Raw genomic sequence first — 57,671 nt, 5'->3', positions numbered from 1 at the left:
ATGTTCTCGTAACCGGTCGCATCGGGGTCGATGCCAAGGCTGATGTTGATCAGGGAGATGCAATGCCCCTCGATCGACACTTCACCGTGGGTCGGAATGTAGATGCCTGACAGAACCCTGAGCAGCGTGGTCTTGCCAGACCCGTTGTGCCCGACAAGGCCAATGCGTTCCCCTTCCCTAATAGTCAGCGTCACATCCCGCAAGCCACTCACGACCACCAGACGGTCTGACTTTCGCTCGATCTTCCCGCCAGTCGCCACGCTGAGCACGCGGTTCTTCAGCGACCGGCTCGGCGAATTGTAAATCGGGAACTCCACACTGACATTCTGCAACTGTATCGACGTCATGGGTTTCAAAGCCAGTATGCAACGCGCCAGCGATATTTCCCGAAAAAGATGATTGCCCACGTCCACCCGACCACGGCCACGCCGAGCGCGACAATCCAGCTGATCCCATCGGGATACTCTCCAAGCAGCGGCATGCGAACCAGCTGCAGTAGGTGATAGAACGGGTTGACCTCGTACACCAAGGACGGGACGCGCTCGGGCAGCGTTCTCGTCATCCACATCACCGGGGTCAGATAGAACATCACCTGGAGGAAGTTGGTGAAGACCTGCGTCATGTCCCGAAACCGGGTGCAGATCAACGCACACACCAGAGTCAACCACGCCAGGTTCAGGATCAACAGCAGCAATCCCGGAACAGCCAGAAGCGCCTTCCAGTCCAGAAAATCCCCAACCAGAAAAAGAACAACAGGAAATATAACGATGTTATGACCAAGGATAATAACATTTCTCCACAATGTCCTGATGATGTGTATAAACAACGGCATTCTTACCTGAAGTATTATCCCTTCAGATGCGATGAAGGTTGTACACCCCTCGGCAATCGTCGTCGATAGGAAGTTCCAGACAATTATACTTACGCCTAGATAAAGAAGAAATTCACCCGCCGGTGCGCGGAAAAGCGTGCCGAAGATCAGGCCGATCGCAGCAATGAAAATGGCCGTGTTGAGCGTGAGCCAGAAAGCGCCAATGCGCGACCTGCGATAGCGCTGAGCGACGTCCTGCCAGCCGAAAACCAGGGCCACGCGGATGCTCCTCAGCGACTCGACCATGTCCGCAAGGGCGACGCGTGCGCCGGTCTTTCTCATGCCGCTGCTGCCGACGGAATGGTGCATCGCGGAGGATACGGCTTCACTCGTCACTGATCGCCTCTGTGCAGAAATGTCAACAGTATTCCGAACGCGGTTCGGAAGCCCATGCCCCACGACACCAATGAATAATTTCCAGTACGGATACGGTCAACCAACCATTTCATAACAACAAATATGATCATTGTTATGAATATGAGTTCAACAAATATTACAAGACGGTGACCTCAAACTTCATCTCCCAAATTGTTATTGTCAAATCATTATAGATGTTTGGCCGAATTTTCATAACGCGCACGCTTCGACGAGAGACCGGACGGCGCGCAGAAAGTCTTCCCATGGCAAACGAAAACCGGAGCAGCGAACTCGCTGCTCCGGTTGCTGTGCCGGCCCTCGACCGGCTACACAGGCATGCGGATCGCCCGACAGCTCATGACTGACAGAGGAATCCAGAATTCCGATTCTCGGAAATCAGGACAAGCCGAGCGTCACTCGCGCAGTCTGCGCTAACGGATCACCAGCACCGGGATCTCGGAGTGGGCGACCACCTCGGTTGTCTGACTGCCAAGCACGAGACGACGGATGCCGCGCCGGCCGTGGGATGCCATCACGATGAGGTCACAACCTTTTTCCTTGGCAGCGCGCAGGATACCCTCGGCCGGATGCGAGTCCGCGATGTGAACGGTACCGACTTCGACGCCGGTGCCTTCAAGCGCCTTGACCGCAGCGTCCAGAATTCGGGTCGCCTGCTCACGGGCCGCCTTCTCGAAATCCTGGATGATGTCGCTGTGGCCGCTATGCGCCAGCGTCGCCATTTCCAGCGCCGACCAGGGCTCCGTCACCGTCACGATGGTGACCTTGGCGCCAACATGCTTTGCCAACTGGCCGCCGTGGGCCAACCCCTTGGCCGCCAACTCGGACCCGTCGGTAGCGATCAGGATGTGCTTGTACATTTCAGCGCCTTTCGTTGCGATCATTATGTCTCCGATCCTAAACGCAGCAACTTTTTCGACAATTGTGGCAATTACTTATTGGTAATGACGATGACGCCGCATTCCCAAGCACGCGTACCGCCACCAGCGGCTAATTTCCCGCGACAGGACCTTGCACTATGTGCTTGTATGCGGTCCACTCCATCTGATCTCTTTTCCCTTGGGAGGTAATTTTCGTATGGCACTGTCCTATCCTGACGTTCAGCTCTTCATTAACGGCGAGTGGCGCCCGACGCGCTCGGGCAAGACGATCCCGGTGGTCGACCCAGCGACGGACGAGCAGATCGGCACCGTGGCCTGGGCAGGCAAGGAGGATCTGGACGAGGCGCTGGCGGCCGCCGCCGAAGGTTTCCGCGTCTGGAGCCGGACGTCGGCCTATGACCGCTGCAAGATCATGCGCAAGGCGGCGGAGCTGCTGCGCGAGCGGGCCGAAAGCATCGCTTGGATGATGACCCGCGAACAGGGCAAGCCGCTCGCCCAGTCCAGAATGGAGACGCTGGGCGGCGCCGACACGATCGATTGGTTCGCGGAAGAAGGGCGGCGCGCATACGGTCAGGTGATTCCACCGCGTTCGCCCAACGTCATCCAGATGACGCTGAAGCTTCCGGTCGGCGTGGTGGCGGCCTTCACGCCGTGGAACTTCCCGATCAACCAGGTGGTGCGCAAGCTCTCGGCTGCCCTCACCACGGGCTGCTCAATCATCATCAAGGCGCCGGAGGAGACACCGGCCTCCCCGGCCGAACTCATCCGGTGCTTTGCCGACGCCGGCGTGCCCGCGGGCGTGGTGAATCTCGTCTACGGCATTCCTGCTGAGATTTCCGAGTACCTCATCCCGCATCCCATCGTGCGCAAGATCACCTTCACGGGCTCCACGCCGGTGGGCAAGCATCTGGCCGCGCTTGCCGGCAAGCACATGAAGCGGGCGACGATGGAGCTCGGCGGCCACGCGCCGGTGATCGTGACGGCGGATGCCGACGTCAAGAAGGCCGTGTCGCTGATGGTAACCCACAAATTCCGCAATGCCGGTCAGGTCTGCGTGTCGCCGACCCGCTTCCTGATCGAGAACAAGGTAGCCGACGAGTTCCTGGAAGGCTTCACCGCAGCCGCGAAGGCCATCAGGGTCGGCAATGGTCTCGATCCGGAGACGGAGATGGGTCCGCTGGCGAACGACCGGCGCATTCCGGCGCTCGAAGCGCTCATCGGCGATGCGGTTGAACGGGGTGGCAAGCTGGTCACGGGCGGCAACCGCATCGGCAACCAGGGCTACTTCTTCGAGCCAACGGTGCTTGCCGACGTGCCGACCAGCGCCCGCATCATGAACGAGGAGCCGTTCGGCCCGGTCGCCGTCATCAACCGCTTCGACGAGCTGGACGAGGCGATTGCCGAAGCGAACCGTCTGCCCTACGGGCTGGCCGCCTATGCCTTCACCGGTTCCGACCGGACGGCCACGCGGCTCGGGTTGGAGGTGGAGGCCGGCATGCTCACCATCAACCACCTGGGCCTCGCGCTACCGGAAGTGCCGTTCGGCGGCATCAAGGATTCGGGCTACGGCACTGAGGGCGGCTCGGAAGCCATAGAAGCCTATCTCGAGACGCGGTTCGTAACACGAACGGCGTAACGGGCACGCCGCCCGCGCGACTTCGGGGAATCGGGACATCCCGATTCCCTGCTCCCCGACCGGCGCACATGACCGCCGCCGGCGCGCCCCACCACTGGCCCTGTGCTCTCGCCATCCGGGCCTTCAGCGCGCGACAGAGGACGCTTTTCCCCGGCTAAGACTGCCGATCCCTGCCCCGTCGCTTGAGGTCGCGGGCACAATCGTATTCATTCCCGGACTGAGACAATCATGTGCGTAAGGAGACCTTGCCGTGACCATCCAGAGATTTGAAACCAACCAGCGCATGAGCCAGGTCGTCGTGTACAATGGCGTGGCCTATCTCGCCGGTCAGGTGCCGAACGACTACGACGCCGACATGGCGACACAGACCGAGCAGGTGCTGGCGAACATCGATCGCCTACTGGCGGTGGCTGGCACCGACAAGTCCAAGATCCTGTCGGCGACGATCTATCTTTCCGACCTTCGCTATTTCGCGGAAATGAACGCCAAATGGGACGCCTGGGTGCCGCAGGGCTGCGCTCCCGCCCGCGCGACCGTGCAGGCTGCCCTTGCCGATCCGCGCATCAAGATTGAAATCTCGGTCATCGCGGCGGTCTGATTTCCTGATAGCTGAATGACAAAGGCCGGATCATCGGGAGATGATCCGGCCCGTTTTTTGGTGTGGAGCGGGCGCGGCTATCCAGAAAAGGCATGCCCCTGCCCCAATAGTCCGGCAAGTCCGCCATGAGGCGCGCAGGGGCAGCTCAGCCCCCCACCCGCCGGGACTTTCAACTCATGAAGAAGCTCTGGGTGCCGTGAGCCTCGATGGCCTGGGCCAGACGCGCCAGCGCATGGACGTAGGCCGCCGTGCGCATCGGGATCTTCTTTTCCTGCGCGATGTTCCAGATCGCGCGGCCCTCGCGCTCCATGATGATCTTGAGGCGCTGGTGAATCTCCTCGACGTCCCAGTAGTAGCCCTGCTTGTTCTGGACCCACTCAAAGTAGGAAACCGTCACGCCACCGGCGTTGGCGAGGATGTCGGGCAGGACGACGACATTCTTCTTGGCCAGGATCCTGTCGGCTTCCGGCGTGACCGGGCCGTTGGCGAGTTCGAGGATCACGCGGGCCTTGACCTGCTCGGCATTGCCCTGATGGATCATGTCCTCAAGGGCGGCCGGGACCAGAAGGTCGCAGTCCACGGCAATCAGGTCATCGGCCGAAAGCGCCTCATGACCGGACTGGCCGACGGTCGAGACGACCGACTGGCCGGCCGCCTTGGCTTCCAGCAGAAGCTGCAGGTTGAGGCCGAACTCGCAGTAGACGGCACCCTCGGAGTCGGAAACGGCGACGATCTTGTGACCATCGCCACCGAGCAGGCGGGCGATGTGCTGGCCGGCGTTGCCGAAGCCCTGAATGGCAACCTTCATCGACTCGCCGAGGCCAAGCTCGCCGGCGAGATGGCGGACGAGGTAGTAGCCGCCGCGGGCGGTCGCGTCGTCGCGGCCCTTGGAGCCACCCAGCGCGATCGGCTTGCCGGTGATGACGGCCGGCTCGTAGTTGCCAACGATCTGGCTGTACTCGTCAGCCATCCAGCCCATGATCATCGAGTTCGTGTAGACGTCCGGGGCCGGAATGTCGCGGTCCGGGCCGATAATGCGCGCAAAGGCCTGGATATAGGCACGGGACAGACGCTCGATCTCCGCCTTGGAAAGCGAGCGCGGATCAACCTGAACGGCGCCCTTGCCACCGCCGTAGGGCAGGTTCATGACGGCGCACTTGAAGGTCATCCAGAAGGCGAGCGTTTCGACCTCCGCGGCATTGGCGTTCGGATGGAAGCGAATGCCGCCCTTCGTCGGACCACGGGTATCATCATAGCGGCAGCGCCACGCCAGGAACGACTTGCGGGAGCCATCGTCCATGCGGATCATCAGGCGAGCCTGCGTCGTTTCACGCGGGAACTTAAGCTTCTCGATGACATCGTGGTCGATGTTCAGGTACTGGGCGGCCTCATCCAGACGGACCAGCGCCTGCTCAAGCTGGCTAGGTTCGCTCATCATTGTCCTTTCAGGTTGCAGTTGCGTTCGTTGAGGGAAGCGGCACAGGGAACCCGTGTGAGCGCATGCGCTCGCGTGGCACTGTGCGGGAGGAGATCAGATCTCCGGTTTTCGGCGGCGTTTTCGGGCCGCACAAAGCTGGGCGGAACCCGGGAGACGGGTTCGCACGGAACCGATTGAAGCGGAAATGCGGGCTGCGACCGAACAGGTTCCGGGCACGGGAAATCGCGGTCCCTGGAAAAAAAAGACGGCGTGCGGGGCAACCGCCCTGCTCACACAACCAGCCCTCCCGTTCTCCAAGGTCCTCATCCAGCCGTGCCGCTCCAGTTCAACGGATTCGTCGCGCTGCCCGGAGGCGCTGCGCGATCCTCCCCTTGCGTGAACGGGACCGACCAGGCGACGATCGTCCCGTCACGTCTGACTGCATCTGCCTAGCAGGAAATGTGCACGGTTTGCAATAATCTTGCTCAAAAAGAAGGCATTGCTGCCAAAAATTTCGCCGGCGATTCCCCCAGGAAGTCGCCGGCGCATCTGATCCTGCCTATCTCGTAGGCAGTTTGATTGTTAAACAGTTACAATCCCTTAGCGTGCTCAGATCAGGCTCATGAACATCCGGATGCTGGTCAGCGCCAGAAAGCCTGCGAAACAATACCGCAGGGCGGCCGGGGAAATCGTGTGGGCGATCTTCGCACCCCACGGCGCGGTCAGCATGGACAGCGGGACGATGGCCACGAGACCGAGCAGATTGACGTAGCCGATCGAGAACGGCGGCAGCTGCGGGGCGCCCCAGCCGAACCATGCGTAACCAATGGTTCCCGGGATCGCGATGATCATGCCGAGCGCAGATGCCGTGCCCACCGCCAGACGGATCGGGTAGTTGAAGAACGACATGATCGGGACCGAGAGCGTGCCGCCGCCGATACCCATCATCACCGAAAAGAGACCAATGATCCCCCCAAGGAGCTCCTTTAGCGGCGACCCCGGCAGTTCGCGCTTCTTTGCCTTTTCCGAAGGCTTGAAGGCCATGTTGAGGGCCACTAGCGCTGCGACCACGGCAAAGACAAGGGTGAGAACCTGACCGCGCACGTTGCCGCCGAGGACGGTTCCGGCGATCACACCGACGGCGACCGCCGGGCCCCAGCTCTTCAACAGAGCCGTATCGACACTCCCCTTCTTCCAATGGGACCGCGCTGAAATGAAACCAGTGAAGATAATGGTCGCCAACGAGGTTCCCACGGCCAGGTGCATCCGCACCGCCAGGTCGATCCCCAGTACCTCAAAGACGAAGAAGAGGACCGGCACGATGACGATGCCGCCTCCAACGCCCAAAAGTCCCGAAATAATTCCGGCTATGCCCCCCGCACCCACCAGAACTGCAAGCAGTATGACTATCTCACTCAATCCATAGCTCGACATGGAACGCACTTTCAAATCGGGAAACTACATGCAGGACGGCTTGACAGCCGGCACATGAAAGAAACAATTATACTAGGGGAACCAATAAGGAAATAGGTATCACTCAGGACTTCACCGTGCAGGCTGGCAGGGCGCGTCTCAATTCGTCCATTGCGCTCGAGAAATTGCGCGAGCGCATCCGGGACCATCAGATCGACGGCGATCCGAAGCTGCCTTCGGAACGGGAGCTGGCGGCCGCCATGGGCCTTGGGCGGCGCGCGGTGCGGCGCGCCATGGAGGTGCTGGAGGCGGAAGGCCTCGTTTGGCGCCAACAGGGCAAGGGAACCTTTATCGGAGGTCGTCCCTCAGCCCATCCGCATTTCATCGGTGACCTTCCCGAGCGAACCAATCCGCTCGAGGTGATGGAGGCCCGACTGCAGATCGAGCCGCCACTGGCGCGCATAGCTGCCCTGCGCGGCAGCCCTGAAGATTTTGCCGCGCTTGAAAAGCTGGCGAAAAAGGCGTCATCATCACTCGACGACGACGCATGGGAACTGTGGGACAGCGCCTTTCACCGCAAGATCGCGGAATGCGCCGGAAACGGCCTGATGCTGGCGCTGTTCGACCTGGTGCAAAGAATTCGACAGGAACCCTGTTGGCGCTACCTGCGCGGGCTCGCCCGAACACAGGAACATCGGGAAAACTCGCACAGGGATCACGCCGAGATCGTTGCCATGATTACCGCTCGCGACGGAGCCGGGGCCGAACGCGCCATGCGCAGGCATCTGGCCGCCGTCAACGCGAGCTTGCAGGCCATCATTGCCGGGGAAGTTGGCGGTGCCAGCGTCCCTTCCGCAGACGAAAGGACAGTCTCTTCATGAATGAGTCGGCGTTGGCACGGGAACAGGCAGCCCCTGCGCCTGGGAGCAGTTCCGAGCTTGTGTTGCAGGTCGAGGACTTCACGCTCAGCTTTTCCGAAACCGCGGAGAAGAACCTGATCGACGGCGTTTCGTTTCAGGTGGAGCGCGGCAAGACGCTCTGCCTCGTCGGCGAGTCGGGCTGCGGCAAGAGCGTGACCTCGCTGGCGCTGATGGGCCTGCTCGCCTCCCCGCCCGCGCGCATTCGCCGCGGCAGGGCAATGTTCGGGGGCCGCGACCTGTTCGCGCTCAGCGAGCGGGAGAAGGCCGACCTGCGCGGCAACGAGATCGCCATGATCTTTCAGGAGCCGATGACGTCGCTCAATCCGGCCTTCACCATCGGACACCAGATTGCCGAAGGCATCATGCGGCACCGGCACCTGTCCAAGGCAGAAGCGCGCGCGGAAGCACTCAAGATGCTGCAGATAGTGCGCATTCCAGCAGCCGAAAGCCGGCTCGACGCCTATCCGCACCAGCTGTCGGGCGGTATGCGCCAGCGCGTGATGATCGCCATGGCGCTCGCCAACCGTCCGAAGCTGCTGATCGCCGACGAGCCGACCACCGCCCTCGACGTGACCATCCAGGCGCAGATCCTGAACCTCATCCGGCAGATTCAGGAAGAGACCGGCACGGCGATGATCCTCATCACCCACGATCTCGGCGTGGTGGCGGAAGTGGCCGACCACGTTGCGGTCATGTACGCAGGCCGCATCGTCGAACAGGGCCCGGTGGACGAGATCTTCAACGACCCGCAGCATCCCTACACGATCGGTCTTTTCGGATCGATCCCGACGCTTGGCCGCCGCCAGGGACGGCTCGCCACGATCAAGGGTTCGGTGCCGCCGCTCGAGCTGATGCCAAAGGGCTGCCGCTTCTCACCGCGCTGCCCGTTCTCGGACAGCCGCTGCCATGAGCAGGTGCCACCCTCGCCCCTGCTGGGTCCGAACCATCGCGCGGCATGCTGGTATGCCCCCCTCGAGCAGAAGCTGGGAGCGCTGCAATGAGCAATTCGGCTGAACAGACCCCGATCATCGAGGGGCGCAACCTCGTCAAGCGGTTCGGCGGCAAGAAGGGGCTGTTCCAGTCAGCGCCGACCGTGCATGCCGTCAACAACGTGTCGCTCTCGGTCATGCCGGGCGAGACCTTCGCCATCGTGGGCGAGTCCGGCTGCGGCAAGTCCACGCTGGCGCGGCTGCTGTTGCGGCTCATCGAGCCGACCGAGGGTTCGGTGATCTACCAGGGGCGCGACATCACCAAGCTGCCGGCGGCCGAGATGCGGGCGCTGCGCCGCGAAATGCAGATCATCTTCCAGGATCCGTTCGCCTCTCTGAACCCGCGCATGACGATCGGCAGCATCATCGCCGAGCCGATCCGCCTGCACGGGCTCGCCAAGGGCAAGGACGTGGACAAGCGCGTGGCGGAGCTGCTGCAGGTGGTGGGCCTCCGGCCAGAATACGCGAGCCGCTATCCGCACGAATTCTCGGGCGGCCAGCGCCAGCGCATCGGCGTGGCGCGCGCGCTGGCCGGCGAACCCAAGCTCATCATCGGCGACGAGCCGGTGTCGGCGCTCGACGTGTCGATCCAGGCGCAGGTCATCAACCTGCTCGAGGACCTGAAAGAGCAGTTCGGCCTGACGCTCATCATCGTGGCGCATGACCTCGCCGTCATCCGCCACATGAGCGACCGCGTGGCCGTGATGTATCTCGGCGAGGTCGTGGAGCTCGCGCCCGTGGATCCGCTCTACGAGACGCCGCTGCACCCCTACACACAGACGCTGCTCGACGCGATTCCAGTACCGGTTCCCGGCGGCAAGGAAAAGCGAGCACTCGCCCGCGGCGACATTCCGAGCCCGACGAACCCGCCGCCCGGCTGCCGCTTCCATACGCGCTGCCCGTTCGCGGTGCAGAAGTGCCGCGAGGTCCATCCGGAGCTCGAAGATGTCGGCGGCGGACGCCACGTCGCCTGCCATCTCTGGCGGGAGATCCAGGAGCGCGAACACCCCACGGCCCCCGTGGACCGCAGCAGCGAGAACCTGACGCAGAGGTTGGAGATCTACCGCGCCTATCAGGCAAAGAGGGACAAGTCCCCGGCGACGGTCGAGTAAGGGAGAGTTTGATGAAGTCTTTGAAGATACTAAGCCTGACCGCGGCGCTGCTGGCCAGCTCCGCGGCAATGGCGGCGGACCTGCGGATCGCCCTGCAGGACGATCCGGACGTGCTGGATCCGCACATGGCGCGCACGTTCGTGGGCCGCATCGTGTTCACGTCGCTGTGCGACAAGCTCGTGGACATCAACGAGCATCTGGAGATCGTTCCGCAGATCGCCACCGAGTGGTCGTGGAACGACGACGGCACCGTGCTCACCATGAAGCTGCGCGACGGCGCCGTGTTCCATGACGGTGCGCCGATCGACGCGGAAGCCGTTAAGGCCAACCTCGACCGCGCCCGCAGCGATCCGGAGAGCCTGCGCAAGAGCGAGCTCGCCTCGGTAGCCGACATCAAGGTGGTCGATCCGCAGACGATCGAGATCACGCTGAAGGCGCCGGACGCCGCGTTCCTGTCGCAGCTCACGGACCGCGCCGGCATGCTGATGTCGCCGGCCTCCTTCGCCAACAACCCCGGCCAGAACCCGGTCTGCTCAGGCCCCTATAAGCTGGTGGAGCGCGTCCAGAACGACCGCATCGTGCTGGAGAAATTCCCGCAGCACTGGAACGCCGCCAACTATCACTTCGACAAGGTGACCTTCGTCCCGATCCCGGACTCGACGGTGCGCCTGGCCAATCTGCGTTCGGGTGACGTGGACATCATCGAGCGCGTGGCGCCGTCCGACCTGCCGACGGTGGAGAGCGACTCGTCCATCAAGCTCGCCAGCGTGACCGGTCTCGGCTACCAGGCCATCGAGGTCAACATGGCGAATGGCGCGAAGGCCGATCATCCGCTCGGCAAGGACGCCCGCCTGCGCAAGGCGCTGGACCTCGCCATCGACCGCGACGTGATCAACGAGGTCGTGGGCGCCGGCACCTACACGCCCGCCTTCCAGGCGTTCCCGCCGGCGAGCTTTGCCTTCAACGAGGAGATCGGTGCGCAGAAGCGCGACGTCGAGCGCGCCAAGCACCTGATCAAGGAAGCCGGCTACGACCGCGTGCCGGTGGAGATCTCCTACGGCAACAACACCATCATGCAGCAGGTCTTCGAGCTGGTGCAGGCGATGGGCGCCGAGGCGGGCTTCGACATCACGCTGCGTCCGACCGAGTTCGCCGCGCTCCAGTCCGCGCTCAAGGCCGGTGACTTCTATGTCGGCCAGTCCGGCTGGTCCGGTCGCGTCGATCCGGATGGCAACATCCACCAGTATGTGAGCTGCGAAGGCGGCCTCAACGACATGAAGTATTGCAACGAGGAGGTCGACCGCCTGCTCAACGCCGCCCGTGCCACGAGTGACGAGGCGGAGCGCAAGAAGCTCTATGACCAGGCCCAGGTGATCCTGCAGGAAGACATGCCGGTCATCTACCTGTTCTACCTGCCGTGGCCGTTCGCTCACAAGGCCACGCTGGAAGGTTTCGTGCCCGTTCCCGACGGCATGATCCGCCTGGAGAACGTCAAGTTCGCAGGGTGAGCACCTAGCCAACACGGCGGCTCCCGACCACGGGGGCCGCTGCAACAACAAGAGGGGATGAACAAATGAAGAAGCTCATGCTGTCATTGCTGGCCGGGGTGGCGTTCTCGGGCGCTGCTTTCGCCCAGGATTTCCGCATCGGTCTGCAGGAGGACCCGGACGTGCTCGACCCGCACAAGGCGCGCACGTTTGTCGGACGCATCGTCTTCACGTCGCTCTGCGACAAGCTGATCGACGTCAATGCCAGCCTCGAATTCGTGCCGCAGCTCGCGACCGAATGGAGCTGGAGCAACGAGAACAAGACCCTGACCTTCAAGCTGCGCGACGATGTCGTGTTCCATGACGGCACGAAGTTCAACGCGGAAGCCGCCAAGGCGAACCTCGACCGCGCCCGGACAGAGCCGGACAGCCTGCGCAAGAGCGAGCTGGCCTCCGTCGACAGCGTCGAGGTCGTCGACGAATACACGATCGCCCTGCATCTCAAGCAGCCGGACGCGACGCTTCTCGCCCAGCTTTCCGACCGCGCGGGCATGATGCTGTCGCCGGCCGCCTTCTCGGGCGACGTCGTCACCAATCCGGTCTGCTCGGGCCCGTACAAGTTCGTCAGCCGCGTGCAGAACGACCGCATCGTGCTGGAAAAGTTCGCTGACTACCGCGACGCGGACGAGTTCCACTTCGACCGGCTGATCTTCCTGCCGATTCCGGACTCGACGGTGCGCCTCGCCAACCTGCGCGCGGGCGACATCGACATGCTCGAGCGCCTGAATCCGGCCGACGCCGAGAGCGTCCGCGCGGATGCGGGCCTCAACTTCCTGCCGGTCGCGGGTCTCGGCTATCAGGGCCTGACCATCAACGTGGGCGACAATCCGCGCGCATCGGGGCCGATCAACAAGGACAAGCGCGTGCGCCAGGCGTTGCAGCTCGCCATCGGCCGCGACATCATCAACGAGGTGGTGGGCCACGGCCTGTTCGAGCCCGCGCAGCAGCCCTTCCCGCCGGCAAGCCCGTACAACAGCGAGAAGTTCCCGCTGGTCCAGCGTGACGTGGAGAAGGCCAAGGCCCTGCTCAAGGAGGCCGGACACGAGACCGTTTCCTTCGAGCTCACCTTCGGCAACAACACCACCACCAGCGCCATCGCGGAGCTGATGCAGGCCATGGCGAAGGAAGCCGGCTTCGAGATCAGCCTCAAGCCGATGGAATTCGCTGCCATGCAGCAGGAGATGAAGGCCGGTAACCACGAGGTCACCCAGATCGGCTGGTCCGGCCGCGTCGATCCTGATGGCAACATCCATCAGTTCGTGACCTGCGAAGGCGCGCTCAACGACTCCAAGTACTGCAACCCGGAGGTCGACCGCCTGCTCAACGCGGCGCGCGTCACGCCGGACGTCGAGGAGCGCAAGAAGCTGTACGATGAGGCGCAGGCGATCCTGATGGACGAGCTGCCCATCATCTACATCTACCATCAGCCGTGGCCGTTCGTGACCTCGGCCAAGGTCAGCGGCTTCGAGCCGTCGCCGGATGGCATGGTCCGTCTCAAGGGCGTCAAGCTGGAGAACTGAGTGAGTCAGACCGGCGGGCTCGACCGAGCCTGCCGGTCGTTCAGGAAAGTAGAAGATGTTAAAGATCATTGCCAGAAGGGTCCTCGTAGCGATACCGACACTGTTCCTGGTGTCGCTGATCGTCTTCGGCCTGCAAAAACTGCTGCCGGGCGATCCGTTGCTGACGATGGCCGGAGAAGAACGAAACCCAGAGATCATCGAGTTTCTCCGGGAGAAGTATCACCTCAACGACCCGTTCTATCTCCAGTACCTGTACTGGCTGCGTGACGTGCTGACGGGCGATTTCGGCAATTCGCTGCGCACCGGCGTGCCGGTGTCAACGCTCATTGCCCAGAAGCTGCCGGTCACGATCCAGCTCGCTGTCATGGCAATGATCCTCGCGCTGCTGATCGGTATCCCGACCGGCATCATGTCGGCGGTCAAGAAGGGTAAGGCAGCCGACTACGTGGCCAATGCGGTGGCGCTGTCCGGCGTGTCGATCCCGAATTTCTGGCTCGGCATCATCATGATCATGATCGTGTCGGTGCAGTGGCGGCTGCTGCCGGCCTCCGGTTACGTGCCGCTGACGGAGGATCCGGTCCAGTCCATCCGCACGATGCTGATGCCCTCGTTCGTGCTGGCAACGGCGCTGGCGGCCTATCTCATGCGCCACACGCGCTCGGCGATGCTTGGAGTGCTGTCTTCCGACTACATCCGCACGGCGCGCGCCAAGGGGCTGCTGCCGCGCGTGGTGGTGCTGAAACACGCGCTGCGCAATGCGCTAATGCCGATCATCACGCTGACGACGCTGCTGTTCGGCGAGCTGCTGGCGGGCGCGGTGCTTACCGAGCAGGTGTTCACCATTCCCGGCTTCGGCAAGCTGATGGTGGACGCGGTGTTCACCCGCGACTATGCGGTCGTGCAGGGCGTCGTGCTGTGCACCGCGGCAGGCTTCATCCTGATGAACCTGCTGGCCGACATTCTCTACATCCTCATCAATCCGCGGCTAAGGCATCCCCAATGAGTGCTCAGGTAACAACAGCGTCCGCCGAAGCGATCGCACCCAAGCGCAAGCTGGGGCGGACCATGACGAAGTTCCTCAAGAACCGCAGCGCGGTCTTCGGGGGCTGCCTGGTGGTCCTGTTCATTCTGCTGGCGGTGTTCGCGCCGCTGCTGGCGACGCACGACCCGTTCCAGACAAGCTTCACCTCAATCCGAAAGCCGCCTTCGACCGCCTTCTGGCTGGGCACGGACGAGCTTGGCCGTGACATTTACTCGCGCCTGCTCTACGGCGCGCGGGCCTCGCTGATGGCGGGTGTGGTTTCCGTCACCATCGCGGTGATCGTCGGCGTGCCGCTCGGCCTCATCGCCGGCTTCTACGGCGGCTGGACGGACGCCGTGATCTCCCGCGTCACGGAAGCGCTGCTGGCCATTCCGTTCCTGATCCTGGCGATCGCGCTCGCCGCCTTCCTCGGCCCGAGCCTCACCAACGCGATGATCGCCATCGGTCTATCAGCCGTGCCCATCTTCATCCGCCTCACCCGCGGTCAGGCGCTGGCCGTGAAGACCGAGGACTATGTCGAAGGCGCGCGGGCAATCGGCCTGCCGAACCCGCTCATCATGGCGCGCTACATCTTCCCGAACGTGCTTCCGCCGATCATGGTGCAGGCGACGATCACGGTGGCGACCGCCATTATCGCGGAGGCGAGCCTGTCGTTCCTCGGCCTGGGCCAGCAGCCGCCGAATCCGTCCTGGGGCTCGATGCTGAACACTGCCAAGAACTTCATGACGCAGGCACCGTGGATGTCGATTTTCCCGGGCAGCGCCATCTTCCTCGTGGTGCTCGGCTTCAACCTCCTCGGCGACGGCCTGCGCGACGCGCTCGACCCGCGCGATAATTAAAGGAGCCGAATTCATCGCGGTTCCGGACGAATGGCCGGACTCCACCTTCTCCGGAACCGCCCGAACCATTCAGCTGCGCAGCGACGCGCGGCCTCACCCTTCTCCCAGGAGCTGCACAACATGATCACGACACGTCCCGAGATCCTCGGAACCTTCGGCGTCATCACAACCACCCACTGGCTCGCTTCCGCCGCGGGCATGTCCATTCTAGAAAAGGGCGGCAATGCCCTCGATGCCGCCGTCGCGGCCGCCTTCGTACTGCAGGTCGTGGAGCCGCATCTCGTCGGTCCCGGCGGCGAAGTGCCGATCATCTTCCACTCCGCCCGCACGGGAAAGACGCAGGTGCTGTGCGGCCAGGGTACAGCCCCCGCCGGCGCCACGCTGGAACACTACCGGAATGAGGGCCTCAAGCTTATTCCGGGCAACGGCCTGCTCGCCACGGTGATCCCCGGCGCGTTCGACGCGTGGATGCAGCTTCTGCGCGATCACGGCACGCTGCCACTCTCGGAGGTGCTGGCGCCCGCCATCTACTATGCCGAGAAGGGCCATCCGTTGCTGCCGCGCGTCTCCAACACGATCGCCAGCCTCAAGGACTTCTTCGAACGCGAGTGGCCAACCTCGGCCGCCTTCTTCACGCCCGGGGGACGGGTGCCCGCGCCGCGCGAGATCTTCCGCAACGAGGCGCTAGCCAACACCTGGAAGCGGATCATCCACGAGGCGGAGTCGGTGAAGGGCAACCGCGAGGCGCAGATCGAGAAGGCGCGCGACGCGTTTTACCGCGGCTTCGTGGCCGAGGAGATCGAACGCTTCGTGCGCGAGACCGAGGTGATGGACGAGAGCGGCGCGCGCCACAAGGGCGTGATCACCGCCGACGACATGGCCAACTGGGAGGCGACCTACGAAGAACCGCTCGCCTACGACTACCACAATTACCGCGTCCACAAGATCGGTCCGTGGGGCCAGGGCCCGGTGTTCCTGCAGACGCTGGCGCTGCTCAAGGGCTTTGACCTGACGAAGATGGACCCGAAGGGCGATGAGTTCATCCACACGGTCACCGAGGCGCTGAAGCTCGCCTTCGCGGACCGCGAGTGCTACTACAGCGATCCCAAGTTCACCGACGTGCCGATGGACGTGCTGCTGTCGGACGCCTACAACGACGAACGTCGCAAGCTCATCGGCGAGAAGGCTTCGCTCGACCTGATCCCGGGCATCGTGCCCGGCTACGAGGCGCAGGTCGAACGCATGATGGCCGCCCTCGAACGCCTGTCGCGTATCGCCGCCCCGGACGCCGCCAACAACGAGCCGACGCTCGCCGACATGCGCGCCTCCGCCCGCAAGGGCGACACGGTGCACCTGGACGTCATCGACGCCGAAGGCAACATGATCGCCGCGATGCCGTCGGGCGGCTGGTTCCAGTCCTCGCCGTATATCCCGTCGCTCGGCTTCATGCTCAACAGCCGCGCGCAGATGTTCTGGCTGGAGGAAGGCCTGCCGGCCACGCTCGCGCCGGGCAAGCGCCCGCGCACCACGCTCACGCCCTCGCTCGCCTACCGCGACGGCAAGCCGTACATGGTGTTCGGCACGCCGGGCGGAGACCAGCAGGAACAGTGGCAGATGCTGTTCTTCCTGCGCCATGCCCACCATGGCCTCAACCTGCAGGAGGCGATCGACATGCCGACCTCGCACACCGCGCACTTCCCCGGCTCGTTCTACCCGCGCGAGCGCAAGCCCGGCAACCTGGCCGTGGAAGAGAGCTTCGGCAAGGAGACGCTGGACAAGCTTGCCGCCCGCGGCCACCAGCTGGAAATCGCTCCCGCCTTTACCATCGGCCGCATGGTGGGCGCAGCCCGCGAGGAGAACGGCCTGCTCAAGGCCGGCGCCACCTCGCGTCTGATGCAGGCCTACGCCATCGGCCGCTGAGCTCAGGCACGGGTCCATCCGACCGAACCCCGGCGGCGGCAACGTCGCCGGGGTTTCATTTGCCGACTGTCCGTGTCGTTTGACAGAAGGACTACTGCTCCGCACCCTCAGGGCCCGGCAGGCAATGCCGGACCACATCGCGCACCACCTGGCGGGCGGCACGGAACCAGGCTTCGTCAGTGTCGCCGCGGTAGGAGATGATGCGATCGCAGCGGACTTCCTCCGCCTCGAGGTCGAGCACGTCGAACTTCACCCAGCCGATCAGCGTGCTGGTCTTCTGGAACATGCCGATAAGCATGTACCGCCCGTCCTCCGCCCGCGCCCGCTCCACCAGCTCTGCGACAGAAGCGGGGCAGCCTTCGTCTCCGCACTGGAGGACAACCGGCTCGACCAGTCCCGACTCGGAGAGGAACTTGTGCGTGGCATCCATGGCAATGTCCAGGCGACGTTCATGGTCCGCCCGCTGGTCCCTCACCTCGCCGGAGGTGTCGCGGAAGCCGAAGGGAACAATCACAAACCGCTGCAATGAAGAAGCGCCGGTCTCAGCCTGCACGGCGGACGCCGCGTTCTCCTCTGCGAGACCGGCTGACGGCGGCAGCAGCACCGCAAGTGCTAGGCCAAGTGCAAGTCCGAATATCCTAGCCATGGTTCCTCCTCCCGTGGCGATAATGAACAATACTCTTCGCTGGCCGGAAAGATCCACCCGGTGCGCGACACGCCTTCCCCCTCCCCTGCGCATGGCGGACGACCCGCGCCGGGCCCAAGGAGCGCCGGCCTGACTTGTGGACAGAGGGGGAGAGGAAATCCGGAGGGTCGCGACGCCTGATCCGGGCTAATGTCCCATTGACCAGACCGGGACTTCCAGCGGCTCAAGGATGCCCGCCTGTCTGCGCGTCTTCCTGACAGCATCAAGAATACTATCATGGGCGAAGACGGCACGCCGCCCGGCCTCGATCAGCAGATCGACATCTTCCCTGGGCAGGCTCAGGCGCGTCGGTATCCGGCTGAGCCTTGCCTCGACCTCCTCTCCAAGGTCCACGAAGGCCAGATGCTCGACGATCACGTTCACGTCCCGGCAGTCCCAGTCATTCCCGGTTCCACGGATACGCCTGACCGTCTCCAGCGGAAGCGAGCAGCGGTACTGGACCAGCTTCTCCTTCCAGCGCTGCATGGCGGCTGTCAGGGCATCGAGGCTCTCCCGCAAGCCGGAGGTGAGGTTCGTCTCGATCAGTGCGAACATCAGATCGTCGATGTAAGGGCCGTCCATCGTTTCCGCCCAGGTGGCTGTCTGAGCCCTGCCTGCGTCCGCGACAACAAAGATCAGGTGGCGCAACTTCACGGCATCCTCCGCCGAGAGCGGGCCGTGGGGCGTGTTGGCGGAGGCGCGCGCCAGCGACAGACCGGTAATGCCAAGATTGTCGGTCAAAGCCCCGTCGAGAAGCTTCACATAGCGAAGATTGGGATTGAGGCGGTATCCGGCCAGCGCCCGGGCATAGGCATTCAGGCGAAGCGACGTGTCGGGATCGCCCAGCGCCCGCCGCATCCAGGCCGGGAATTCCTGCTGGCAGTCAGTTGCCGGCGCCTCCAGCACGATTGGCGCAAAGACCAGCGGAAAGGACGAAGAGGCCGCCACCGCATCCGCGAGCTTCAGCGCGCCGAGATCGCTGCAAAGCGCGGCGAAGGTCTCCTCGTTGAACAGGAAGGGCGTCCGGTGGTAGAGGTCCGAAGCGTTGATCCAGAGAACCGGCGCGTGCTGCCTGTCGCGCAGCGAGGCGAAGGTCGCCCCCTCAAAGACGTGCCTGTCGAGCCAGTTGCGGAAGGTGGTGCGATCGTTCATGCCGCCTTTCAGCATCCGCATCAGGTTGAGCGGGTGAGGCCGGGTGTTCAGGACGCTCTCCGGATCCTGATAGAGGAAACGCCTGTCGAGATCCCGGAAGCCGGACGTTCCCTTCAGCGCAAAGTAGCCCGCGGTCACCGCCCCGCAGACACACCGGCAACCACGCGGACATTGTCCGCCATCGTGCGGCGATACGGATCCATGTCGATGACCAGCTCATCCAGTCCGAGCAGCACGCCGTAGGCAAAAGCTGCAGCCCGCATGCCTCCGCCCGAAAAGGCGAGCGCAACGACCGTCGATCCGTCGTCGCCCACGTCCGGAATGTAGTCGAACGTCCCCTTCCTCGGCTCACTGACGAAGGTGTTTATGGGGCCTACGTCCCTGACCCTATCCTGCGCGGCCACAAGAAGCCCGCAAAGTGCCACGCACAGCAGCAGCCACAAGGCCCTCCTCTTGCTCTTCATGTGGCGCACTGAACCGCTCCCCGCACGGTTTAGCTAAATGACCAGGCTATACAAAGCCACATCATATTAAACATCAGTAACCGCCTTTCAGGGCAACCCCCACGAGCGAGCAACGGTGCGGCGAGTACAGACGCCGCCTCGCGCAACAGATGCGGCAAAACCAGAATGGTTGTGCGATAGAAACTTCGGCGCTTCTCCCGGCAGGCGCTTCGTCCTACATTCCGTTTTTTCCAAACCGAAGGCGGGATGGCAGGATTCCGGCCGAATCCTCATGGAAGGGCGCAGCATGTACGGGATCGTCGGAGCGATCATTCCAATTCTGTTGAGCGTGGCTCTCATGATCCTGGGCAGCGGTGCGCTCAACACCCTGATCGGCATCCGACTCGACGGGGGCGGCTACACGCCGTTCATCATCGGCATCATCACAGCCGCCTATTACACGGGCCTGACGCTCGGATCGTTGGGCTGCTCGCGGCTCATCACGCGGGTCGGCCACATCCGCGCCTTCGCCGCGTTTGCCTCCGTCTTCTCGACCGCGACGCTCGGGCACGGGCTCACGGGCGACATATACATCTGGGGCGCGTTGCGCTTTGTGGAGGGTTTCTGCCTCGCCGGCATCTACATGTGCGTGGAGAGCTGGCTCAACGACAAGGCGACCAACGAAACGCGCGGCAAGATCCTGTCGCAATACATGATCGTGCTCTACGCCTCGATGGCTGCCGCGCAACAGCTGATCAACCTGGACGAGCCGTCGCGGCCGCACCTGTTCATCGTCATCGGCATGTTGCTGTCGATGTCCCTGGTACCGATCGCGCTCACGCGCAGCAGCGCACCGTCGCTGCCGGAGGTGAGTTCCATCGGCGTGCGGCGGCTCTACGAGGCCTCGCCGCTCGGATTCGCCGGCGTGTTCCTGAGCGGCGCGATGCTGGGATCCGTCTATGGCCTGGGGCCCATCTTCGCGACGCAGTCGGGCGCTGGCGTTTCCGGTGCCGCCATGTTCATGACGGTGCTGATCGCCGGCGGCGTGCTGCTGCAATGGCCGTTCGGCTGGCTGTCGGACATCTTCGACCGCAGGCAGGTGATCATTGCCAATTCGATCGCCTTCTTCGTCATGTCGCTCCTGCTCGTGGCCATCCCGGACAAGCAGGGGTGGCTTTTCTCCATCTGCGCCATGCTGGCCGGCGGGCTGCTGTTCAGCTTCTATCCGATGGCGATGGCGCACACCAACGACCACATCCGGAAGGAGGAGATGGTCAGCGCCAGCGGCGGCCTCATCCTCATCAACTCCGTGGCCTCCATTCTCGGACCGCTGATTGCGGCAGCCTTCATGTCATGGTTCGGGCCAGGTGGCCTGTTCATCGCCACCGGCCTCGCCTCGACGGGACTGGCCGCGTTCGGATTGTGGCGAACACGCGTGCGCCAATCCCCCGCGCCCGAAGACCAGATGAACTTCCACCCCGTGCCACCGACAACGCCGGTCGTCGTACCGCTGCATCCGGCGCACGACGACCAGGAAGGCAACGCCGAGCAGACCAGCGCAGGATAGGCCTGCCAGGGCGCCAACTGCAGAAGAGTGTCTGCGGAAAGCCGCATCCGGAAAGCCGGCCGCCGCGCCGGAAGGCGCCCCGCAATAGAATTGAGGTGGAAGGTTCCGTCGGAACCTTCCACCCCTCCCCGGACAAATCCTCCAGTCCCTTCTTCTATTGTTTTCCTGGAGGCTGCTCCCCGATCCGGTGTCGTGATCTGCGATCAGGGAGAATTCTGCCCGATCCCCCCGAAATCCCTGTGCTGCGGAAACGAGGTGCCCGAACCACGGGCGCCCCGGCGACGGCCCCAAGAGGGAAAGGCCATCAGAGAGCGAGGTACTCCTTGCGCAGGCGTTCGTTGTCGAGCAGCTCCTGCGCGCTGCCGGCCCAGACCAGCTCGCCCGTGTCGAGGATCACGGCCCGGTCGGACATGCGCAGGGCGGCCACCGCGTTCTGCTCCACGATGATCGTCGTGATGCCACGCGCGCGGATGTCCTGTACGATCTTCTCGATTTCCCGGACAATCACGGGAGCGAGACCCTCGTAAGGCTCGTCGAGCAGCAAAAGCTTCACGTTGCGCGCAAGCGCGCGGGCGACGGCCAGCATCTGCTGCTCGCCGCCCGACAACGTCACACCCTCCTGCTTGCGGCGTTCGGCAAGACGCGGGAAGTGCTCGTAGATCTCCTCCAGCGACCAGCCCTGATCCGGCGCGACCTGCGCCAGGATCAGGTTTTCCTCGACGGAGAGGCCGGGGATGATGCGGCGGTCTTCCGGCACCAGCTGGATGCCGGCGCGGGAGGCCTGCCAGGCCGCCATGGTGTGAATCGGCTTGCCTTCGAGCCAGATCTCGCCCTGCTTCAGCTCGGGATTGTCGAGGCGGGCGATGGTGCGCAGCGTCGAGGTCTTGCCCGCGCCATTGCGGCCCAGCAGGGCGACGATCTCACCCTGGCGGACATCGAGCGACACGCCCTGCACGATGTAGCTTTCGCCATAGTAGGAGTGCGCATTGCGCATGGCGAAGAAGACCTTGGTCGGGTCCGGATCAAGGATGGCGGAAACCGCCTCGCGCTTTGTCGTCGTCATCACGTTCATTCCGCCTCCACTCCCCCGAGATAGGCTTCCTGCACCCGCGGATCCTCCTTGATCTCGTGCGGCAGGCCGGTCGCTATGATGCGGCCCTGGGCCAGAACCGAGATCTTGTCCGCGAGGGAGAAGACCACGTGCATGTCGTGCTCGATGATCACCTTGGTCATGCCGCGCTCCTTGATCTTCTTCAGGAGCGCGATGGTCGTGTTCGTATCGTGGCGGCTCATGCCGGCCGTCGGCTCGTCGAGCAACAGCAGGCGCGGATGCTGGATCAGGCACATGGCGAGCTCCAGCCGGCGCTTGTCGCCCCGCGACAGCGCCCCCGCATGATCATCGCGGCGGCCGATGAGACCGAAGTCCTCCAGCAGGTGCTCGGCCTCCTCGCGGATCTCCTTCTCGCTCTCGACCGAGCGCAGCATGTTGACCCTGAAGTCGCCGTCGCGCTTGGCGAAGGCCGGAACCATGACATTCTGAAGAACCGTCAGGTCGGGAAAGATCTCCGGCGTCTGAAAGACGCGCGAGATGCCAAGCTGGTTGATCTCGTGCGGCGCCCTGCCGGTCAGAACGGTCCCGTCGAAGATCACGGCACCACTGGTCGGAGGGATGCGGCCAATGATGACGTTGAGAAGCGTCGACTTGCCGGCACCGTTCGGGCCGATGATGGCGTGGGTCTTCCCTTCCTCGACCTGGAGGTCAATGTCGGAAAGGGCTCTCAGACCGCCGAAGTTCTTCTGCACGTCGGCGACGTGGAGGACGACATTTTCAACGGGTTCCATCATGATGAGTCCTCCTATTCCGCCGGTTGAACGCCAACCTGACTGGCGCGCTTCGAGCCATTGCCCATACGGCCGAGCCAGGCCGCAATGCGGCGGAAGCCTTCCATGAGACCACCAGGCAGGAACACCACGATCAGCACGAAGACCAGGCCGAGCGACAGGTGCCAGCCCTCGCCCACGAATTTCGAGCTGATGGTGACCGCGACCTCACGGACGCCGTCGGGCAGGAAGCTGTAGAAGTTGTTCAGGACATTGGCGTTGAACGACGAGAAGATGTTCTCGAAGTACTTGATGATCCAGGCGCCGATCACCGGGCCGACCAGCGTGCCGACGCCGCCGAGAATGGTCATCAGCACCACCTCGCCCGACGCGGTCCAGCGCATGCGCTCCGCACCGGCCAGAGGATCGGTGACCACAAGCAGCGCGCCCGCGAGACCGGCCAGCATGCCGGAAATGACGAAGGCGGTGAGTGTGTACGGCCGCGTGTTAAAGCCGGTGTAGTTCATGCGGGTCTGGTTCGACTTGATGCCCTTGAGCGCCAGGCCGAAGGGCGAATTGAAGATCCGCATCGCCAGCAGGAAGGAGGCGATCAGAAAGAAGGCGGAGAAGTAGAAGCCGTTCCAGCCACCCAACGACATGCCGAACAGGCTCGGAACCGGCATTCCAGCCGCCGGTTCGGCGAACAGGCGGTCGAGATAGCGCGGGTCGTCAAGCGCCATGCGCAGACCGGTTTCGCCATTGGTGATCGGGGTGAGCACCGAATAGGCGAGGTTGTAGCACATCTGCGCGAAGGCAAGCGTCAGGATCGAGAAGTAGATGCCCGAACGGCGCAGCGAAACGTAGCCGATGGCAAGGGCGAACACTCCCGACACGATCAGCGCAAACAGGAGCGCCGGCACCGCGTTGAGGCTCAGCAGCTTGAACGACCACATCGCGGCGTAGGAGCCGATGCCGAAGAAGGCTGCGTGGCCGAACGAGAGGTAGCCGGTGAGGCCGAACAGGATGTTGAAGCCGGTGGCAAAGATGCCGAAGATCATGAAACGCTGCAGCAGGTCCGGATAGGCCGCCCCGAACGGGGCAGCCAGGATCGGCAGCAGCAGAACCACGCCAGTGAAGCCGGCGAAGAGAAAGAGGTCTCTGCGTGACATGAAGCTGGTCATTTCAGGCCTCCATCACGCCGCGCCGGCCCATCAGTCCGCGAGGACGCACGAGCAGAATGACGACGGCGACGAGGTAGATGATGATCTGGTCGATGCCGGGCAGGATCGCCTTCACCTGTGTCATCGAGGCGAAGGACTGCAGGATGCCCAGCAGGAAGCCGGCAGCGACGGCGCCGGGCAGCGAGCCCATGCCGCCCACCACGACCACGACGAAGGATATCACGAGGAACTCCATACCGAGCGTGTAGCTCGGAGGCAGGAGCGGCGTGTACATCACGCCCGCCATGCCGGCGACGATAGCGGCAATGCCAAACATGATTGTGAAGCGGCGGTCAATGTTGATGCCGAGCAGGCCCACGGTCTCGCGGTCGGCCATACCGGCGCGGACAACCATGCCGAAAGTGGTGAACTGCAGGAAGGCGAAGACCGCCCCGATGATCGCGATCGCGAACAGGAAATAGACCAGCCGCCACAGAGGGTAGGTAATGACGCCGGCCTGCATGCCGAGCCAGGCACCGATGTCGGCGGCACCGCGCAGATCGGTCGGCATCGGCTGCGGATGCGGGTTGGGGCCGAAAAGCGCCTTGATGACCTCGCCGATCACGATCGCGAGGCCGAAGGTGACAAGAATCTGTTCCGCGTGCGGCCGCTTATAGAAGAACTTGATGAGGCCGCGCTCCATGGCCACGCCGACAAGCAGCATAACCGGCACGGCGAGCAGCAGCGACAGCGGCACCGAATAGTTGACGAGGATCGCACCGAAATCGCCGAACCATGCCTGAACCAGCGGCTCGCGCACCTCAAGCGGCTGGCCCCACGGCGACAGTTTGGTGGGGTCGACGTGGACCGTCTCGAGCGTCAAAAGATACCTGAAGGCCACGGCGCAGAAGGCGCCAATCATGAACAGGGCGCCGTGGGCGAAGTTGACGACACCGAGGGTACCGAAAACGATGGTCAGTCCGAGCGCGATCAATGCGTATGCGCTACCCTTGTCGAGACCATTCAGAAATTGCAGAAAAATGACTTCAAACATGGCCGGCCTCCCGGACTGTATTCAGCATGTTGAGCGACGCCAGCCCCGCCGCTCGTGGGCGGCGGGGCTGCTGTTTCGATCAGACAGCCTTACCGGCACTGCGGGACCGGCTCTGCGGGGCCAAGATCGCCGCCGAAGATGCTCGGGTCGTAGGTGACCTCCTCGCGCGGAACCTCCCGGACCACGTTCAGCACGTCGAACTGGCTGGTCGGGTTCTCGTTGCCGCGCACCACCAGCACCGACTTCATGCACTGATGGTCCTCGGCGCGGTAGAGCGTGGGACCATTGCCCATGCCGTCGAACTCGTGCCCCTCGAGGGCCTTGATGACCTCCGGCGGATAGAAGGTGCCGGCCCGCTCCACGGCGTCGGCATAGAGCAGCGCCTGGACATAGGCCGTGTGCGCAGCCTGGGAAGGCGGCGTGCCATAGGCAGCGCCAAAGGACTTGGTGAAGGCCTGCGAGCCCTCGTCCGAAAGCGCCCAGTGCCAGTTAGATGTACCGAAAATGCCCTTGATGCTTTCGCCCGCACCCTTTGCCATCAGTTCGGAGAACAGCGGCACGACGATCTCGAACTGCTTGCCGTTGGCCTGACGGTCACGCAGACCGAACTGCACGGCCTGGGTCAGCGAGTTGACCATGTCGTTGCCGTAGTGGTTCAGGATGAGCACGTCGGCGCCAGAGTTGAGAACCGGCGTGAGGAACTGCGAGTAGTCGCCTGCGCCGAGCGGCGTGCGAACGGTAGCGACGGTCTCCCAGCCGAGCGCTTCGGTCGCGTTCTTAATGGATTCTTCCTGCGTCCAGCCCCAGGTGTAGTCCGCCGTCAGGTGATAGGCGCGGCGATCCCGGCCATAGGCCTCGGCGAGAACCGGCGCGATGGCAATACCCGACTGGTAGGCATTGAAGAAGTGGCGGAAGCCGTAGCGGCGCTTGTCCTTGCCGGTGGTGTCGTTGGAATGGGTGAGGCCCGCCATGAAGATGACGCCCATCTCCTGGCAGAGGCTCTGCACCGCTATTGCTTCACCCGAGGACGAACCGCCGGTGACCATGATGGCGCCATCGCGCTCGATCATACGCGTTGCACCGGCGCGGGCCACGTCGGAAAGTGTCTGGCTGTCGGACGTGACGAACTCGACCTTCTTGCCAAGGATACCGTTGCCCTTGAGCGCAGACGGCTTGAGAACGTTCAGAAGGCCGCCGTCGCCCTCACCGTTCAGGTGCTTCACGGCCAGCTGGTAGGCCTTGAGCTCGTCGGCACCTTCCTCCGCATAGGTGCCGGTGAGCGGCAGGTTAAGGCCAAACACCACCTTGCCCGTCTTTTCAGGATCGTTGCAGAAGTCCTCCGCCCACGCCCTCTTGGTGAAGAAATACGGCGTCGAAAGGGTTACCAGCCCGGCGCCAGCCCCTTTCAACAGGCCACGCCTGTTGATGCGAAACTTTGTCATGCGACCTCCTCCACAAAACAAGTTTGCCGGGCGTTAAGAGATGGGAAAAATATAATACTGGCAATACACATTTGCTTTTATTGCATTTTTTTGTAAATTTACAAACTGCAAGCAAGATAACAATGTAAAGATATGTACGCACGGGAGGGACGATGCGCGCGCCGATCGGCATCCGCATCAGACGGAAAAGGCAGGAACTGGGCCTTTCGCAGGCGCAGCTGGCGCGGGAGGTCGGCATCTCGGCGACCTATCTTAACCTGATCGAAAACAACAAGCGCGCCATCGGCGGAAAGCTACTGGCGCGGATCAGCGAGCGGCTGGACCTCGACCTCGACGAACTGTCCGGCGTCAAGGAGGCGCGCAGCATCCAGGTGATCGAAGAGCTGCTGGCGGATCCACTGATGCGCGGGATCAGGGTCGAGCCCAATGCGATTCGGGATCTGGTGGCGCATTTTCCCGAGGTAGGGTTGGCGCTGACCCGTCTCTACCGGTCCTATCAGGACGCGATGGCAAGCATCGAGGCCTATGTGCACCGCCTGCGCTCCGACCCGCTGCTGTCGGAAATGCTGCACCTCGTGCTGAACAGGATCGCGGCGATCCGCTCGGGCGCGGAAATCCTCATTACCGTGCCGGACCTGACCGGAGAGGAACAGGGCCGCTTCATCGAGACGATCAACAGCGAGAGCGTGGATCTCACGGCGATCGTCCGCAATCTGGTCGACTATTTCGAGCGCACCGTCGCACAGCAGAAGGCGATCTCCCCGCTGGCGGAGCTGGATGAAGCCATCATCGCCCATCAGAACCATTTCCCCGCGCTCGAAGACCTTGCGGAGCAGCTGCGCCGGGAAACGCAGGCGGGCGGCCAATGGGACGAGAGCAGCCTCATGCAGGCGCTGCACAGACGCTTCGGCATAAGCTGCCGGCGGATGGCGCAGGCAAACGCGATGACCGGGCAGCAGAAGTACGACCCGGTGACGAAACAGTTTCTCATCCGCACGTCGGCCACGGCGGCGACACGGGTGTTCCAGATGGCGCGGCTCTACGCGCTGCAAGCGGCACCAGGCGAGCTGGACAAGACGGTCTCGCGGCTCGGCCTGACTTCGGACGACGCCAGGGCGCTCGCGCGTCGCGCCATGGCCTCCTACGTGGCCGGTGCGATGATGATGCCATACCAGCCGTTCCTGCGTGACGCGGAGCAGACGCGCTACGACATTGACCTGCTTTCCCACCTCTACAATGCCAGTTTCGAGCAGGTAGCGCACCGGCTGGTGACGCTCCGGCGCAAGAATGCGGAGGGGCTTGCATTCGGTTTCCTGCGCTCGGACCGCGCGGGGCGGCTCACCAAGCGCTTTCCGATCAGTGGCCTGACGCTTCCCGTTTCAGGCTATGGCTGCGTGCTGTGGCCAATCTACGAGGCGTTCAGTTCGCAGGGCTTCGTGCGACAGGTGGCGGTGTTCCCGAGCGGCGGACGCTTCCTGCTCATCGCCAAGACCGTGACCAAGCGGGCCTCAAGCTACAACGAGCAGCCGCTGGTCTACTCCATCATGCTGGCCTGCGACCTCGTGCATGCCGACCGGACGGTCTACGGTCAGGGGCTCGACCTTTCCCACGGGGCCGTGCCCGTCGGGCCATCCTGTCTGCTCTGCCCGCGGCAGGACTGCAGCCACGGTCAGGAAGCCTTCTCGACGGCAGTCCTCGCCGAGTGATCGAGCGGCAGCGTCACGCGGAAGCAGGCTCCCGGCAGATGCCCCCGGGTGAGCTCCAGGGTGCCGCCCAGCTTATCGACGATCGTGTGGGCGATGTTGAGACCGAGGCCGAGGCCGACGTAGCCTCCCTCCAGGTCGGACCGCCCTGCCCTGACGAACTTGTCGAAGATTGTCTTTCGATAGGGCTCCGGAATGCCCTGGCCGTTGTCGGAAATCTCGACAATGTAGTGTCCGTCAGCCAGCCATGAGGTGATGTGCACGCGGGGCTGCTGCGCCTCGTTATGCGAGATCGCATTGGCAATGATGTTGATGTAGACCTGGCTCAGCCGCCCGGCGTTGGCAAAGATGGGCGCATAACGCGCGCGCGGCCCCATCTCGATGGCGACCTCGCGTTTGCGGGCCAGCGCCTCGCAGACGACAATCGCGTCGCCCAGCACCTCCTCGCCGTCGATGGACTGGTTCACCCATTCACGCTCGCCCTGCTCGAGGGCGCTCAGGTCCAGGATCTCCTCGATGAGCTTGGTCAGGCGGACGCTCTCGGTGTGTATGGTGGAGATGAAGCGCCGGGCCTGCTCCTCCGGAAGGTCCTGCTCCGTAAGCAAAATCTCGGAGAAGGAGCGGATCGAGGTCATCGGCGTGCGGATCTCGTGGCTCACGTGGGCCAGGAAGTCATCCTTCTGCCGGTGCAGCTCCTGCAGCTTGGCGTTGGCCTCCTGAAGCTGCTGGGCGGTGACGCGCAGCTCCTGCGAGGTGCGCTCGAGCTCGTGCGAATACTCGATCGCCTGCTGGGTCTCGTCGGCGATGCGCATCGCCTCTTCGAGCGAGATGGCGTCGCCGGCCACGACGCTGGTCAGCAGGATGTGGGCCGAGGCGGAGCCGATGGCGCCCGCCAGTTCCTTTTCCAGTTCGGCGATGAATTCCGGCGGAACGTCGAGCCGGGCCGAGCCCGAGCGCGAGACGCCGGCGGCGTCGAATAGATCGTTGGCGCGCTGCCAGCCCAGCACGCGCTCGGCAACGAAGAACAGCTCGCTGGTTGTGGCAGAGCCGCGGATCGTCTGCGGCTGGAAGGAGGTGCTGCGGCGGAAGACGTCCACGAAAAGCGTCGACTGGATGCGCTCCAGGGCCCCCTGGGACGTTGAGACCGACACGACAGCGAAGATGGAGCAATTGGCAAGCAGGCTCCAGAAAACGGCATGCACCAGGGGGTCCACCCCCGTCATGCCGAACAGGCTCTGCGGGCGCAGGGCCGCGATCCCCCAGGGACCGTGCTCCATGACAGAGGCGACCCATGGGCTCGACGTCTCGAAGCTCGGCAGGAACATGGTCCAGGCCCAGACGAGGAAGCCCACCAGCATGCCCCAGAAGGCGCCCTCCAGGTTGGCGGAGCGCCAGTAGAGCGCGGCCAGCACCGCCGGCAGGAACTGCGCCACGCCGGCAAAGGATATGAGGCCGATCGGAGCCAGGGCGTCGGAGTCCTTGGTCAGCCAGAAATAGATGAAACCCAGGGAGACCAGGGCCGCGATGGAAAAGCGACGGCTGCGCAGCAGCAGCCGGGCGATGTCGCGATCGCTGCCCACCTCGGCTCCGCGGGAGCCCCGCAGCACCAGCGGCAGGACGATATGGTTCGACACCATGATCGACAGCGCGATGGAAGCCACGATGATCATCGACGTGGCGCTGGAGAACCCGCCGATGAAGGCAAACAGCGCAAGCCCTTCCCAGCCGGCCGCCATGGGCAGCGTCAGCACATACATGTCAGGATTGGAGCCCGCCGGCATGGTAGCCAGCCCGTAGAGCGCAATCGGCGCGGTAAAGATGCTCATCAGCAGCAGATAGGCCGGGAAGGCCCAGCCCGCCGTGCGCAGGAAGTTCTCATCCGAGTTCTCAACGATGGTGATCTGGAACTGGCGCGGCAGACAGATCACAGCCGAAGCGGACAGCACCAGAAGAGCCACCCAACGGCTGCCGAAGGGCGATTTCTCATAGATCTCCAGGCCCGCTTCCGCCGCCTTGCGGTAGACCTCTCCCATGCCGCCGCCAAGCCCGTAGACCACGAAGATGCCAACCGCAAGCAGCGCGAACAGCTTGACGGTCGCCTCGAAAGCAATGGCCGCGACCACACCCGGGTGCTGCTCACGGGCGTCGACATGGCGCGTGCCGAAGAGAATGGTGAAGAGCGCCATGCAGACGGCCACACCCAGGGCCAGCGTCAGTTCGTCGAAACTGCCGAGATTGCCGGCTCCTTCCCGCGAAACGGTCACAGCCTGGATGGACGAGGTGATCGCCTTCAGCTGCAGGGCGATATAGGGCGTGACGCTGACGACGGCGATGATGGTGACCAGGATGGCGAGCTGGCTCGATTTGCCGAAACGGGAGGACAGAAAGTCGGCCACTGAGGTGATGCGCTGGGAATGGCTGATGATCAGCAACTTGCGCAGCAGAAACCACCAGCCCACGAAAACCAGGGTGGGGCCAATGTAGATTGCGGTGAACTCCAGGCCGCTGCGGGCCGCGGTGCCAACTGCGCCGTAGAAGGTCCAGCTGGTACAGTAGACCGCGATCGACAGCGTGTAGACCATCGGCGAGTGGAGGAAGCGACCGATGCGGTGATGCGCGAATGCGTCGGAGGTGTAGGCGATCAGGAACAGCAGCCCGATATACGCCATCGCGATCAGGATGACGTAGTCCAGCGACAGCATCACTCGCTCCTGCTGTCAGCGGACGGAAGTTCCGGCGGCACCTTCAGATCCTGGGAGGGATCATCCGGCGGGGTGATCTGCGGCAGGCGGCGGGACAGCCACCAGGCGCCCGCAATGAGCAGAATCCACACGGCAAAGACATAGAGCATGTCTAGCGGCAGGCCGAACAGGCTCGTGCCGGTGTGGAACAGATTGGCTATGGCAGGCGTGAGCAGCACGGCGCCGAAGATCGGCAGAAGCGCCGCCAGGTCATCGTAATTGCCGCGTTCTTCCTGATTCGGGGGACGTCTAGGCATGGTTCACCGAGAGCATGCGGCGCACTTCCGCAATGACCTCGCTGTTCGCATAGGGCTTGGTGATGAATCCGTCCGCCTTGAGGTCCATCGCGAGCTGGCGGTCGTGCTGCTGGCCCCGCGCCGTCAGCACCAGAACAGGGATATCCTTGAAGGCGGCCTGCGAGCGGATGCTTTTCAGAACCTCCAGCCCCCCCTTCTTCGGCAGCATGATGTCCAGCAGCACCATGCGCGGCTTCTGCTTCCAGATGGATCGCAAAGCCGCCTCCCCATCGCGGGCGATGTCGACGCTCCAGCCCCCTCTCGTCAGAATGAATTGCAGCGATTCAATTATCGCCGGCTCATCCTCCACGATGAGTATATCCGTCATACCGTGCGTTCCTCCCACGCCGTCAGGTTCCCTGTCTTCTTGTTTCCCACCCAGAACCTCAGCGGCGCCCATCTCACCGCAGATTTCGATCCGCCGCAAGTCATTCAGTTCTGCAGGCGGAACAGGAGAGAGCCCCCGGGCAGCCCGTTCAGCAACAACTTTTGCGAGCAGAGAAGCCGAGCTTTACACGTAAGGAGAATCGGAATATCCGTAATTGTGAAGCATCGTAACGGTGTCTCTCCGCGTAACGTAGGCGCAGCAGTCAGTCCTCAGACAGCGCCCTAGTTCGGGAGGGGGCCCGAGGGTCTCATCCGGGCCGTTCCGTATGTCGTGCGGGTCGTTTCCGCTTTCCCGAAAGTGACAGTTCAGTTGTTTGTGCGAGGTTCGTGAAGTGCCTGCCTGGCATTCACGCACCATTTGGCCGGAGCGACAGAATGTCTGCCCTCCAAACCATAGCGTAACTGCACCGTAACGTAACGCACCGTTCGTTGCCGCATCCGCACGGGCAACCGCACCCGCCAATGCGATGCACACCGCATTCCCGAGTTCCGCGTGGCGTCTTTCCAGTCGCACTGAAGCACATCCGCCTGTCCGAACAGGACGGAAACGCCGGTCTACGCTCAGGGAGTAGCCATGATTTTCGACATAGTCCCTTGCCCGAGGGGGCATGAACACCCGACTTCTCGCACGCAGGCCCCAAAACCCAATTCCACGGTCGTCGCCAGTGTCGCGACTTGGGACGGAGAGCGATCCAGCTTCCCGCCACTGATCCCACAGACACTGGTTCCTTATGCTCTCTGCCTGACAAGCTGGCTCGCCCTGATGGCGGAACCGGGGATCACGGCAGAATTCTCCGCCGCCAACGAAGGCGAGCTGCTGCAGGCAATCCAGGACGCGAACGCCAGCAGCGACCCGAGTTCCACGATCATACTCCTGGACAGCATCAGCCTCTCCGGCAGCAACCTTCCATCCATCGAGAAATCGCTGATCATCGACATCGGCACGCATACACTCACACTGAATGACGACACGCGGTTCGACGTCGGCGACGGGGCCACCCTCGTGCTGGACGGTTCGTTCCAGGTCACAGGGGTGACGGGCGAGACCGGCATCCTCGTGAAGTCTGGCGAAGGAACCCTGCGCATCACGGGCGGACCGAGCGACGTCTTCTGGCGGATCCGGACAGAGCAGGGCGTGATCATCTTCGACGAGGGCGCCGTGCTCGAGTTCGGCGACTACTTCGGCGACGTGCCGAACACCCAGTCGATTTCGGATGCGCCCGCCGGCATCCGCGTCACGGGCCCCGGAACCATCGTCACCAACCGCTACACGACCGTGCTTCAGGCGGAAGATGGCAGCCGGATCGACGTGGAGAATGGCGCCACCTTCAACAGCAAGGGCATCCGGCTTGCGGCGAAACCGGACACGTCCGGCACAGCCAACGTCAACAACGCCACGGTGACTGTTGACGATCTCCACGTTCACACGGGCGACGGACATGTCAGCGTGACGAACGGGGCGGAGATTCAGAGCCGCACGGTGCGGACAGGCGTGGTCATCGACTTTGCCGGGAACGGCATCGAGGACAAGGGCGGCACTGGGCATTTCGTCGTCAGCGGCAAGGACTCCCGCTGGCTCAACGAAGGCTTCTTCATGCTGACGCGCGGCACCCTGTCGGTGCTCGACGGCGGCCGCCTCGAAACAGCGGCCTTGCGCGCCGGCCATTTCGACAACGAACTGACGGATGATGCGGTCGCACGCATCCTGGTCTCGGGGCCAGGCTCCAGCCTGCACGTGACGTCGGGCGATCCCGATGCCTTCATCATCGGAGGCGGCGTGGGGGCCGTGGAGAAAAGTGCGGAACTCACCGTGTCGGATCGCGCGAACGTGATGGCGAACGGCGGTCTGGGCACGATCCGCATGGCAACGCTGCCCGCCAGCACAGGGACCATCAGCATTGGCGGCAGCAAGGGCGAAGCGCCGAGAACCGCGGGAGAACTGCACGCGCGGCGCATAGAATTCGGCCCGGGGCAAGGGGAGATCCACTTCAATCACACCGACAGCAACTATGATTTCAACATTCCACTCGTCGGCAACGGACAGATCAGCCACACCGGGCCTGGAAGAACGACTTTCACCGCGAACCAGCAGCAGTTCACGGGCAACACGACGCTTCAATCCGGTACGGTCACGGTGAACGGCATCCTCGGCGGCACGTTCAATCTGCTCGGCGGACGTCTTGCGGGAACCGGAACCGTCGGGACGCTAATTCACGACGAAAGCGGCATTATCGCCCCCGGCAACTCGATCGGACAGCTGACGATCGATGGCGACTACACGGGCAACGGCGGCGTGATCGAGATCGAGACGGTGCTGGGCGGCGACAGCTCACCGACCGACCGGCTGAAAATCACCGGCAACTCGTCCGGCACGGCCACTATTCACGTCACGAACATGGGAGGGACCGGCGCTCCGACGGTCGAAGGCATCAAAATCGTCGAAGTCGATGGTGAATCCGAGGCGCAGTTCACGCTGAACGGCGACTACCTCTTCGAGAACGATCCGGCCATCGTGGCGGGCGCCTATGCCTACCGGCTGTTTCAGAATGGCGTCACCACACCAACGGATGGGGACTGGTACCTGCGCTCCAGCACCACCTCCAAGCCCGGTAACGGAGACGATGATGATGATGGTGGCGACAATGGCGGTGGCAACGGTGGTGGTGGCGGCGGAAACGGCGGCGGTGGCGGCGGCGGAAACGGCGGCGGAAACGGTGGTGGCGGAGGGCACGGAAACGGTCCACATGCTCCCACTCCAGTGTATCAGGCCGGCGTGCCGCTTTACCAAAGCTACCCCGGCGTGCTGCAGAGCCTGAACCGCACCCTGATGCTGCAGCAGCGCACGGGCAACCGGCACCAGAGCTACGACGCCACCGTCTATCCCATCCTGGCTGGCAGCGAGGAGAACCCATCCTCGGCGGTTGAACAGCCCATCATCTGGAACCGGATCAATGCCGCCCATGCCCATGTGGGGAACTCGGACGCCACCATTTCCGACGCGTTCTATGCTCTGAACTCGTGGCGGTTCGATGCCGGCGTCGACGCCCTGCTTGTCGAAGACCGGGGGCGGCTGATCGGGGGGCTGTCGGGCCATCACATCAGGTCGAGCGCCGAGGTTTCCTCGCGCTTCGGTTCCGGTCGCGTGGACACGACGGGATCGGGCGTCGGCGCCACGCTTACCTGGTATGGCGAAAACGGCTTCTACCTCGACGGAAGCGCGCAGGCGACCTGGTACAAGAGCGACCTGACCTCCTACACGGCCACGCGCACGCTCGTGCCCAACAACCGCGGCTTCGGCTACTCTCTGAGCGCGGAAACCGGAGTGCGGATCGACGTGGGGGACGGCTTCGCCCTCATTCCGCAGGCGCAACTCACCTACTCCTCAGTGAGCTTCAATACCTTCAGGGATACATTCGGCGCGAGGATCTCTCCGCGCCGCAGCGAAGATCTGAGCGCCAGGCTGGGCTTCGAGACGCACTTCGAGAATTTCTGGCAGACCGACGACGGCCAGGAAGGCGCGAGCCTCTACTCTGTCGCCAACCTTCACTACGCCCTGCTGAGCAACAATGAAGTCAGCGTATCCGGCGTAAACATTCACAGCATGACAATCGCGCGCGCGCCAGCTTCGGCCTCGGCGGAAGCTTCAGCATGGGAGATGGCAAACTGGTCGCGCATGCGGAGGTGCTGCACCAGTTCACGCTCACCTCAAGCACGGAGAGAAACCACATCACGCGCGGTCAGGTCGGCCTAAGAATCCGGTTCTGAAAGCCAACACTGTTTCGCAAGGTCACTGGTGAAAGGCGCAGGAGCCCGCACAGGGCTCCTGTTCTCAACCAGGCCATTGCGACAAGGCTTGCGACCGGTGGCCTGCCGCCCCTCCCGCTCATACGGCTAACCTTGCCCGTTTCATTAGCCGGGAACCGCGTGCAGCCTCGCGCATTGTGGGGAGATGAAAAACCGTTCCTCCCTTTTCCTTTTCATCATCGCCGTGCTCGCGGCGGGTCTCGCCATTGGCTATCTCACGCCGCCGGATGAGTGGTATGCAAGCCTCGACAAGCCATGGTTCAATCCGCCGGGCTGGCTGTTCGCACCGGTCTGGAGTATCCTCTACGTGCTCATTGCCACCGCCGGGTGGCGCGTTTTCACATTCACGCGGGATGTGGGACTGAAGGTGCTGTGGGCCGGGCAGATGGCGCTCAACTTCCTTTGGTCCCCGGCGTTCTTCGCCGCCCACAATCCGGGCCTGGCGCTCGCGATCATCGTCATCCTGCTGATCGCTATCCTCGCATTCATCCTGCGCGCCTGGAATCGGGACCGGACCGCCTCCATACTCTTCCTGCCCTATGCCGCCTGGGTTGCCTTCGCCACGATGCTCAACCTTGCTATCGTGCAGCTGAACTGACAGCCTCCCTCCGTCCGGGGCGACGGGCATCGCGCAAGCTAGTAGACCGGGCGGCGATTCGTCACTATGGATTGCATCACAAGGTGTTTGCCTCAGGAGGAGAGGATCTGAATGCGCTTTGAAGGTACGGCGTCCTACGTCGCGGACAAGGATTTGATGATCGCCGTGAACGCGGCGATCGCACTCGAGAAACCTCTCCTGGTGAAAGGCGAGCCAGGCACCGGCAAGACGGAACTGGCGCGGCAAGTGGCCGCCGGCCTCGGACTCGACCTCATCGAGTGGAACATCAAGTCCACCACCAAGGCGCAGCAGGGCCTCTACGAATACGACGCGGTCTCACGCCTGCGCGACAGCCAGTTGGGCGAGGCCCGATTCAACGACATCCGTAACTACATCAAGCCCGGCAAGCTTTGGGAGGCATTTGTCTCCGACCGCAAGGTCGTCCTGCTGATCGACGAGATCGACAAGGCGGACATCGAGTTTCCCAACGACCTGCTGCAGGAACTCGATCGCATGGAGTTCTTTGTGTACGAGACCGGAGAGACGGTCCGCGCGAAGAACCGGCCAATCGTCATCATCACCTCCAACAACGAGAAGGAGCTGCCGGACGCGTTCCTGCGCCGCTGCTTCTTCCACTACATCCGCTTCCCGGACATGGAGACGCTTCAGAAGATCGTCGAAGTGCATTTCCCGGGTATCAAACCGAACCTGCTGCGCGCGGCGCTCACCACCTTCTTCGAGATCCGCGAGACGCCGGGGCTCAAGAAGAAGCCCTCCACGTCGGAGGTGTTGGACTGGATCCGGCTGCTGGTGGCGGAAGACGTCGATCCTGCCGATCTGCGGGGGGATGCGCGCAGCGCGCTGCCGAAGCTGCACGGCGCGCTGCTCAAGAACGAGCAGGACGTACACCTGTTCGAGCGGCTAGCCTTCATGGCGAGGAGATAAGTCATGAGCGAGATCGTTGTCCGTCCACTGGAGAAGGCGGACTACGAGGATTGGCGGCGCCTGTGGACCGCCTACCTCGTCTTCTACAAGACTTCGGTAAGCGAGACGGTCTACGCGACCACATGGGAGCGGCTGTTCACTGACGGAGAGTTCGAACCGCGCGGCTTCATCGCCCGGGCCGACGGCAGGGCGGTGGGCCTCGTCCACTACATCTTCCACCGCTCCTGTTGGTCGGTGGAAGGCAACTGCTATCTGCAGGACCTCTACACCGACGCCGAAGCGCGCGGAAAGGGCGTCGCCACAGCGCTGATCAAGGCTGTTCAGGAGGCAGCCGGGGAGCGGGGCGTCACCAATGTCTACTGGATGACCCATGAGACGAACACGACCGCCCGCAGACTCTATGACAAGGTGGCACGGCGGACCGGGTTCATCGAGTACGACCTGCTGTAAATTATGTTCATTCCCTTCTTCCTCGAGCTCAAGGCAGCGAAGGTGCCGGTCACCCTCAGGGAGTATCTGACCCTGCTGGAGGCGCTGCAGGCCGACCTCGTCACTTATGACGTGGAGGGATTCTACTACCTGGCGCGCGCAACACTGGTGAAGGACGAGCGCTACCTCGACCGGTTCGACCGGGTGTTCTCCCATGTTTTCAAGGGTCTTGAGGACCTCGCGGGAAGCGACATCCTCGACCCGGCCAACCTGCCGGAGGAATGGCTGCGGCGGCTCGCCGAGAAGCACCTGACGGAAGAAGAGAAGAAGCTGGTGGAGGCGCTGGGCGGCTTCGACAAGCTCATGGAAACGCTGCGCAAGCGGCTCGAGGAGCAGAAGGGACGGCACCAGGGCGGCTCCAAGTGGATCGGCACCGCGGGCACCTCGCCGTTCGGCGCCTATGGCTACAATCCGGAAGGCATCCGCATCGGGCAGAACGGAAGCCGTCACCGCCGCGCGGTGAAGGTGTGGGACAGGCGCGAGTTCCGCAATCTCGACGACACGGTGGAGATCGGCACGCGCAACATCAAGGTGGCGCTGAAACGGCTCAGGCGCTGGGTGCGCGACGGGGCGAACGAGGAGTTCGACCTGCCCGGCACAATCCGCGCCACAGCCGAGCACGGCTATCTTGACGTGCAGATGCGGCCCGAGCGGCGCAACGCGGTGAAGCTTCTGATGTTCTTCGACGTGGGCGGTTCCATGGACGACCACATCCGGATCGTCGAGGAACTGTTCTCGGCGGTGCGGGCCGAGTTCAAGCACATGGAGTACTTCTACTTCCACAACTGCCTCTACGAAGGCCTCTGGAAAGACAACCGGCGGCGGCGGTCGGAGGTCATGCCGACCATGGACGTGCTCCACAAGTACGGCCCCGACTACAAGGTCATCTTCGTCGGCGATGCTTCCATGAGCCCGTACGAATTGCGCGAAGTGGGCGGTTCGGTGGAGCACTGGAACACGGAACCCGGCTGGGTGTGGCTGCGGCGGGCTCGCGAGCAGTGGCCGCACAGCGTCTGGCTCAATCCCGTGCCGCAGGATGCCTGGGGCTACACGGCCACGATCCAGATGATCGCCCAGATCTTCGAGGGGCGGATGTACCCGCTCACGCTGCAGGGGCTGGAAACCGCCACGCGGGAGCTATCGCGCAAGAGCTGACCGGCACGGCACAAACCGTCGTCCGTGCGGGCCGCACGGGTTTACCCGTGGGTCGCACCAACCGGGCATTTCTTCCTGTTCGACTTTCCGTATACATTCATTGTTCCGGGTGCACGCCCGGGTGACGGCACCCGCGACACGGTAGGAGGAGAACGTGGAAGCGCTCAAGGACTGGATTGCTATCGTCACGGGAGCAAGCAGCGGCATCGGACTCGGCATTGCACGGGAACTGGCAAACGAGGGCGCCATCGTCATTCTTGCCGCACGCCGGGCGGAGCGGCTCAAGGGGATCGTTACCGAAATGGTTTCGAAGGGAAGGACCGCCTTCGCCGTGCCCGCGGACCTTGCCCGCGAGGAAGACGTGCTGGCCCTCTTCAGCGAAACCGAGCGGCTCGCCGGTCCGCCCGACATCCTGGTGAACAATGCGGGAATCGCGGATGACACACCGGTGGAAGACCTTTCGCTCGAACGCTGGCGCGAGGTGCTGGACATCAATCTCACCGCCGCATTCCTGTGCTCGCGCGAAGCGTTCCGGCGGATGAAGGCCAAGGGCGGCGGGCGCATCTTCAACATCGGCTCGCTTTCGGCGAAGATCCCGCGGCCGCACTCCATCGCCTACAATGCAAGCAAGTTCGCGATCGAGGGGCTGACGCGCTCGCTCGCGCTCGACGGCCGGGACCACAACATCACCGCGACGGTCATCCATCCGGGCCAGACCATCAGTTCGCTGGTGCCGGGCGTGACGGACCAGCTGAGCGAAAACGCCATCCAGCCTTCCGTGCTCGGCCGCTTCGTCGTGCTGATGGCAAGCTTGCCGCCGGACATTGCCGTGCTCGACACAACGATCCTGCCCGTGAAGGTGCCGTTCCTGGGAAGGGGCTAGCGCGCTTCCAGGTCGAGGCGCACCCGCGCCTCGACAGGCTCATGCTTCGACAGCTCAACATGAGGGCTGGAGCGCCGCGTGAGGATGGCTGCAGGAGGGTCAGCCCTCCTGCCCCATCTTGCCGGGGTTCATGATGCCGAGCGGATCGAGCGCCTGCTTGATGCGCTTCATGATGTCGACCGCGGCGCCATGCTCCTTGCGCATGAACTTGAGCTTGCCGAGCCCCAGGCCGTGCTCACCGCTCGCGGTGCCGCCCACGGCGAGGGCACGCTCCACCAGCCGGTCCGCCAGGCGCTCGGCCTCGGCGTAATCCTCCGGCTTGTTCGGGTCGATCAGATAGAGGGTGTGGTAGTTGCCGTCGCCGACATGCCCCAGAACGACACCCTTCAGGTGCGAGGCATCCATATCCTCACGCGCGGCGACGATGCTCTCTGCAAGGCGCGAGATCGGCACGCAGACATCGCCGGTGTAGATGTCAAAGCCCGGCTGCAGCGCCCTCGCCGCCCACAGCAGATCATGCCGGGCCTGCCACAGGCGATTGCGCTCGTCCGCATCGGTGGACCACTGGAAGCCGGTGCCGCCGCAGCTGGCGGTTATTTCTTCGGCGATCTGGGCCTGCTCCGCCGCCCAGGCGGGCGTGCCGGTGAACTCGAAGAATAGCGTCGGCGCGACCTTCAGGTTCAGTTTCGAGTAGCTGTTGACGGCGCCGATGGCGGTTTCATCCAGAAATTCGACGCGGGCAACCGGAATGCCGTACTGCACCGCGGCAATGACCGCCTCCACCGCACTCTTCACGTCCGGGAAGGTGCAAATGGCGGAGGAGACCTTTTCCGGGATCGGGTGCAGGCGCACCGTCACCTCGGTGATGATGCCCAGCGTGCCTTCGGAGCCGACATAAAGATGAGTCAGGTCATAGCCGGTGGACGACTTCTTCGCCCGGGAACCGGTCCAGATCACCGTGCCGTCGGGGGTGACGACACGCAGCGCCATCACGTTCTCGCGCATGGTGCCATAGCGGACGGCGGTGGTGCCGCTTGCGCGCGTGGCCGCCATGCCGCCGATGGAGGCATCCGCGCCGGGGTCGATCGGGAAGGTGAGGCCGGTGTCACGCAGCGCCGTATTGAGCTGTTTGCGCGTCACGCCCGGCTCCACCACGGCCAGCATGTCCTCGGGCCGGATTTCGCGGATCTGGTTCATCTCCCGCATGTTGATGGTGATGCCGCCGCGGACCGGGATGATGTGACCGTCGAGCGAAGACGTCGCGCCCACAGGCACCACCGGCACTCGGTGCTCGGCGCAGAGGCGAACGATCTGCACCACCTCCTCCTCGGTACGCGGGAAGACCACGGCGTCGGGCAGCACGGGCGGGAAACGCGAGATGTCGCGGCTGTGATGCTCGCGGACCGACATGGATGTGACGATGCGGTCGCCCAGAATGTTGCGTAGGCTGCCGATGACCTGTTCCGCGCCCTGTGCTGTCATGGAAACTGTCCCTTCCGTCAAACGAATGCGTGATACCGCGACACCGCCAGCTCCTGGCAGGTGATGAATTCGAGCAGTGCCGGGATTCCCTTTTCCGTCTGTTCGATACCACGCCGTATGGCAGGCACAATATCCTCCGGGCGAGTTATCCGCTCACCATAGCCGCCAAGGGCGCGGGCGAATTCCGCATAATTGCCCGAAATGTCCGTGGCGCGGTATTTCTCGGTCGCCGCCTGCATGATGGGCAACTCCATGGCCATCGAGAAGTTGTTGAGCAGGATGGAGAGGACCGGAATCCGCTCCCGCACCGCTGTCTCGAAGTCCATGCCCGTGAAGCCGATGGCCGCGTCGCCCCACACGTTGATGCAGAGCTTGTCGGGACAGGCAAGCTTGGCGCCCATTGCCAAACCAAATCCGTAGCCGAGCTGGGTCGACTTGCCCCAGCCAATATAGGTGAGCGGCTCCTTCGTCACCCAGAAGGGCGAAAGCTGATCGCGCGGGCTGCCGGCATCGTGGGTGATGATCGTCCTCGAGACGTCGACCGTCTTCTGGAGATCCCACAGCACGCGATAGGGCGTCAGCGGCACCTCACTGGAGGTGAGCTTCGGCATCCACTCCTTCAGCCATTCGGAGCGAACGCGGGCGATCTCGTCGGCGACCCAGGTCCAGGAGCGGCGGGCGACCTGCCGGCGATCCAGCTCGGCCAGGACGGCATCGAGGATCAGGCCGGCATCCCCGACGAGGGCGACCTCGGCCTCGAGATCCTTGTTGATGTGGTCGGCGGCAAGAGTTCCGTGGATGACCCGCTTGCCGCGCGGCATGGGCACGCCGAAGGAGGTCTCGGTGAACGAGCAGCCGATGCCGAAGATGACGTCGGACTCGTCCAGGAAATGTCGGACCGTGCGCGGGAAGGCCAGGCCGCCGGAGCCCAGCGCCAAAGGATGGTCTTCGGGGAAGGCGCTCTTGCCCTCGAGGCTCGTGCAGACGGGTATGGCAAGCCGTTCCGCCAGAGCGCGCAGCTGAGGCCATGCGCGGGCGTAATGGATCCCCTGCCCCGCATAGATGACGGGACGCTTCGCCTCCAGCAGCAGATCGACAGCGGCGACAACCGCCTGCGGATCCGGACCGCTGCGGGTAGAGACAACCGGCCGGTAGGCCAGCGGCTCAGGCACCTCCTCGTCCCAGATGTCGTTCGGAATTTCGACCAGGACCGGTGCCTTCACGCCGTTGCGCAGGCGGGAGAATGCGCGCCGCATGATACTGGGAATATCGGCCGGGACGTTGATCGGCTCCGCAGACTTGGTGATGTCCCGCATGGAGTGGCTGGCGTTGTAGTTCGGCTGCACATGCGCCAGCCTCCGCGGATAGCCGCCGGGCATGACCAGGATCGGGACGGATTCCGAATAGGCCTGGGCAATCCCGCCATAGGAATTCTCGGTGCCGGGGCCGAGCTGCATGACGAAGACCCCGATCTTACGTCCGGAGGTGAGGCGCGAAATGGCATCCGCCATGTGGATGCCGGTGCGCTCCTGCCGAACGACGATGGGGCGAATGTCCGCCCGCGCCGCATATTCGAGAATGTGGTTGACCGGATAGCCGATCACCACGTCCACGCCCTCGCGTTTCAGGATCTCAACGATCGCCTCGCCGACTTTCACCTGATGCCTCCTCCCCAGGACTGCAACGCGACCAGTATGAGCCCACCGTGCGAAAATTGTCCATCTTGTATTCACTGCACGGGAAAAACCATTCAGCCGCGGTGCGGGACGAAAATCAGAAGTGAGCGGCCACTATTCTTGCCGAAAGCAGCCAAATTGAAAGTCACCCCCAGAAAAGCTTGAATGCAAGTGGATACTATGGTGATATTCCAGGGAGGGAAGGCTCAGACGAGGTTCGCGGGCGGAGGAGGAGAACGCCCGCGACGGGGAGGAGAAATGTATACACGACTTGTGTCGGCAATCGCGATTGCCGTTGGTACTGCGCATGCCGTCCATGCGGCGGAAATCGAGCTCACGCTGTCCCACTGGGTACCGGGAACGCATCCCCTGCAGGTGACCGGAATGGAACCCTGGGCGGAGTCCATCAAGCAGGCGTCCAACGGACGCATCGAGATCACCATCTATCCCGCCCAGCAGCTGGGCGCGGCGGCTGACCACTACGACATGGCGCGCGACGGCATCGTCGACATCGGCTTCATCAATCCGGGTTACCAGCCGGGGCGCTTCCCGATCCTCGCGGCAGCCGAGCTGCCCTTCCTGTTCGAGAACGCCAAGGCAGGCGTGGCGGCGCTGACAGAGTGGTACAAGCCATATTCGGAAACGGAGATGGCCGACACCTACTTCTGCATGGCGCTGTCCCATGACCCCGGCACGTTCCACAGCACCTCGAAGATTTTGGTGCCCGAGGACGTGAAGGGCAAGACGGTGCGTCCGGCCAACGCTACCGAAGCTCGGTTCGTGAACCTGCTCGGCGGCGCCTCGGTACAGGTCTCGGCCGCCGAAAGCCGCGAGGTGCTCGCGAAAGGTGCTGCGGACATGACGCAGTCACCCTGGGAGTCGCTCTACATCTTCGGCGTGGACTCCATCGTCACCCACCATCTCGACATGCCGCTCTACGCCTCCATCAACGCCTTCATCTTCAACAAGGCGAAGCTGGAGATCATGTCCGAGGAGGACCGGCAGGTGATCTACGACCACTGCACGCCGGAATGGGCGGAGAAGATGTCCTCCGGCTGGGCCGACGCGGAAGCGGCCGGGCGCGACAAGATCGCGGCCGATCCCAAGCACACGCTCTGGAAGCCGAACGAGGAGCAGGTGCAGATGTGGAAGGACGCCGCGGCACCGCTCACCGACGAGTGGAAGGAGACTATCCGCAAGGCGGGCGGCGATCCGGACGAAATGCTCAACGGCCTGATCGAGGCCCTGAAGGCGCGCAATTCCTACGCCGGCGAGTAGCATATCACGCGTGGCCGGCTCCCCGAGCCGGCCACGCGGTCCTGTTCGCGGCGCGCGGCCCTGAAACGCACGCCACGCGCTCCGTCACTGCGCGGGCACGCTTCATCCAGCCAGACCAGACACATCCGGGAGACACGGTCGCATGAGGCATATCCTGGAAAAATTCTGCACCGGCGTGGAAATCATCGCGGGTGTCCTGCTCGGCCTTTGCACGCTGCTGATCGTCGTCTCCACGGCCGGTCGCTATCTGCTTTCCTGGCCGGTCCCGGATGCCTTCGACATCTCGCGCCTCCTCATCGGCGCCTGCATCATGTGGGGCTTCGCGTCGGTCTGCTATCGCGGCGGGCAGATCGCCGTCGACATCGTGTGGGAGCTGCTGCCCCGGCGCGGCAAGATCGTGCTCGACCTCTTCGCCTGGGCGATGCTCTTCTTCTTCACCGTCCTGCTCGCCTACCAGACCTATTTCCGCGTGGCGAGCGCCTACCGCAGCAATGAAGGCACGTTCGACCTGCGCATTCCGGTCTGGCCGATGCTTGGCCTCATCTGGCTCGGCTGCGCAGCGGCCGTCATCACCCTGCTCTTCGCCTTCTCGCGCGTGCGGGCAGGACGCGACCTCGGGCAACACCAGGAGCCGTTTGAATGAATTCGGGCGACCTGACCGCGATCCTCGGCTTTCTTGCCATGTTCGTCCTGATGGCCCTGCGGGTGCCGATCGGCATCGCCATGGGCCTGGTGGGGGTATTCGGCTTTGCCTCAGTGCGCGGGCTCGCGCCGGCGCTCAATTTGCTTACCACCTCCCCCTTTCGCGTCGTGACCGACTTCAACCTGACGCTGGTACCGTTCTTCGTGCTGATGGGCGTGTTCGCGACGAACTCGGGCATGTCCCGCGAACTCTTCCGCGCAGGCAACGCCTGGCTCGGCTCCTTCCGCGGCGGGCTGGCGCTGGCGACGATCGCGGCGTGCGCGGGCTTCGCGGCGATCTGCGGCAGCTCGGTGGCGACCGCCGCCACCATGACCCGCATCGCCGTGCCGGAGATGCGGGCGGCGGGCTACCATGACGGCACCTCGACGGGCATCGTGGCGGCCGGCGGCACGCTGGGCATTCTGATCCCACCGTCCGTCGTGATGGTGGTCTATGCCTACCTCACCGAGACGGATGTCGGGCAGCTGTTCATCGCCGGCATCATCCCCGGGCTGCTCGCCACGCTCATGTACATGGCGACCGTGCGCATCGCCCACGGCAAGGCATTGCCCGCAGGACGGCGCTTCGACCCGCGCGAGGCGCTGGACTCTCTCAAGGATATCTGGGCGGTGGGGTTGCTGTTCATCGCCGTGATCGGGGTGATCTACCTCGGCATCGCAACGCCCACGGAAGCGGCCGCCGTCGGCGCCTTTGCCACCATGATCATCGGCGTGGCGCGCCGCCGGCTCGACGCCCGCAAGATCCTCGACAGCCTGGTCGAGGCGCTGCGCACCTCCGTGGTGCTCTACACGGTGCTGATCGGCGCGATGCTGTTCGGCTATTTCCTGGCCATCACCCAGTCGCCGCAGAAACTCACCGCCCTGCTGGTGGCGATGGACCTCGGGCCCTACGGAACGCTAGCCCTCATCCTCGTCGTATTCTTCATCGCCGGTGCGCTGATGGACGAAATGGCGATGATCGTGCTGCTGCTGCCGGTCGTGTTTCCGGTTATCGTCAAGCTCGGATTCGATCCCGTCTGGTTCGGCGTGATCCTCGTCACCTGCTGCCAACTCGGCATGATCGCGCCGCCAGTGGGCATCAACGTCTTCGTCATCAACTCCATCGCCCGCGAGGTGAAGCTGACGACGATCTACCGCGGGGTAGCTCCCTTCATCGCAGCGGACATCGTGCGGCTGGTGCTGCTCACGGTCTTCCCGGCCATTGCCCTGTGGCTGCCCATGACGATGCGGTAGGCCCAGGCAGGCGACGTCTCGGCGGGTTCGACACGACACGATTTTCCAACGAAAACAGGGCAGATTTCCAACGAAAACAGGGCGGACCGGCCGGTCCGCCCTGAACGCTCGTCCGGCACCCGACTGTCAGGTCAGATGAATGGTCTTGGTCTCGAGGTAGTTCTCCAGTCCCTCCGGACCACCCTCGCGGCCCATGCCGGACTGCTTGTAGCCGCCGAAGGGATGCTTGGGATCGACGATCATCGCGTTGACGGTGACACTGCCGGTCCGCATGCGGCGGGCGACCTGATAGCCGCGCTCGACATCTGCGGTGAAAACCGCGCCGCTCAGGCCATAGATCGTGTCGTTGGCGATGCGTACGGCTTCGTCTTCATCCTGGTAGGAAATGACCGAGACGACAGGACCGAAGATCTCCTCCTGGAAGATCTTCATGCTGGGTTTCACGTCCGCGAATACGGTTGGCTCGATGAAGAATCCACGGTCGAATCCGGCGGGGCGGCCGCCACCGCAAAGCAACTTCGCGCCCTCCTGGCGGCCGGACTGGATGTTTCCCTCCACGCGGCGAAGCTGGCGCTCCATGGTGAGCGGACCCATCTGGGTCTCCGGATCAAAGGGGTTGCCGACCTTGATCTGGGACACAGCCCCCAGGAACATGTCGAGGAATTCCTGCTTGCGTCTCTCGGGCACCAGGATGCGGGTCAGCGAGAAGCAGACCTGGCCGGTGATTGGCATGGAATAAATCAGCAGCCAGGGCAATGCCTTGGCGAAATCGGCGTCATCCAGCAGGATGGCGGCGGACTTGCCGCCCAGTTCCAGGCTTACGCGTGCCAGACGTTCGGCGCAGACGGCGGCAATGTGCTTTCCGGCCGCCGTGCTTCCAGTAAAGGCCACCTTGTCGATGTCCCTGTGGCGAACGAGATAGTCGCCGCTCTCGCGACCCGCCGGGACAAGATTGAACACGCCCTTCGGAATGCCGGCCTTCTCGATGCATTCGGCAAGGATGTAGGCCTCCAGCGGCGTCTCGGGCGACGGCTTGGCGACCATGGTGCAGCCGGCGGCCAGTGCGGTGGAGACCTTGTAGGACAGAAGGACGAGCGGCGCATTCCACGGCGTGATGGCTGCGCAGACGCCGACGGGCTCCTTCACCACGCGCACCTTGCCACCATCATCGCGGCTACGCTCATCCATGAAGGGATAGGTCTCGGCCAGATCGGCGTAGTAGTTGAAAAGCGTTGGATTTTGCGGAACCAGCTTTTTCGTGAGTGAAATCGGCGCGCCCACCTGAAGCGTCCAGGCGGCGGCGATATCGTCCAGCCGCTCGGTCAGATGCGCGGCCACCTTGCGCAGGTAGCCCGCCCGTTCGGTGGGGCTCAAGCGTGGCCAGGGGCCATTGTCGAAGGCATCGCGGGCCGCCGTCACGGCGCGGTCCATGTCAGCCTCGCTCGCCTCGGGATAGGTGAAGAGCACCTCCTCGGTCACCGGCGAGATGACCTCCAGCATGTTCGATGACTTCGGCGCGACCCATTCGCCGTTGATGAAAAAGCGGTCCGGCGCGCGCGGCGCCACGTCTCTGGCAACGACGTTCATTCTCAGTCCTCCTCCACGGGCATTCCGGCCGGCGGGATCATCCCGACGGCCCGGCCACGTCCCCCTCCTCTTCGGCTTGCGAACGCCGGTCCTCCTTCCGGCGCATCGCAATTCCAATGAGCCCGATTAGGTCAGCAGGGCCAGACCGGGCAGCTGCTTCACGCGGGCGCCGTCCTCCTTCAGCGCGTGCTCCAGATTGCTGCGCGTCAGGCTCGCATGCTCGCGGGCCAGGGCCTCGGCGCGCGCGCCCTCGCGCTTCGCGATGGCCGAGACGATCGCGCGATGCTGATATTGCGCCGTCCGCAGCGAATGGTGCATGAAATCGGCCCGCTCCTGTAAGAAGGCAGACGGGGATGCGAAAGGAAGGCGCGAAATGCGCTCGACCTCGCGCTGGATGAGCGGACTGCCGCACAGGGCCGCCAGCGCCACATGGAACTCGGCATTCAGTTCGCGGTAACGATCGAAATCCACGTCGTGGAGCGCCGGCCCGAAACACCGGTCAAGGTTCTCCACGATCTCCTGGATTCCCGCCAGCTGTTCCGGCGTAACGCCCCTCTCCGCGGCGAGGCGGGCTGCCGTCCCCTCCATCACGCCGCGCAACTCCAGCGCATCCACCACATCGTTGAAGCTGAAAGTGCGAACGACGAAGCCGCCGCTGCGAACCCGCTCCAGCAGTCCCTCCTCGGACAGGCGCAGCAGAGCTTCACGCACGGGAGTGCGCGAGATGTTGAGCATTTCCGTCAGCGGAACCTCGAACAGGCGCGTGCCGGGCGCCAGCTCACCGCTCAGGATCTTCTTCCGCAGTTCGATCAGCGCACGCGCGGCGTGGGTTCTGGCGACATTCTGTTCCATGGGCGAAGGGTCCTCTCCACCGGCCAAGTATACACCGTATCCCTGCGGACGCAATTTTCTTCCGGCCTAAAGCCAAATCATTACCAACAATTTCAATGAAGTATGGGAGGATGCCCGTGATCGCTCGATCAGAAATGGCAAGTATTTCCAAAACACAACCAGCAACTGTACACACGCTGCCGCGGCACCAACCTGTCAAGACGACGCCCTCCGCCCTCCCGACGCAGGGATCCTACGGCCGCGCGGGAAGGCGACATGCGTAGCGCCCGCGACGACCCTGAAACTCGCCATCGAACTTTCCTACGGACCGGTGCACTGGTTCTGATGGAAGCGAGGCGCTCCGACACGGTCTATACCGTAAACCTACGGTTGAACATCTGGCGCCGATCTACCTCCGTCATGCTCTTAATCCAGATCGGGACAAGGAATCACTGGTCCTCGCGAGACGAGCATGCTTATCGGACAGAACTCACACAAGCTTGCAGCCATTGCCCTGCTGGCTTTGGCGAGCCAAATGGCTCCGGCCACTGCCCAGATCCAGCGCAGCTTCATCAATCTCAGCTTCGAGGAGCCCCCGATTCCTGGTGAAAACTGCTTCTCCATCCGCGTGTCGTTCGAGTTCACCTCAGACCCCCAGTACGCGGTGCCGGGATGGCGCACCACGGAAGGGAGTCCGAATATCTGGGATGACTCGGGACACGGGACGTGTGGCGGCCATCCCCCTGAAATGCCCCCCCCAAGGCTCCATTCAAATGTTCAAGAACGGATTCGGTGGAGTCACCGCCGCAGATGGCGTCCAATGGGCGGAACTGAACGCCTATTCCGCGGCGCGCCTCTATCAGACCGTTTGCCTGATGGAAGGCGATGTCGTCGAGTGGTACCTTTATCATAAGGCAAGGGGCAGCAGCGCACCCGAAGAAATGAAATTCAACATTGGCGAGAGCCCCACAGGCGTGGGCAGCACGACAATTGTGCAGGGCCAGACCAATAATGCTGGAGTAGGTACTGTAGTCGACTGCCATGGCGAGTGCAGCGTAACCACCGAAAACGGATGGGCGAGATACTCGGGGAGGTTTAGCTGGGACCAACCCACCGGCTTGCAGACGATCGGGTTCGAGGCTGTGTCCGGTGCGAATATGGGCAATTTCCTCGACAACATTGCGGTATTCGGCGTAACACCCATTGTCGAGCTCGACAGCAGTGAAGCCAAGGGCTTCGAGGGAGAACATACCGCCGCCAACTTTCCGATCGGAGTGAGGGTCAGCGGCAACATTCCGGAAGACGAGCCGCTCGTCGTGGAAGTCGCAATCGTCCCAGTCACAGCCGACGCGTCGGATGTTTCGCCGGGCGAAAGCGTTTTCATCGAAATACCGCCAGGCGACTATGCGGGAGAATCCTTCCCAATCCCGCTGGATGTGCTAACGGACGACCTGCCGGAGGATGAAGAACAGTTCCGGCTCGAAATTGTCGACAAGCCCGGAAAAGGCGGTTACCGCATCGGCAGCGTCAACGCCTGCGGCGAAGCAGGATTGTCGGCCGCGACCTATACCATCCTCGACAGTCACCTGTCCTTCGAGAAGACGGGAACCTTCGTCGATCTCGTCGGCGGTTTCGGACCAGACGGCACGCCTATCAAGAACGCCGGCGATCGCATGGACTACGTTTTCACCGTCGTGAACACCGGCAGCATCGACCTGGCGGACATCGTCGTGTCCGATACCGTGATCGGAACACCAACGCTCGATCCTACCCAGTCGGACATTGGTACGGACGGCAGACTGCCGCCGAAAGGGAAAGCCGTCTTCCTGGCATCCTACACCCTGACGCAGGAGGACATCGATCGCGGCGAAATCACTAACCTCGCCACGGTCACGGCAATCCGGCCCGACTATCCCGACCGTCCACCCCTGACGGCTACGAGCTCGCACACGGAACCCCTTCCGCACGTGTCGTCCATCAGCATTCAGAAAACGGGATCGTTCGATCCCGAAACGGACGATGGCGACGGACTGCCCGACCCGGGCGAGCGGCTGCGTTTTGACATCGCGGTCAGTAACGACGGTAACACTACCGTGTTCGACGTACGTCCGAACGATACAGGTCCCTCCTTCGACGGAATGCCAGGCAGCGGAGTAATGGGCGCGTTTTCGCCCGAGAGCGCAGACATACTGCCCGGCACCACGCAGATCTTCACCGCCTATTACACATTGTCGAGTGAAGACATTCTGGTGGCATCAGGTATCACCGATGGCGTGACAAACGAGGCGAGCGTGACCGGACGAACCCCGACGGGAGAAACTTTGACGGTCGAAACGCCCGGACCCGTCCCGATGACGATGCCCGGATTTGCAGTGGAGAAGAAAGCCGGGGTCACGCAGACGCATCGGGGGGGGGGGGGGGGGGGGGGAACAGTACCTTACACGATCACCCTGAAGCCGCTGGGACTGGTGCAGACCACCCGCATCAGGCTGGCCGACATCATACCAGCCGGCTTCGTCTACATCCCCAACACCGCCACCATCGACGGCGTGCCTACAGAACCATCAGTCCAGGGACGGCGCCACACATGGGAAATTGATGTCGAACCTGAAAAGAATGTCGAGATTGGCATGGTTCTCGGCGCATCGGCCGCCACGGGCTTCGGTGTTTTCAGGAACATCGCCCAGGCGGAACGGACGGATATCGATCTGGTCTACCGGCAGAAGGGAGTGGCCGACGTCGAAATCATACCAGAGCCGCTGTTCGACTGCGGCGATATCATCGGCAAGGTCTTCAACGATACCAACCGCAACGGATATCAGGATCCCGACGAGGACGGCGTCCCTGGCGTACGGGTGGTCGGCGTCGATGGCCTGCTTGTGACCACCGACGAACACGGACGTTTCAACGTGGCATGTGCGAGCCTGCCGAACCGGCGGCTGGGATCGAACCATGTCTTGAAGCTCGATCCGCGCTCGCTGCCGACAGGGTACCGGATCATCAGCGAAAATCCGCGGGTGGTACGGCTGACCGCAGGCAAAGCAAGCGAAGTCAACTTCGCCGTCAGCATCGCGCGTGTTGTGCGCCTCGACATCGGGGCTCCAGCATTCAGCAGCGGGGCTGCGACCCTCTCGCCCGAATGGGAGGAGCGTATATTGGCGCTAATCCAAACTCTCGAGGCGGAGCCTTCGGTGCTTCGGATCGTCTACTCGGACCAGACCGGGGACCGGACGTTGGCCAACCAGAGGCTCAAGTACTTGCGGGGGCTGATCGCCCAGCACTGGAAGGAGAGATCAAACCGATACCGACTGGAAATCGAGTCGCTGATCCAGGTTGGCGGTGGAACCTAGCGCGGCAGCGAAAGTGGCCGGCAAGCCTGCTGCCTGACGTAGCCTGACCAGTCAACCGCAACCACAGGCGCCGGCGCATCCCGGCAGCGGCTCGGCGGCAGTCCTCAACCGTTCGCCCTCCCACGCCCACCACCTACATGCGGGGCGAGCGGTGTTGGCAGAGACTGAGCTCGCATCAGCTTCATCGGAGACGAGCAGATCGAGGTCATCAAGCAACACGACATGCCCCTTTCCCCTACGCGAATTTCCAGCCACCGGGCGTGCGAGGGACATAACCCGGGCTTCGGACACTGCAGCGACTGCACGCGCCCGGAGACCGCCGGTTGCGAACAGGTATACGAAACCGCCCCACTACAGCACGATCCAATCATCTACTACTATCCAACCCGCACACTACAAGGCCAATGCTGGGAATCCTTCGTCCAAATGACCGCCGTTCGCGCGAACCGTCCGTGTCCGTGCGGCGAATGGAAGAGTGAGGGCGTGGTGATGCGATATGAAACTGTCGTGGATCTCCTGCAGGCCACGAACATCCTTCTGGACCGGCGATAGAGCCTCAGAACATGTCGCGCAACGGCGCTGCTGCCGAAAGCCGGCAGGCTGTTGCGCCAAGGACTTATGGGGTTTCTTACCGTCTCGGCGCGTAAACAGCTCAAAGTTCTACTAATTCGATACGTTCGTTGGCGTGGGAAGAAGTTTACATTCGGTTACCACAACCAGCCGACGCGACGTGACATGAGCATGTTGAACCGACCGAACCTCATTCGAGAAGGAGCTGTGCTCGCCCTACTCCTTCTTGTGGCGCAAATGCCCACTGCCAGCGCGCAGGTCCAACGAAGCTTTCTCAATCTCAGCTTTGAGGAACCGCCAATTCCAGGCTCGAACTGCTTCTCTATCCGCGTCTCCTGGGAATTCCCGGAATATGCGGGCGGCACCCCGACGGTACCTGGGTGGCGCACGACGGAAACGCACCCAGGCAGCTGGGCCTCAAATACAACAGGCTCCTGTGGAGGGCATCCCCCCGAACCTCCTGCAAGAGGAGGCCTTCAGATGTTCAAGGCTCCCTTTCAGTCAACCGAGGCGGCGGACGGAGTGCAGTTTGCCGAGCTGAATGCCTTTACACCCTCCCGCCTGTTCCAGACCGTCTGTCTCATGGAGGGGGACGTCGTTGATTGGTATCTTCATCACAAGGCCCGGTCAAACCTCACAGGAGGGGAGGAGTTTGAGTTCAACATCAGTACCGATCCTGAAGGTGGATCGGGCCCGAATGACACCAGCAAAGTCATACCGATCGTCACGGCCAGAACAGGCGGCTCCGGCAACATGAGCATGACATGCGGGCCCCTTGGCCAATGCTTCTTCGAGCCTGCCGCAAACGGCTGGACCCGGTACTATGGGACCTTTGAATGGACGGGAGCAACCGGTGAGCAAACAATCGGATTCCAGGCCTTCGAAGGCGGCGCGGTGGCAACTTTCTCGATGCCATCTCCGTCTTTGGCATATCGCCGGTTGTCGAATTCGATCTGGTCGAAGCAGAGGGCTTCGAGGGAGACCACACGGCAGCCAACTTTCCGATCAAGGTCCGGGTCAGCGGCAATATCCCCGCCGGCGAAACGCTCGCCGTCGAAGTCGCGATCGTCCCCGTCACGGCGGATGGATCGGACGTTTCGCCCTCCGACAAGGTGATGATCGAGATTCCGGCGGGCGACTACGCGGGAGAAGCGTTCCCCATCCCGCTCAACGTCCTTGCCGATGACCTCCGGGAAGATAAGGAGCAGTTCAGGCTCGAGCTCGTGGACAAACCTGGCGCCGGCGGGTACCGCATCGGCAGCGTCACGGCCTGTGGCGAGCCCGGCAAGGGCGTTGCCACCTATACCATTCTCGATGCACACATGACCTTTGAGAAAACCGGAACCTTCGTCGATGTCGTTGGAGGCCTGGCGCCGGACGGCACACCCATCAAGAACGCCGGGGACCGCATGGACTACGTGTTCACGCTCGTGAACACTGGCAGCGTGGACCTGGCGGACATCGTTGTATCGGACACCATCATCGGCACTCCCACGCTGGACCCCAGCCAGTCCGACGTCGGAGCGGATGGCCGGCTGCCGGCCGGAGGAAAGGCCGTCTTCATCGCAAGTTACACGCTGACACAGGCAGACATCGACCGCGGCGAAATCAGCAATACAGCCAACGTGACGGCATCGCTACCGGACTATCCGGACCGACCACCCCTCACGGCGACCAGTTCACATACCGAGCTGATCCCGCACATTCCTTCCATCAATGTCTCCAAGACAGGTGCATTCGATCCGGAAACCGATGATGGCGACGGGCTGCCCGATCCAGGAGAACGGCTGCGGTTCGACATTTCAGTCATAAACGACGGGAACGTCACCGCCCTCGGCGTGCAGGTGAGCGATCCGGGACCGACCTTCGACGGAAAGCCGGGCACAGGCACGATGACACCCTTTTCCCCCCAAAGTGCCGATATCCTTCGGGCGAAACGGTGGTCTTCACCGCGTACTACACGCTCACCAGCGAAGACATAGAAGCGGCCTCCGGCATATCAGACGGCGTCGCCAACCAGGCAAGCGCGACCGCCACCAGTCCCACCGGGGAAAAGATGGACGCCGAGATGCCCGGTCCAACGAAACTGACCATGCCAGGCTTTGCCGTGGAGAAGACGGCAGCCATGCCCCAGGCCCAGCGCGGAAGTGTGGTCCCCTACACCATCACGGTGAAGCCGCTTGGTCTCATAAAGCCGACCAGCGTCCGGGTTGCCGACGTCTTTCCCAAGGGTTTCGTCTATGTTCCGAACTCGGCCACCGTCGACGGCTCGCCATCCGAGCCAAACATCCAGGGACGCCGCCTCGAGTGGCAGCTCGAAGTCGAACCGGAGAAGAACGTGGAGATCGGGATCATCCTAGGCGTGTCAGCGTCGGCCGGGTACGGCACCTACACAAACACTGCCCAGGCCGAGCGTCTGGACAACGATGTCGTGTACAGGCAGAAGGGCATAGCCGACGTGGAAATCATTCCCGATCCGCTGTTCGATTGCGGTGACATTACCGGCAAGGTATTCAATGACACCAACCGTAACGGCTACCATGACCAGGGCGAAACGGGGATCGCGGGCGCACGGGTGGTCAGCGTGGACGGATTGCAGGTGACGTCCGACGAACACGGACGCTTCCATATCACCTGCGCCGACCTTCCCAGAACGCGGGCCGGCACCAACTACATTCTGAAGCTCGATCCGCGTTCGCTGCCAACGGGCTACCGGATCATCAGCGAGAACCCCCGGGTCGTGCGCCTGACCCCCGGCAAAATGACGGAAGTCAACTTTGCCACCTCCATATCCCGCGTTGTGCGGCTGGATATCGGTCATGAAGCGTTTATCCCGGGTTCTTCGCAGATCGATCCCCGGTGGGAGCCACGGCTCGGGAGCATAGTTAACATGCTGGAGGTTGAGCCATCCATCCTGCGGATCGTCTATCGCGACAATGAAGGCAACCAGAGCCTGGCAAACCAACGCCTCCGGGAGCTTCGCAGCCTCCTGGCCAGCCACTGGAAGGAGAAATCAAACCGCTACCGGCTGGAGATCGAAGCGAAGGTCGAAGTCGGTCCACCCAGCCTCGCCGCCCAGTAATGGCGAACACGGGTCGGCCAACCACGCGCCTTCGGCCGGAAAGACACCGGACGCGGACTGCTTCCCATGGGGACACGAGCCACATCGCGTCCCCATCCGGCGCAGTGACGTCGTCCGGCAGATCGTACATCGCTCACCCCTCACCGTGCCTCGACAAACTCGGCATGAGGATGAGAAGCTGAGACGGCTCGTGTGGGCGTGACGACGTTACTTTCCGGTGATCTGATCCAGTTCGGCCAGGTCCTCGGGCGTAAGCTTCCAGCCCACCGCCGCGGCGTTGGAACGAACCTGCTCGGGCGAGGTAGCGCCGGCGATAATGCTGGCGACCCGCTTTTCCGAGGCGAGCCAGCTCATGGCAAGCTCGAGGATGGTGCGGCCGCGCGCCTCGGCAAAGGCAATCAGCTTTTCCACCACCTCGAGGCGCTCTTCCGTCATGCGCGCCTGAAAGCGGGGCATGGACATGCGCGTGCCTTCAGGAATCGGCTGGCCCTTGCGGTACTTGCCGGTGAGCAAGCCGCTTGCCAGCGGGAAGTAAGGCAGGAGCGAGATGCCGGTGCGGTCGAGAACCGGGAAAAGCGTCTCCTCGGCGCCGCGCTCCAGCAGACTGTATTCGGCCTGGTGCGAGATGAAACCGTAGAGATTGTGATGCTTCGAGGTCCACCAGCCGTCCATGATCTGCCAGGGTGCGAGATTGGAGCAGCCGATGTAGCGGACCTTGCCCTGGTGGACGAGATCATCCAGCGCCCGCAGCGTCTCCTCAATCGGCGTGTAGGGATCCGGGAAATGGTACTGGTAGAGGTCAATATAGTCGGTCTTCAGGCGGCGCAGGCTGTCTTCCACCGCCTTCATGATGTAAGCGCGCGAGCCATTGTAGCGCGTGGTCTTCTCGCGATCGAGCGGCGATGCGAACTTGGTCGCAAGCACCACCTCGTCACGCAGGCCACCGGACAGAACCTCGCCCAGAGCAATCTCCGAACCTCCGTTCTGACCGTAGGAATCGGACGTGTCGAAGAAGTTCACGCCCGCGTCAATCGCGGCGTGGACAATCCTTCGCACACCCTCCGTGTCCAGAGACTGCTTCATCCCGCCGAAATTGTTGCAGCCGAGGCCGACCACCGACACGAGAAGGCCGGAATTTCCAAGTCTGCGTTTTTCCATCGAACGACTCCTTCACTTGCATGGATGCTCCGGCGGCAGGTTCGCCCGCGCAAGACGTTCATCCCGAAACAGTTCCCAAACTGGACATCGTAGCGATCGGCCAGGCCGACGCAAGTCGCGACCGGTCTCCCAATCGGGCTTTCGGCAAGATCCGCACAAGGCACCGCCGCAAGACGGCGCAAGGCATTCAGGATCATCGGATTACTTGTCCGGATGGATCTGCGCTTCGACAAGGTTCCATGAAGGAGGGGGCAGCAGTATTCTCCGCCCGGAAGTCCCGGCCCAACACCCCTACGCCGGGGCACATGGGGGACAAAGGCCCAATCCGGGATCACCGCCCAGCCGACGATAATTTACGAACACGCAACAAAGCAGGACCTACCCGAGAATGCCTTGTTTCCCGGAGGAGCGCCAGTCTCTTGCCGCGAGCGGCACTGAAATGTCTTCCGACAGCCCAGCTGCGAACAACGCGGTGCCGTCAAAGTCCGACACCTCCGCGTGTCAGCAGGAACGCACTCCAAACCGGCCCCCCACTGCCAGCCGGACCAGAAAAGGAAACTGAGGCCCGGTCACCGGCCGATTACAGAGCGTTTATCGATCAGACACCAGGTTTACGTATGCGAACATGAGGGAGCAAGTCAAAACGTCCTTGGAGTTACGACTTATGCTCTCTTTGATGAAATCACTCACCGGCACATACCGCCTTACCTGTTGTGCGGCGGTGTGTGCAGTCGCCGTTCTGTTCAGCGGCGCGAATGCCTTTTCCGCATTCTACGACGATGGTCCTGTCTGGGATGACGATCCGGTGGATCCAGGTCCGGAGGATCCTGAAGATCCCGAAGATCCGGAAGATCCCGAAGATCCGGAAACGCCTGTTGCAGGCGGTTGCTCCGTTGTGAGCACGGGTCCTGTCGTTGCCTCGACCGATGGCTCCGGTTACTCGGACTCCGCCGTCGATGCAGCCGGCTTGAAATACAACGTCGCCGCAAAGTATGCGGCCGCTCCTTCAACGCCGAACGTTCAGGAGGAAGCCGTATTCTGCGTACGGTTCAATTCTGCTCCCAGCTCCGTCACCCCGGCCAGGGTGCGCAGCATGGTCGGACTGCTGGACGAGACCGGCAACCCCCTTGGCTACGCATTCATTTCCCAGGGCACGACGGACGAGATCACGAACGGCACCTACGTGGAGGCAGCTCTGCATACCGGTGCCACTCCGTGATCGGCCCCCACGGACGGGTCCAATTTGATTGTTAGTGCAATGATGGTCGTGGCGCCAGCGCGGGCGGCATCGCTGGTTGGGGTTGCAGGGCCGCCCGC

General features: G+C 63.1%; 46 protein-coding genes (1 of these 46 running past the window's edge). 25 read left to right on the top strand and 21 right to left on the bottom strand.

Going from position 1 to position 57,671, the window contains the following annotated elements; all coding sequences use genetic code 11:
• The 3 genes from ABD906_RS04355 to ABD906_RS04345 all read right to left on the bottom strand — a co-directional run.
• Positions 1-347: the start of an ABC transporter ATP-binding protein gene (locus ABD906_RS04355; protein WP_345098399.1), read on the bottom strand. 397 nt of this gene lie to the left of the window's left edge; the window shows 347 of its 744 coding nt (coding positions 1-347); its start codon is at positions 345-347; the stop codon falls past the left edge of the window.
• A 5-nt stretch (positions 348-352) separates the two neighbouring features.
• A complete protein-coding gene (locus ABD906_RS04350) occupies positions 353-1,207 on the bottom strand; it encodes an ABC transporter permease (RefSeq protein WP_345098398.1) in 855 nt (284 codons plus the stop codon).
• Between the two features lie 452 nt (positions 1,208-1,659).
• On the bottom strand, positions 1,660-2,130 hold the full coding sequence (locus ABD906_RS04345; RefSeq protein ID WP_345098397.1) for a universal stress protein: 471 nt from the start codon (positions 2,128-2,130) through the stop codon (positions 1,660-1,662).
• A 193-nt stretch (positions 2,131-2,323) separates the two neighbouring features.
• On the opposite strand from ABD906_RS04345, the gene ABD906_RS04340 reads away from it, so the two are divergent.
• Positions 2,324-3,763, top strand: coding sequence for an NAD-dependent succinate-semialdehyde dehydrogenase (locus ABD906_RS04340; protein ID WP_345098396.1), 1,440 nt, complete (start codon positions 2,324-2,326; stop codon positions 3,761-3,763).
• A gap of 250 nt (positions 3,764-4,013) precedes the next feature.
• Complete coding sequence (locus ABD906_RS04335) at positions 4,014-4,361, top strand: RidA family protein (protein ID WP_345098395.1); 348 nt, start codon at positions 4,014-4,016, stop codon at positions 4,359-4,361.
• A gap of 169 nt (positions 4,362-4,530) precedes the next feature.
• Here ABD906_RS04335 and ABD906_RS04330 read toward each other — a convergent pair whose 3' ends face one another.
• Together ABD906_RS04330 and ABD906_RS04325 are read right to left on the bottom strand one after the other, a co-directional pair.
• Positions 4,531-5,796, bottom strand: coding sequence for a Glu/Leu/Phe/Val family dehydrogenase (locus ABD906_RS04330; protein WP_345098423.1), 1,266 nt, complete (start codon positions 5,794-5,796; stop codon positions 4,531-4,533).
• A gap of 591 nt (positions 5,797-6,387) precedes the next feature.
• Positions 6,388-7,197 carry a sulfite exporter TauE/SafE family protein gene (locus ABD906_RS04325; protein WP_345098394.1) on the bottom strand — a complete coding sequence of 270 codons (810 nt, stop codon included), beginning with the start codon at positions 7,195-7,197 and terminating at the stop codon, positions 6,388-6,390.
• A gap of 131 nt (positions 7,198-7,328) precedes the next feature.
• Between ABD906_RS04325 and ABD906_RS04320 the strand changes: the two genes are divergently transcribed.
• From ABD906_RS04320 to ABD906_RS04285, 8 genes are all read left to right on the top strand, one after another.
• The gene (locus ABD906_RS04320; protein WP_345098393.1) at positions 7,329-8,072 is read left to right on the top strand and encodes a FadR/GntR family transcriptional regulator; all 744 of its coding nucleotides are present in this window, start codon (positions 7,329-7,331) and stop codon (positions 8,070-8,072) included.
• On the top strand, positions 8,069-9,112 hold the full coding sequence (locus ABD906_RS04315; RefSeq protein ID WP_345098392.1) for an ABC transporter ATP-binding protein: 1,044 nt from the start codon (positions 8,069-8,071) through the stop codon (positions 9,110-9,112). Before ABD906_RS04320 ends, ABD906_RS04315 begins: the two co-directional genes overlap by 4 nt.
• The gene (locus ABD906_RS04310) at positions 9,109-10,212 is read left to right on the top strand and encodes an ABC transporter ATP-binding protein (RefSeq protein WP_345098391.1); all 1,104 of its coding nucleotides are present in this window, start codon (positions 9,109-9,111) and stop codon (positions 10,210-10,212) included. Before ABD906_RS04315 ends, ABD906_RS04310 begins: the two co-directional genes overlap by 4 nt.
• Positions 10,213-10,223: 11 nt before the next feature.
• Positions 10,224-11,720, top strand: coding sequence for an ABC transporter substrate-binding protein (locus ABD906_RS04305; protein WP_345098390.1), 1,497 nt, complete (start codon positions 10,224-10,226; stop codon positions 11,718-11,720).
• 65 nt (positions 11,721-11,785) lie between these two features.
• Complete coding sequence (locus ABD906_RS04300; RefSeq protein WP_345098389.1) at positions 11,786-13,279, top strand: ABC transporter substrate-binding protein; 1,494 nt, start codon at positions 11,786-11,788, stop codon at positions 13,277-13,279.
• A 55-nt stretch (positions 13,280-13,334) separates the two neighbouring features.
• Complete coding sequence (locus ABD906_RS04295; protein WP_345098388.1) at positions 13,335-14,282, top strand: ABC transporter permease; 948 nt, start codon at positions 13,335-13,337, stop codon at positions 14,280-14,282.
• Between the two features lie 62 nt (positions 14,283-14,344).
• Complete coding sequence (locus tag ABD906_RS04290) at positions 14,345-15,160, top strand: ABC transporter permease (protein WP_345098422.1); 816 nt, start codon at positions 14,345-14,347, stop codon at positions 15,158-15,160.
• Between the two features lie 120 nt (positions 15,161-15,280).
• The gene (locus ABD906_RS04285; RefSeq protein WP_345098387.1) at positions 15,281-17,080 is read left to right on the top strand and encodes a gamma-glutamyltransferase family protein; all 1,800 of its coding nucleotides are present in this window, start codon (positions 15,281-15,283) and stop codon (positions 17,078-17,080) included.
• 91 nt (positions 17,081-17,171) lie between these two features.
• Here ABD906_RS04285 and ABD906_RS04280 read toward each other — a convergent pair whose 3' ends face one another.
• The 3 genes from ABD906_RS04280 to ABD906_RS04270 form a co-directional block, all read right to left on the bottom strand.
• Positions 17,172-17,726 (bottom strand): DUF2380 domain-containing protein, encoded by a 555-nt coding sequence (locus ABD906_RS04280; RefSeq protein WP_345098386.1) that lies wholly within the window; start codon positions 17,724-17,726, stop codon positions 17,172-17,174.
• A 186-nt stretch (positions 17,727-17,912) separates the two neighbouring features.
• Positions 17,913-19,055, bottom strand: coding sequence for a patatin-like phospholipase domain-containing protein (locus ABD906_RS04275; RefSeq protein ID WP_345098385.1), 1,143 nt, complete (start codon positions 19,053-19,055; stop codon positions 17,913-17,915).
• On the bottom strand, positions 19,052-19,381 hold the full coding sequence (locus tag ABD906_RS04270) for a hypothetical protein (protein WP_345098384.1): 330 nt from the start codon (positions 19,379-19,381) through the stop codon (positions 19,052-19,054). Before ABD906_RS04270 ends, ABD906_RS04275 begins: the two co-directional genes overlap by 4 nt.
• Positions 19,382-19,667: 286 nt before the next feature.
• On the opposite strand from ABD906_RS04270, the gene ABD906_RS04265 reads away from it, so the two are divergent.
• On the top strand, positions 19,668-20,927 hold the full coding sequence (locus ABD906_RS04265) for an MFS transporter (protein WP_345098383.1): 1,260 nt from the start codon (positions 19,668-19,670) through the stop codon (positions 20,925-20,927).
• A gap of 304 nt (positions 20,928-21,231) precedes the next feature.
• Here the strand turns inward: ABD906_RS04265 and ABD906_RS04260 are convergent, their stop codons facing one another.
• The 5 genes from ABD906_RS04260 to ABD906_RS04240 all read right to left on the bottom strand — a co-directional run bounded on the left by ABD906_RS04260 (position 21,232) and on the right by ABD906_RS04240 (position 26,404).
• The gene (locus tag ABD906_RS04260) at positions 21,232-21,990 is read right to left on the bottom strand and encodes an ABC transporter ATP-binding protein (RefSeq protein WP_345098382.1); all 759 of its coding nucleotides are present in this window, start codon (positions 21,988-21,990) and stop codon (positions 21,232-21,234) included.
• A gap of 5 nt (positions 21,991-21,995) precedes the next feature.
• Positions 21,996-22,769 carry an ABC transporter ATP-binding protein gene (locus ABD906_RS04255; RefSeq protein ID WP_345098421.1) on the bottom strand — a complete coding sequence of 258 codons (774 nt, stop codon included), beginning with the start codon at positions 22,767-22,769 and terminating at the stop codon, positions 21,996-21,998.
• A gap of 14 nt (positions 22,770-22,783) precedes the next feature.
• Positions 22,784-23,929 (bottom strand): branched-chain amino acid ABC transporter permease, encoded by a 1,146-nt coding sequence (locus ABD906_RS04250; protein WP_345098381.1) that lies wholly within the window; start codon positions 23,927-23,929, stop codon positions 22,784-22,786.
• Between the two features lies 1 nt (position 23,930).
• Entirely contained in the window at positions 23,931-24,962 is a 1,032-nt protein-coding gene (locus ABD906_RS04245; RefSeq protein ID WP_345098380.1) for a branched-chain amino acid ABC transporter permease, read from the bottom strand.
• An 89-nt stretch (positions 24,963-25,051) separates the two neighbouring features.
• On the bottom strand, positions 25,052-26,404 hold the full coding sequence (locus tag ABD906_RS04240) for a substrate-binding protein (protein ID WP_345098379.1): 1,353 nt from the start codon (positions 26,402-26,404) through the stop codon (positions 25,052-25,054).
• Between the two features lie 152 nt (positions 26,405-26,556).
• Between ABD906_RS04240 and ABD906_RS04235 the strand changes: the two genes are divergently transcribed.
• Complete coding sequence (locus ABD906_RS04235; protein WP_345098378.1) at positions 26,557-28,110, top strand: helix-turn-helix domain-containing protein; 1,554 nt, start codon at positions 26,557-26,559, stop codon at positions 28,108-28,110.
• On the opposite strand, the gene ABD906_RS04230 is transcribed toward ABD906_RS04235, so the two are convergent.
• The 3 genes from ABD906_RS04230 to ABD906_RS04220 are packed head-to-tail and all read right to left on the bottom strand — an operon-like array spanning position 28,074 to position 31,472.
• Positions 28,074-30,809 (bottom strand): ATP-binding protein, encoded by a 2,736-nt coding sequence (locus tag ABD906_RS04230; protein ID WP_345098377.1) that lies wholly within the window; start codon positions 30,807-30,809, stop codon positions 28,074-28,076. The genes ABD906_RS04235 and ABD906_RS04230 overlap by 37 nt on opposite strands.
• Positions 30,809-31,105, bottom strand: a complete 297-nt coding sequence (locus ABD906_RS04225) for a hypothetical protein (RefSeq protein ID WP_345098376.1) — start codon at positions 31,103-31,105, stop codon at positions 30,809-30,811. The genes ABD906_RS04230 and ABD906_RS04225 overlap by 1 nt, the downstream gene beginning before the upstream one ends.
• Positions 31,098-31,472, bottom strand: coding sequence for a response regulator transcription factor (locus ABD906_RS04220; protein WP_345098374.1), 375 nt, complete (start codon positions 31,470-31,472; stop codon positions 31,098-31,100). The genes ABD906_RS04225 and ABD906_RS04220 overlap by 8 nt, the downstream gene beginning before the upstream one ends.
• An 822-nt stretch (positions 31,473-32,294) precedes the next feature.
• Between ABD906_RS04220 and ABD906_RS04215 the strand changes: the two genes are divergently transcribed.
• The 6 genes from ABD906_RS04215 (at position 32,295) to ABD906_RS04190 (ending at position 39,405) form a co-directional block, all read left to right on the top strand.
• Positions 32,295-35,282, top strand: a complete 2,988-nt coding sequence (locus tag ABD906_RS04215; RefSeq protein WP_345098373.1) for an autotransporter family protein — start codon at positions 32,295-32,297, stop codon at positions 35,280-35,282.
• Positions 35,283-35,480: 198 nt separating this feature from the next.
• Positions 35,481-35,933, top strand: coding sequence for a TspO/MBR family protein (locus tag ABD906_RS04210; protein WP_345098371.1), 453 nt, complete (start codon positions 35,481-35,483; stop codon positions 35,931-35,933).
• A 111-nt stretch (positions 35,934-36,044) separates the two neighbouring features.
• Positions 36,045-36,878 carry an AAA family ATPase gene (locus ABD906_RS04205; RefSeq protein ID WP_345098369.1) on the top strand — a complete coding sequence of 278 codons (834 nt, stop codon included), beginning with the start codon at positions 36,045-36,047 and terminating at the stop codon, positions 36,876-36,878.
• Positions 36,879-36,881: 3 nt separating this feature from the next.
• Positions 36,882-37,328, top strand: coding sequence for a GNAT family N-acetyltransferase (locus ABD906_RS04200; protein WP_345098368.1), 447 nt, complete (start codon positions 36,882-36,884; stop codon positions 37,326-37,328).
• A gap of 3 nt (positions 37,329-37,331) precedes the next feature.
• Complete coding sequence (locus tag ABD906_RS04195) at positions 37,332-38,522, top strand: vWA domain-containing protein (protein ID WP_345098367.1); 1,191 nt, start codon at positions 37,332-37,334, stop codon at positions 38,520-38,522.
• Between the two features lie 154 nt (positions 38,523-38,676).
• Positions 38,677-39,405: an SDR family NAD(P)-dependent oxidoreductase gene (locus tag ABD906_RS04190; protein ID WP_345098366.1), complete on the top strand. Its 729-nt coding sequence runs from the start codon at positions 38,677-38,679 to the stop codon at positions 39,403-39,405.
• 99 nt (positions 39,406-39,504) lie between these two features.
• On the opposite strand, the gene ABD906_RS04185 is transcribed toward ABD906_RS04190, so the two are convergent.
• On the bottom strand, positions 39,505-40,887 hold the full coding sequence (locus tag ABD906_RS04185) for an FAD-binding oxidoreductase (protein ID WP_345098365.1): 1,383 nt from the start codon (positions 40,885-40,887) through the stop codon (positions 39,505-39,507).
• A 17-nt stretch (positions 40,888-40,904) separates the two neighbouring features.
• Entirely contained in the window at positions 40,905-42,545 is a 1,641-nt protein-coding gene (locus tag ABD906_RS04180) for a thiamine pyrophosphate-requiring protein (protein ID WP_345098364.1), read from the bottom strand.
• 276 nt (positions 42,546-42,821) lie between these two features.
• Here ABD906_RS04180 and ABD906_RS04175 point away from each other — a divergent pair, with 276 nt between their 5' ends.
• From ABD906_RS04175 to ABD906_RS04165, 3 genes are all read left to right on the top strand, one after another.
• Positions 42,822-43,841 (top strand): TRAP transporter substrate-binding protein, encoded by a 1,020-nt coding sequence (locus ABD906_RS04175; protein WP_345098363.1) that lies wholly within the window; start codon positions 42,822-42,824, stop codon positions 43,839-43,841.
• Positions 43,842-43,983: 142 nt separating this feature from the next.
• Positions 43,984-44,484 carry a TRAP transporter small permease gene (locus tag ABD906_RS04170; RefSeq protein WP_345098362.1) on the top strand — a complete coding sequence of 167 codons (501 nt, stop codon included), beginning with the start codon at positions 43,984-43,986 and terminating at the stop codon, positions 44,482-44,484.
• Complete coding sequence (locus ABD906_RS04165) at positions 44,481-45,776, top strand: TRAP transporter large permease (protein ID WP_345098361.1); 1,296 nt, start codon at positions 44,481-44,483, stop codon at positions 45,774-45,776. The genes ABD906_RS04170 and ABD906_RS04165 overlap by 4 nt, the downstream gene beginning before the upstream one ends.
• Before the next feature lie 126 nt (positions 45,777-45,902).
• Here the strand turns inward: ABD906_RS04165 and ABD906_RS04160 are convergent, their stop codons facing one another.
• Complete coding sequence (locus ABD906_RS04160) at positions 45,903-47,363, bottom strand: aldehyde dehydrogenase (protein ID WP_345098360.1); 1,461 nt, start codon at positions 47,361-47,363, stop codon at positions 45,903-45,905.
• A 126-nt stretch (positions 47,364-47,489) separates the two neighbouring features.
• Positions 47,490-48,215 (bottom strand): GntR family transcriptional regulator, encoded by a 726-nt coding sequence (locus ABD906_RS04155; RefSeq protein ID WP_345098359.1) that lies wholly within the window; start codon positions 48,213-48,215, stop codon positions 47,490-47,492.
• A gap of 752 nt (positions 48,216-48,967) precedes the next feature.
• Here ABD906_RS04155 and ABD906_RS04150 point away from each other — a divergent pair.
• The 3 genes from ABD906_RS04150 (at position 48,968) to ABD906_RS04140 (ending at position 55,196) form a co-directional block, all read left to right on the top strand.
• Positions 48,968-51,544, top strand: coding sequence for a DUF11 domain-containing protein (locus ABD906_RS04150; protein WP_345098358.1), 2,577 nt, complete (start codon positions 48,968-48,970; stop codon positions 51,542-51,544).
• 1,685 nt (positions 51,545-53,229) lie between these two features.
• Positions 53,230-54,096, top strand: coding sequence for a DUF7507 domain-containing protein (locus ABD906_RS04145; RefSeq protein WP_345098357.1), 867 nt, complete (start codon positions 53,230-53,232; stop codon positions 54,094-54,096).
• Positions 54,054-55,196 (top strand): hypothetical protein, encoded by a 1,143-nt coding sequence (locus tag ABD906_RS04140; RefSeq protein WP_345098356.1) that lies wholly within the window; start codon positions 54,054-54,056, stop codon positions 55,194-55,196. Before ABD906_RS04145 ends, ABD906_RS04140 begins: the two co-directional genes overlap by 43 nt.
• A gap of 207 nt (positions 55,197-55,403) precedes the next feature.
• On the opposite strand, the gene ABD906_RS04135 is transcribed toward ABD906_RS04140, so the two are convergent.
• The gene (locus ABD906_RS04135) at positions 55,404-56,354 is read right to left on the bottom strand and encodes an aldo/keto reductase (RefSeq protein ID WP_345098355.1); all 951 of its coding nucleotides are present in this window, start codon (positions 56,352-56,354) and stop codon (positions 55,404-55,406) included.
• A 676-nt stretch (positions 56,355-57,030) separates the two neighbouring features.
• Here ABD906_RS04135 and ABD906_RS04130 point away from each other — a divergent pair.
• A complete protein-coding gene (locus tag ABD906_RS04130) occupies positions 57,031-57,573 on the top strand; it encodes a hypothetical protein (protein WP_345098354.1) in 543 nt (180 codons plus the stop codon).
• The last annotated feature ends 98 nt before the right edge of the window (positions 57,574-57,671 follow it).

The sequence above is a fragment of the Chelativorans composti genome (assembly GCF_039541695.1).
GTDB lineage: Bacteria > Pseudomonadota > Alphaproteobacteria > Rhizobiales > Rhizobiaceae > Chelativorans > Chelativorans composti.
Note: the sequence above shows the minus strand (reverse complement) of the source record. Positions and strands in the feature narration are given on the sequence as shown.

Coding starts and splice junctions, on each gene's coding strand:
- ABD906_RS04175 (WP_345098363.1), top strand. CDS start 42,822: ATGTATACACGACTTGTGTCGGCAATCGCGATTGCCGTTGGTACTGCG.
- ABD906_RS04255 (WP_345098421.1), bottom strand. CDS start 22,769: ATGGAACCCGTTGAAAATGTCGTCCTCCACGTCGCCGACGTGCAGAAG.
- ABD906_RS04330 (WP_345098423.1), bottom strand. CDS start 5,796: ATGAGCGAACCTAGCCAGCTTGAGCAGGCGCTGGTCCGTCTGGATGAG.
- ABD906_RS04185 (WP_345098365.1), bottom strand. CDS start 40,887: ATGACAGCACAGGGCGCGGAACAGGTCATCGGCAGCCTACGCAACATT.
- ABD906_RS04170 (WP_345098362.1), top strand. CDS start 43,984: ATGAGGCATATCCTGGAAAAATTCTGCACCGGCGTGGAAATCATCGCG.
- ABD906_RS04250 (WP_345098381.1), bottom strand. CDS start 23,929: ATGACCAGCTTCATGTCACGCAGAGACCTCTTTCTCTTCGCCGGCTTC.
- ABD906_RS04210 (WP_345098371.1), top strand. CDS start 35,481: ATGAAAAACCGTTCCTCCCTTTTCCTTTTCATCATCGCCGTGCTCGCG.
- ABD906_RS04280 (WP_345098386.1), bottom strand. CDS start 17,726: ATGGCTAGGATATTCGGACTTGCACTTGGCCTAGCACTTGCGGTGCTG.
- ABD906_RS04300 (WP_345098389.1), top strand. CDS start 11,786: ATGAAGAAGCTCATGCTGTCATTGCTGGCCGGGGTGGCGTTCTCGGGC.
- ABD906_RS04195 (WP_345098367.1), top strand. CDS start 37,332: ATGTTCATTCCCTTCTTCCTCGAGCTCAAGGCAGCGAAGGTGCCGGTC.
- ABD906_RS04135 (WP_345098355.1), bottom strand. CDS start 56,354: ATGGAAAAACGCAGACTTGGAAATTCCGGCCTTCTCGTGTCGGTGGTC.
- ABD906_RS04245 (WP_345098380.1), bottom strand. CDS start 24,962: ATGTTTGAAGTCATTTTTCTGCAATTTCTGAATGGTCTCGACAAGGGT.
- ABD906_RS04200 (WP_345098368.1), top strand. CDS start 36,882: ATGAGCGAGATCGTTGTCCGTCCACTGGAGAAGGCGGACTACGAGGAT.
- ABD906_RS04340 (WP_345098396.1), top strand. CDS start 2,324: ATGGCACTGTCCTATCCTGACGTTCAGCTCTTCATTAACGGCGAGTGG.
- ABD906_RS04285 (WP_345098387.1), top strand. CDS start 15,281: ATGATCACGACACGTCCCGAGATCCTCGGAACCTTCGGCGTCATCACA.
- ABD906_RS04295 (WP_345098388.1), top strand. CDS start 13,335: ATGTTAAAGATCATTGCCAGAAGGGTCCTCGTAGCGATACCGACACTG.
- ABD906_RS04165 (WP_345098361.1), top strand. CDS start 44,481: ATGAATTCGGGCGACCTGACCGCGATCCTCGGCTTTCTTGCCATGTTC.
- ABD906_RS04240 (WP_345098379.1), bottom strand. CDS start 26,404: ATGACAAAGTTTCGCATCAACAGGCGTGGCCTGTTGAAAGGGGCTGGC.
- ABD906_RS04345 (WP_345098397.1), bottom strand. CDS start 2,130: ATGATCGCAACGAAAGGCGCTGAAATGTACAAGCACATCCTGATCGCT.
- ABD906_RS04130 (WP_345098354.1), top strand. CDS start 57,031: ATGAAATCACTCACCGGCACATACCGCCTTACCTGTTGTGCGGCGGTG.
- ABD906_RS04230 (WP_345098377.1), bottom strand. CDS start 30,809: ATGCTGTCGCTGGACTACGTCATCCTGATCGCGATGGCGTATATCGGG.
- ABD906_RS04160 (WP_345098360.1), bottom strand. CDS start 47,363: ATGAACGTCGTTGCCAGAGACGTGGCGCCGCGCGCGCCGGACCGCTTT.
- ABD906_RS04220 (WP_345098374.1), bottom strand. CDS start 31,472: ATGACGGATATACTCATCGTGGAGGATGAGCCGGCGATAATTGAATCG.
- ABD906_RS04265 (WP_345098383.1), top strand. CDS start 19,668: ATGTACGGGATCGTCGGAGCGATCATTCCAATTCTGTTGAGCGTGGCT.
- ABD906_RS04155 (WP_345098359.1), bottom strand. CDS start 48,215: ATGGAACAGAATGTCGCCAGAACCCACGCCGCGCGTGCGCTGATCGAA.
- ABD906_RS04260 (WP_345098382.1), bottom strand. CDS start 21,990: ATGACGACGACAAAGCGCGAGGCGGTTTCCGCCATCCTTGATCCGGAC.
- ABD906_RS04305 (WP_345098390.1), top strand. CDS start 10,224: ATGAAGTCTTTGAAGATACTAAGCCTGACCGCGGCGCTGCTGGCCAGC.
- ABD906_RS04225 (WP_345098376.1), bottom strand. CDS start 31,105: ATGCCTAGACGTCCCCCGAATCAGGAAGAACGCGGCAATTACGATGAC.
- ABD906_RS04150 (WP_345098358.1), top strand. CDS start 48,968: ATGTTCAAGAACGGATTCGGTGGAGTCACCGCCGCAGATGGCGTCCAA.
- ABD906_RS04290 (WP_345098422.1), top strand. CDS start 14,345: ATGACGAAGTTCCTCAAGAACCGCAGCGCGGTCTTCGGGGGCTGCCTG.
- ABD906_RS04270 (WP_345098384.1), bottom strand. CDS start 19,381: ATGAAGAGCAAGAGGAGGGCCTTGTGGCTGCTGCTGTGCGTGGCACTT.
- ABD906_RS04235 (WP_345098378.1), top strand. CDS start 26,557: ATGCGCGCGCCGATCGGCATCCGCATCAGACGGAAAAGGCAGGAACTG.
- ABD906_RS04215 (WP_345098373.1), top strand. CDS start 32,295: ATGGCGGAACCGGGGATCACGGCAGAATTCTCCGCCGCCAACGAAGGC.
- ABD906_RS04145 (WP_345098357.1), top strand. CDS start 53,230: ATGATCGAGATTCCGGCGGGCGACTACGCGGGAGAAGCGTTCCCCATC.
- ABD906_RS04315 (WP_345098392.1), top strand. CDS start 8,069: ATGAATGAGTCGGCGTTGGCACGGGAACAGGCAGCCCCTGCGCCTGGG.
- ABD906_RS04205 (WP_345098369.1), top strand. CDS start 36,045: ATGCGCTTTGAAGGTACGGCGTCCTACGTCGCGGACAAGGATTTGATG.
- ABD906_RS04310 (WP_345098391.1), top strand. CDS start 9,109: ATGAGCAATTCGGCTGAACAGACCCCGATCATCGAGGGGCGCAACCTC.